Raw genomic sequence first — 53,813 nt, 5'->3', positions numbered from 1 at the left:
GGGATTAAACTATAGTTTAATCCCTTTTTTTATGCTTATTATTTTTTAAACCGATTCCTTCTGAACCAATGCAGGTAGGGTTTTTAACAAGATTTTGATATCCAACCAAAAAGAATGATTGTGTGCATAAAAATTATCTAACTTCTTACGCTCCCGTTCAGACATGTCTGCTTTGCCCCTTCTGCTTACCTGCCATAAACCGGTTAAGCCTGCAGGCCCAAGGAATCGCATCGTCCATTCATTCGAAGTGAGCATCTCCGCTTCATACAAGGGTAAAGGTCTATTGCCAACAAGAGACATATCTCCTTTAAGTACGTTAAACAATTGTGGCAATTCATCGATGCTATACTTTCTGATGAAACGCCCAAATTTCGTAATCCTTGGGTCGTTCTTAAGTTTAACAAAAGTAGTCTTACCAGTTTCAGATTTATCGTATTGATTCAAATCAGACAATTGTACAAGCTCTTCACTTGCGCCAGTCCTCATAGAACGAAATTTATAAAAGTCAAATATTTTGTATCCTGTACCAACCCTTTTACTTTTAAAAATCACGGCGCCTTTCGATTCTAAAGCGATAATAATGCCCACGACTACCAATAAAGGAGAAATCAACAATAGCGCAAAACCAGAAGCGGCAATATCAAACAACCTTTTTCCCAAAGGCATCTGATAAGTAAAATCAATATTTGAAAGATCAGAAAGCTGGGGTTTTATCAATTTAAATTTCACCAGGAAAAAGATCCGCTCACAAATGTCGTTCAAAGGAAACGGAGCCACATATAAATCGTTTACTTTATGCTTCATTGCCAATTCACGAACTTTTGGGTCTGTTTTCCCGTCTAATAACACGATGACCAGACCTTTGAGCAATACATTCTTTTTCAGCTTGGCAATATACTCGAAGCATTTTTTTTCAGCGTCAACCTCCAGCAAAATCACATCAGGCAATGTATAAATGGATTGTTCATTTAAAAAAACATCAACATCCTGAAGTGTATCTACATTTTTAACATTGAAGAATATCGCAAATTGAGGCAATAACTCGTCCGAAAATGAAGGCGCTGAATAAAGCAGGGTAATTGATTTATGATTCGCATCCGAATTAACTTCCGACAGTGTCATATTTTCTAAATACATTAGCAATAGCTTCTTTAAGTTGTGATGGATTAAAAGGTTTTGGGATGAAATCGTCTAACTCGAAAGGCATTTTTTCAACCTTTGCAGCAAGATCTGCAGCTCCCGATAAAATAATTACCGGAGTATCTCTGTAAAAACCGCTTATTTTAAGGTTATAGATAAAAGAACTGCCGTCAAAATAGGGCATTTCCAAGTCGGATATAATCAGTGCCGGTGAATTCCCCTCTTCAAGCCAACTCAGTGCTTCAACTCCACTTGTCTTAATAATCAACTCATAATCAGTAGACAATACAAAATTTAGCAATTTGAGTATAGTAATCTCATCATCAACTATTAATATCTGTTTCTTAGCCATTGCTGCATTTGTAATTCTAGAAATACGTTAGCTTTATCGTAAACGAACATACGAAATATTTACAAATATTGTTTTAAGAATATCGATAAATTGTAAAACAATTTATTTAGACAGCTAAAAAACCATATCGAATAAGAATAACTTAATAGTTTAATTATATTAAACTAATTTTTAGATTGCACACGGCCGGATTTCCTATCCTGACCACGTCCAATCAAGTAGCCTGTACCAGCGCCAACAACGCCACCTATAATGGCTCCTCTGCCTTTTTTCTTATCAATGATCACACCGCCTAAAGCACCTGCACCTGCGCCTATAACTGCGCCTTTGGCAGCAGAACTCCATCCTTTTTTCTTAGCCGGGGTACTGGATGCAGAACTCGCATTCGCGGCTTCGCTTCGCTCTGAAAGTAACAAAGTTCTTTTTTGCTCTTTTAAAGCAGCCTCTTTCTCTACCTTGACCTGGGCTGCAATTCTGGCATCCTCTTTTTTCTGTACTTCGGCCTTTTTGAAACTGTCTAATTTTATGCTATCCCTAACCGCAACAATAGCTTGTTGTTTAATCAAAGCTTCTTCTTTTGCGTGGTTTGTACAAGCAGACAACAATCCGCCGGTCACTATTAATATTGAAAATATAGGTTTCATCTTTCTGATTTTTAATGTGTATCATCTATTACCTGCAAATTGCAAGCCAGTTATTTATCTTCCAACGGAGAAAAACGATCATGATCATCGTAAACCTTATTGTCATTTTCTCCATCTGCATTGCCAGATATCCGTTCATTGTCATCATTTAATGCCAATTTTGAACTGCCATACGAAGACTGATCGGCGTCAAGACCAAGATTATCAGACTCCTCTAAATTTGTCTTTACTTTCAATTTATGATGCTTTCCCATTACTCCTCTCCTTTATATTGGGTTTCAGATGATTTATTTATGTAGATAATTAACGCTAAAACATGATAAATGTTTTATTTTCTAGTATTCAGATTTTATTTTTCCGATATCTTCAAGAGAATGGATCGATTTTGATATTAATAATCAATTGATTACTTTCACACCGAAATATATAAGATATTATGCGTACAACAGGTAAAGTTAAATGGTTTAATTCTGCAAAAGGATTTGGATTTATAACTCCGGAAACTGGAGGAAAAGATATTTTCGTACACTTTTCTGCTATTGCAGGTGATTCATTCAGAGAGCTGAATGAAGGTGACAGTGTAGAATTCGAATTAAATGATGGTAAAAAAGGTCCTGAGGCACAAAACGTGACTTTGCTCTAATTATCATTTACTCAATTCAAAGGGAGGTATGCACTGCATTACCTCTTTTTTTTTGAACCGTAACATCTTTAGCCCAAAAACTATTGAATACGATAAACAAGATTAAAATAAACCGGCAAACCGATGAACCAAAAGATTAGCATACTGGGTTGCGGCTGGTACGGATTGGAACTCGCTAAATTATTGATTGAAAAGAAATACCTGGTTAAGGGTTCGACTACAAGTCCGGCGAAATTACACCTATTGGATCAGGAAGGGATAGCTGCACATTTGCTTGACCTGGGTGTAAACGAAGCGCAGATTGACACGGACTTTTTTGAAAGCGACGTATTAATTATCAGTATTCCACCAAAAAAAAGTGCATCAGAACAACATCTGTTTGTCGATAAGATCAAACAGGTCATTAAAGCAATAAATTGTAGCACCATACAAAATGTGATCTTCATCAGCTCTACAGCCGTTTATGGAGATCACAACAAGTCCGTAAATGAGGATGAGCTTGTCAAACCAGTAACAGATTCCGGAAAGGCCATAGTGACGGCAGAGCAGCTGCTAAAAGAACAGGAAGGTTTTCAAACAACGGTACTCAGGTTTGCTGGATTAATCGGACCAGGACGGAATCCTGGAAGATTCTTTGCCGGAAAAACCAATATACCTAATGGTGCTGCACCGGTTAACCTCATACATCTTGACGATTGTATTTCCTTAACGTATCAGATCATCAAGCAAAATGCTTACGGCTATACATTCAATGCCTGTAGTCCGGATCATCTCCAGAAGCAGGATTTCTATACACAAGCCAGTTTAAAAGCAGGTTTGGAAAAACCGGTCTTCATCAATGAATTAAAAGATTGGAAAATAATAGACGGTAGTTATACGAACAAAATTTTAAACTATAACTACCTCGTAGCCAGCTGGGGCGACTGGTTAAAATCTGACAAACCATAATTTTTGAATCCAATTTATATTAAAATGAGAACTTTAAGATAACTTAGCATATGTAGTTTCGGTGGATTAACATTATAATTCCTGGTCCAATAAAGCTATATAAGACAACTAAAACATAAAACAAATAGATGAAATTGACCATTTGGGGAGCAGCGCAACAGGTAACAGGAAGTATGCACCTGCTCCAGTTATCCAACTATAATATACTGATTGATTGCGGGCTCGACTATGAAAAAGATACTTTCCAGGAAGAAAACCAATATTTCCCTTTTGATCCTGGTACAATCGACGTGGTATTGCTGACTCATGCGCATATCGATCATTCAGGTAATTTACCAACCTTGATCCGAATGGGTTTTGAAGGTCAAATCTTATGTACCCCACCTACTGCAGATCTCACTGAAATTTTACTCCTGGATTCTGTCAATATCTTCCTCAACAAACAAAATAAACGCGGCAGAAACAAACGCTCCAGGTCTGGCCCTGCCCCACTCTATCTTCAAAAGCATGTCATGGAGACTGTAGACAGGTTCGTGACCATTGGTTTTAATAAAACATTTAAACTGAGTCCGGATGTTAGTCTATCGTTCATTCCAGTCGGACATTTACTTGGCGCAGCAGCCATAGTTTTAACCATAAATGATCAGGGCACAGAAAAAAGAATTGCTTTCACCGGAGATATAGGCCGGCATAATTATCCGGTTCTGGTTGATCCGGAAATCATTCCTGAGGTAGACTATATTGTATCTGAATCTACCTACGGCGGTCGTCTTCACAGTACTGAGACTACCCTTCAGGATAAACTGATAGAAACCATAAATGAAACCTGCATCAAATTTCCAGGCCGCTTAATTATACCTGCATTTAGCATCGGTCGTACACAAGCACTGGTATATTCCTTAAATAAGATATTCTCCGAAAAACTTTTACCACCTGTTAAGGTTTTTGTGGACAGTCCTCTGGCCGAAGTTGCTACAGATATTTATCGCAAACACCATCAGCTCTTAAACGCAGAATCACAGGATTTCTATAGCAATAAAGGCGACAGGTTCGATTTTGATGGGCTATCTTACGTACACGATAAACGCGAAAGCCTGTCCATCTCCAATTATCACGAACCTTGTATCATCATTTCCTCCGCTGGAATGCTTGAAGGTGGACGAATTCAGGATCACCTATATTATAATATACAAAACTATTATTGCACCATCTTATTTATTGGGTACTGTGCTAAAGGAACACTGGGCAACAGATTACTTAGAGGCGACCCCATCGTTCGTTTACGCCATCGCGACCTGATGGTTTATGCAACCATAAAACAAACCGATTTGCTGAGCGGGCATGGTGACCATGCCGACCTCGTCAATACCATTAAACAACAGGATCCTTTGAAATTGAAACGGGTATTTCTCGTTCATGGAGAAGAAAAAAGCCTGAACAGCTTATCAGAGGCACTGAAATCCGCTGGTTACGCAGTAAATATCCCTGAAAAAGGGGAAATTTTTGAATTGTGATTTTGGCTTCCAAAGCTAAATTGTAGCAAAAACTATACACTAACAAGCTTATATAAATAACGGTTTCATTTTTTCTTGCGCGCTAAAACGCTACAATAATCTGCTGATTTCTAATTAATTAATAAATATTATTTTTTAAAATAGGCTTTGGCAGGATTATTACAATGGATTGGTCGTTCAGTACTATTTAAATAACTGAAAATACATATATCTAAATAACAAGAAAAATGAAATCGAACATTACAAAAGCCGCAATGGTAGTTGCCCTGGTGGGAGCTTCATCGCAATTATTCGCACAAGACGCTCCTTCAACAGGCAGATTTGCACCAAAAGAATTCCGCACCTGGTCTGTAGGTATTCACGGAGGTGTATTGAGCCAAAATACAATATTTAACGGTAAAGAACGTGATTTTCAAACCGCTAAAGAAACCATCGGTTACGGTGCTTTCGTTAAGAAACAAATCCTGCCTTCTTTAGGTTTACAAGCTGATTTCCTTGCGGGAAAAGTTCAGGGATTAAGATCTTATAGCGGTATTGATGCTAACGGAAACAATACCTATTTAGGTAATTCTGAGTACAGCACCAAAATCGACTGGTCTGCAGCCGTTACCGCTGTATATAACATTGCAAACATCAACATCAACCAGGAAAATGCAATTCTGATTCCTTACGTTAAAGCTGGTGCTGGTTATATGGTATCTGGTGCTACAACTACCAACGTACCTGCCGCAGCTAATGAAGGTTACAAAGAAAGATGGTTTGTACCAGTTGGTGCAGGTTTCAAATTGGGTGTTGCAAAAGGAATCAACCTGGATATGGGTTATGATGTAAACTTTGTAAAATCTGATAAATTTGACGGATTTAACTCTGGTTCAAGAAATGACAAATTCTCTTACGGACACATCGGTCTGGAGTTTGCATTAGGAAGCAAAGACAAACCGCAATTACAAAACTACAGCTCATTGGCTAACTTACGTAACCAGAGCGCAGAAGAAAGTGCTGATTTAAGAAGAGCATTGTCTACAGCTGAAGAAAACGCAAGAAGAGACAGAGAAGCTATGGCTGCTAAATATGCTCAGGAAATGGGTGACGATGACAACGATGGTGTAGCTAACAAATTTGACAAATGCCCTGGTACTGCATCAGGTACAGTTGTAGATGGTTCAGGTTGCCCAATCAAAGTTCAACGTGAAGTGATCAAAGAAACTAAAGTTGTAGTAACTGAAGCAGATCGTAAAGTAGTTGACGAAGCCATCAAAAACTTAGAGTTTGACTTAGGTAAAGCAACCATCCGTTCTAAATCTTACGCTACCTTGAATAAAGTTGCTGCTTTATTGGTAGACAAAAACTTTAGCTTGAAATTAGCTGGTCACACAGATAATACAGGTTCAATGGCCTTAAACTTACGTTTATCGAAAGAAAGAGCTGAATCTATCAAGGCTTATTTAGTGTCTCAAGGTGCTAACGCTTCACGCATCGAAGCAACAGGTTACGGTCCAAACCAACCTATCGCTTCAAACAAAACAGCTGAAGGTCGTCAGAAAAACCGTAGAGTAGAGTTTAGTTTATACTAGTCCCGAAATACTTTAACATAAAAAAAGCCTGGTCAATTGACCAGGCTTTTTTTATGTTAAAGTATTTTTAACTTTCTTGTTCTTCCTTTTTAGGTGCAAAAATTAACGAAGCAATTACCGACAGAATCAACACACCTCCTACGATCGACAAAGACAAAGGTGAAGAAATGTGATACAATGGAGCAATCACCATTTTCACACCGATAAAGGTTAAAATAATGGCCAATCCGTATTTCAACAAACTAAACATATGAATGAAATTAGCCAGTAAGAAATATAAAGCCCTTAAACCTAAGATCGCAAAAATGTTAGACGTATATAAGATTAGCGGATCATCAGGTGCAATCGCAAAAATCGCCGGAATTGAGTCTACTGCAAAAAGTAAATCTGTGAATTCGATTACCGCAACAACAACCAATAAAGGCGTTGCCAGTTTAACACCGTTCTCTACCGTAAAAAATTTACCACCATCAAATTCCTTACTTACTTTAAAAAACTTATAGATCAGACGGGCACCAGCACTTTTACTAAAGTCTTTCTCTTCATCGTCATCGTCACTTGCAAACCACGATTTAATACCTGCATAAATCAGGAACAGGCCAAATAACAACAAGATCACGTTGATGCTCATGTGATGACCAAACAGAACCATATCAGGCAGGTAGGTCAGGTTAATTAATCCGACACCGGCAAAAATAAAGATGGCACGGAACAATAAAGCTCCGATAATGCCCCAAAAAAGCACTTTATGATGAAGTTCCTTCGGTACTTTGAAGAAACCAAAAACCAAAATAAATACAAAAAGATTGTCTACAGAAAGGGCTTTCTCAATCCAATAGGCCGACTGAAACTGGGTAAATTTTTCAAATCCGGAAGTCAGGTAAATCACCCCGCTAAAAGCCATAGATAAACTGATCCATACCACAGACCAAATCGCGGCTTCTTTACTGGTTACCGCGTGAACCTTTTTATTAAACACGCCCAAATCTAAGAGCAACATCACTGTTACCAATACTGCAAACCCGATGATCACACCGGGATGATTAATCATATTATCCATCTTTTATTTATAAATTATTCTTTGTGATACAATTGCTTAAAAATGCTAAAAAAGATCGGTTTTAAGCATTGCTTTTAAAATATTAGCCTGTACATCAAAATTATTCAGATGTTCCAGGAAATTAAGGTCAGATATTTTCAGATAGTTTTCTTCCAGCAAACTGATGATTTCTTTAGGAATATAGGTTTTTAGTGCGGCCGCGCTACTTTCCAACTGATCATTCTTATAGGATAACTCTTGGATGATTTTACCTTTTTCAGATAAATTGGTCGTCCAATCCACATCCTTTAGGATGGATAAATCGCAAAAAAGAAATAAATTTCTGCTTGGAAAGAACAGGAAATACCGGTCAATATCCAAAAATTTGTAGACCTCAATAATCAGCTGGCCAGATTTCAGGCCGTAAAAAAACGTAGTTTTAAAATCATGTTTACAAAGTAAGCCCATTAATTTACGTTCTATACTGGCATGGACATCAACGTACATATCCTTCGGATCGTAACGGATCAACTGACCCAGTTCATCCGGGGTGATGCTGTAGTAAAAATCCTTAGCATATCGTGAGCTGAACGAATTGATATTTTTTGAAAAAGGAAATTCAGAACTGTGATCTGACAACACGTCAAACAATTTCCTCAGGGATAAATTGATCTTTAAGGTTTGGCGTTGTTTGTCCAGGTTGAAATTCTGTTCTGTATACGCAGAACTGTTCATTTGCTCAATCAATTCCTCATTCATGTGAATCTCATCGTAAATGAGGCTCACATTCTTTTCATTGTTTTTTTTAATCTTCCGCAACAGCTCAATGACACTCGAAGTAAACTGAACATGAAAAAGCTCCAGTTTATCAATATCCAACTCTTCGTTACTTTCAAAAAGATGGTGAATAACCTGGCTTCTTAAAAAGATTTTATACACCGCCTCTTCATCAAAAAACACAGAGAGTAGCTGCAGGCGGCTAATCTCTGTGTTCGATTCCTTTAAAATATATGCACGGCGTTCATCCATCTGTTAAAATTAATTAACTCTGGTAACGTTTTTCTTCAATTCAGCTTCCAAAGTTTTCAATTCGCCATCCAGCACCCTCCTGCTCTGTGCACCATCTTCATGAATTTTCTTCACTTCGTTCAATGTTTCGATCAGCGACTGGGTAGTCCGTTTAAGCGTATCCAAAGATACGACTGTTTTTTCGTTTTCTCTCGCCACGTCAATACTGTTTTGTTTCAGCATCTCTGCATTTTTCTGCAAAATGGTATTGGTCGTGTCCGAAATCTTCTTCTGCATCTCCACATTTGCTTTTTGCCTTTGTAAGGCAACAGCGATAGTGAGCTGATTTTTCCACACTGGAATGGTCGTAGATACAATAGACTGTGCTTTTTCGGCAATGGAAGTATTGTTGTTTTGCACCACCCTGATTTGTGCCAGAGACTGGATCATAATGAAACGCACGATTTTCATATCAGCCAAACGTTTGTCCAGCCTGCTGGTAAAATCCCTTAAATCTGCAATTTCGTAATCCTGATAATCAGCAGGTCTTCCTTCCATTTCAGCAAGCTTAAGCGTCAGTTCATCGTATTTCAGTTGCCCCGAGATGATCAGATCCTCCATTTGATGGATATAGCCTACATTGCTGTCAAACATCGTTTGCAGCGAACTGTTGTCTTTGATCGAGTTTAAACGTCCAGCCTTAACCTTATTGGTGATCTTATCGATGTTGTTGACCACCACATCGTATTTCTGAAACAGTTTTTTAACGTCAACAACCAGATTCTTAAGAAAAGGTATTTTAGAAATAAATGATTTAAAGCCGCTTTGCTCCAGTTCATTCACGTCAATATAATTCAGCTCGGTCAGCAATTCATTGATTAATCCACCAACCTCACCGCTGTTGTATGTGCGCACAGAAGATAGAAAGTCATTACTGTACTTCTCCATCGAGTTCTGGGCCTCTATACCATAATTCAGAATGGAGTTTACGTCTGATGGTTCCAGCGATTTACTGATTTCCTGATACTTCTTCTGGTCCTCAAGCGTAATCACAGCCATATTGACATTACCTTCCTTATCCAGCTTTAAAGTGCCCGCAGCTGGTTCCAGCTCATTTTGGTTTGTTTCCATAATTTAGTTAATTAGTCAAATCAGCAGTTACAAATAGCTTTGGGTCACTGTTTTAACAGTCTCTTCTAGTTTTTTATCCTTAGTTGGCTCACCGATTGCATTAAATTTCCATTCACCGTTTTTCTTGTAAAAAACACCCATAACCATAGACACATGACCTGCAAAATTAGATCCGTTTGCAATGTCATAGGTTGCAAAAACTTCATTTACACGTTTAGGAGTTCCCTCATAAATACGAATAGAAGCGAATGGTATGGTACCAAAATCATGACCTCTAAAGCTATTCAATACGAAAGCTACATAGTTTACCCCAGGATTTAAACGTGAAAAATCAAGTGTGATCACTTCGTTGTCCAATCCATCATCTCCACCCATGTCGCCTGTTAAATCATCGCCACTGTGTCTAACCGAGCCATCCTTAGAGCCCAGGTTACCAAAGTAAACTACTTCAGTGAGTTGTTTATTTTCATTGTACAAAGCACAACTGGCGTCCAGATCTACAGCTTCCTTGGTTTTACCAAAACCAAACATGCCTTTTTTCTCTATCGCGCCCCAGTTGATACCTACGCAAATACTTTGAAGTTTGCTTCCATTACTTTTTTCAAGACTAATTCTTTGTCCTTTTTGAAGGTTAATTGCCATAATTTCTTATTGATATTTATTTAAATAATCCTGTAAACCACCTTTCATGCCCATGCCTACGGCTTCAAATTTCCATTTATCGTCGCGTTTGTAAATTCTTCCAAATTCAACAGCCGTTTCGATCGAGAAATCTTCTTCCAATTCATATTTCAATACCACTTCATTCGTCACCGCATCAAAAATGCGTACGTAAGAATTTCTTACCTGTCCAAAATTTTGTCTCCTGTTATCCGCATCATGAATGGTAACCACAATACAAATTTCGTTTACTTTACTATCAATGCGGGTCAGGTCAACCTTAATCTGTTCATCATCGCCATCACCGGCGCCTGTCAGGTTATCACCAGAGTGTTCTATAGCACCATCAGGAGACTTCAAATTGTTATAAAACACCAGATGCTCATCAGAAACCAATTTCTTCTGGTCATTTAAAATAAACACAGAGGCATCTAAGTCAAAGGCAGTACCGGTGGTTGAGCTGTTGTTGTCCCAGCCTAAACCGATGGTAAATTTGGGAGCATCAATATTTTCTCTCTGCCCTTTTTGCAAGTTAATAGCCATATTTAAATCAATTTATAGTTTTTATTATTAATGTAGTTCTTTATGTAATTCAAATTTTCAGCGTACGAGGGTATGGTATGGTAACTGTTACCTAACGATAAATCGTACAAGTTATTGATAAATTCAGCACTTTGCTTTTCCAAAAAAATGGCAAAGCTGTCGAAATCGCAATTTAAGATATATTTAACGATCCTGGTATTTATACTGAAATAACCGCTTTTGATGATCTCATCCAGGTCAAAAATTGACTTGATCTGGTGATAATTCAAATGATTTTCAATGTTTGGATGAATTTCTTTATTCACCAATTCGGCAAAATAAAGCATGTGGATGTCATTCTTCAATCCATATGCTTTAACCATTTTCATAATCATCCTTTCATGACTGCCTGTGATTTTAATGTCATCCAGAAACAATAAAGTTTTGTCCTTCAAAAAATCTTTGTCGATGTGAAAAGAATCATTGCCGATCAATTTCATCCTGTCCTCAGCACTCAGCTCGCCATAATCTTCCTTGTAGGTAATGGTACGGTGTACCTTGGCTTCCTGTACCACCAATCCGCCATGTTCCACCAACCAGCGGTTCAACCGGTTTACAAAGTGGTTTTTCATGGCAAAAGTAGCTGTTGGAATAAAGCAATATGGACTTGAAATGACCACAATTTGCTCCGTAATCAGGTTATCGGCTAAAAAATCGCGGATAAAGCCGTCAGCCAGTTCTTTACCAAAATTCCGGGAAACCAATTCGTCTCCAAATTTAAAACGGCTGTAATCATCAGCATGAAATCCAAAATTACTGGTATTGTTAATTTTGTGCAGGGCGTAGGTATATGGGATCATATCAGTAAATGTGAAATTGATAAATGGTTGGAATTGATCAGCAAGGTGTTGATGCCAATCCCTTGTGCACCTAAAACATCCGCATTGGGATTGTCTCCAACATGAATGATTTCGTGTAAAGCAAGCTTAGGGTGTTTGGTTTTGTCGATGGTATCGAGCATCAGTTTAAAAAACAAGGGATTAGGTTTGGACAGTCTAACCTCATCAGAGTACAATTGAAAGTCAATTAAGGCATCCAAATCCAGGGCTTTGATTACCTTTCTTAGTGTTTTTCCTTTAATAAAACCTGTGTTGCTTAAAATATTGGTTGTGTTCAAACCCGATTCTTTAATTTTAGTCAATACTTCAATACATTGAGAACAATATAACAGGGGCATATGTTTGAATAAAAGTACTTCCATTTCAGCATACAGAGATTCGGTATCTATATCCTGAAAAGTTGTTTCATAATCATTTATGATACTGATCACCAGGAGGTACATTTCATCTGCATCAATATTTTTACCGGTTTTCTCGTTGATGGCGTTTACCATCAGGTCTACCTTTCTGAAAACCTGGGCTACCTCCTCGAAAGACTTCTTTTTTGGATTAAAATGTTGATGGAAATATTTGGTTCGCTCAATCTTAAAGTCGGGATTCGACTTAATTAACGTTAACCACAAATCAAAAGAATAGTGTTTATAATTAGGCATTCGTAAATTTCGTTTTTCAGTAGATTGTATTTTAAATCCTAATGATACTAATTTAGATGGATAGTCTAAAATTAATTTTACTAAATCATTAATATATAAAGACTATATTTTTTAGAATTTGTTACATTCTTTCTGCGATACTACCAGTACGTGACAAGATGTTCACAAAAAAATACCTTCTTCACACATTGCTCGCACATGCTCCACAGAAAGCGCATGAAAGGGGCCCGTTTTGCGAAGGAAGTCTGAACCAGGTGCGAACTATGTGAGGGCCTGACCTTAAGATTAACCGATTTTATCCAGTGCGCGTCTGCCGTTTGAAGCATTCCCTTTATACTTACTTGGGGTTAAGCCGGTAAGCAATTTAAATTGAGTAGACAGGTGTGCACTACTGCTATAGCCCATTTTGTAAGCAATTTCATTTAAGTTTAACTCCCCGTACTCTAGAAATTCTTTTACTTTTTCTACTTTCTGCTGGATGATGTATTTTTCGATCGTTAAACCTTCCGATTCCGAGAACAACCTGCTCAAATAAGCCGCATCCTTATTCAAATGTTCAGCTACAGCCTGCAGTATACTTTGATTAACCTCATTTAAGTCAGAATAATGAACCAGATTGATGATCTGCGTTTTGATCTGTTCAACCAACTGGTCTTTTTCTTTATCAATCAATTCAAAGCCGAGGCCTTCGAGCATTTTTCCTATAGCTGTGATTTGATTTGCATCCGGTTCAGGATCAGTCGCAATCTTTCCCAGGGAAATATCGGTCACCTTTAAGCCCATGCCCTCAAATTGTTGTTTAACAATCAGGATACATCGGTCGCAAACCATATTTTTAATATACAACATACAAATCAGCAGCTAAGTTCAAATATGAAATACAAAGATAAATTAATAAACAGCACTACAATTTACATAATGTCTGCCAAAAGTTATATAATTTTGGACTTCATTTTCCCAACCAGTTTTGTTTCCCCGAATTTTATGACTCAAAAGAAATATTTTACCCTGATCCTTATTTTAGGATCATTAACAGCATTAGGACCATTTTCCATCGACATGTACCTTCCGGGATTTAAAGCAATTGCCAGAGACCTGCATACCAACGAAGGAAAAGTAGCCTGGTCGTTGTCCAGCTATTTTATTGGCATTTCTGCCGGTCAGCTGCTCTATGGCCCCTTATTGGATAAGTTCGGCAGAAAAACACCGCTGTTCATTGGTTTGCTCGTATACATTTTAGCCTCCCTGGGCTGTGCCTTAACACATAGCATTGACGCTTTCATTGCCTTAAGATTTATACAAGCCCTGGGCAGTTGTGCTGCCACGGTTGCAGCGATCGCTATGGTACGCGATTTATTTCCGGTTAGCGAAAATGCCAAAGTATTTGCATTACTGATGTTGGTATTGGGCGTATCGCCTATGATTGCCCCTACTTTAGGTGGTTATGTAACGGTAGCATTCGGATGGCATGCAGTTTTCCTGATCCTGACGGGCATTGGAATTTTTAACTTAATTGCCAGTAAACTTTGGTTACCCAGCAATTATCAGCCAGATGCCAGCATGTCCCTAAAGCCCAGGCCAATCCTGAACAATTTCATTGCCGTACTGCGCGAACCACAATTTTACACCTATGCAATTACCGGCGCATTGGCCTTTGCAGGATTGTTTGTATACATCACCAGTTCTCCGATGCTCTTCATGTCCCTATTTAAAGTCAGAGAGGAAACATACGGCTGGATCTTTGCTTTCCTATCTGTAGGATTTATCGGCTCCAGTCAGGTCAACACCCTGATGCTTAAAAAATATAAAAGCGAACAACTGATCTATGCTGCCCTGGTAGCACAAGTGGTTACTGTCATTATATTTTTAACCGGAACCTTAAACGGCTGGTTTGGTCTGGCAGAAACCATAGGACTTCTATTCGCCTTCTTATGTTGCCTGGGTGTAGCCAATCCCAATGCTGCAGCACTTTCGCTGGCACCGTTTACTAAAAATGCAGGGAGTGCATCGGCATTAATGGGCGCTTTACAAATGGGTCTGGGTGCACTGGCTTCTGCTTTTATCGGATTTTTTAGCGCAGATTCGGCATTACCTATGGTGGCTATTATGGCGGCCACTTCTATCCTTTCCTTAGTGGTTTTATCTGTAGGAAGACGAAACATCAGCAGCCTTTAAAAAAATTATAAATTCTGCGTGGGGGTAAAAGCTCATCTCGTTGTCCTACCCTAAAATAAGACAACAATGAACATTTTACGCAACACATTACATGCGATTTTACTTGCCAGCGGACTAACTGCCAGCGCACAACACAGTTCCAACGGAAAAATCCATGTGGGCCTGGTTTATCCATTGAGCAGCAACGGCACCCATGCCCCGCTGGACACCAACAAGTTCTCCCTTCATTTGATTGCCGGGGTTTCGGCAGCAGAAAACGGGGCATCCTTTTCCGGAATAAGCACCATTGTTCGCGGTAACGCATCCGGACTCCAGGTTGCAGGTTTTTCTAACCACATCAAACATCAGGCTAGCGGAGCGCAATTTGCCGGCGTCCTCAACACCTATGGTTCTGGTGATGGTTTTGCCATTGCCGGATTTGGCAACATCGCCGCAGGTCAGGTTAAAGGTGCACAAATTTCAGGATTTGCCAACCTTGCCAAAGACGTTGAAGGCATCCAGATTGGCGGCTTTATGAATAAAGCTGCAAACCTGGCTGGCTCGCAGTTTGCCGGCTTCACCAATATTGCCAAATCTGTGAGTGCAACACAAGTAGCGGGTTTTATGAACACGGCTAAAGACGTCAAAGGATCACAAATTGCAGGTTTTATCAATATTGCAAAGAAAGTTAAGGGTGCACAGATTGCTGGTTTCATTAATGTGGCCGACAGCAGTGACTTTCCCATTGGAATCATCAACCTGGTTAAAAACGGCGAAAAAAGTATTGCTTTAACCACAGATGAAAATCTGACAACCCTGGCCACATTCAGGTCCGGCGGTAAAAAGCTCTATGGGATTATTGGTATCGGCTATAATTTTGAAAATACCGAAGCGGTATATGCATTTGAAGTCGGCTTGGGTGCACACTTATTTCAGTCTAACTCCTTCCGGGTAAATGCAGAACTCGCTGCAGGCTCCCTTGAAAACTTTAAAAAGGGTGATTATTTCAAATCTTCACTGCGCATTTTACCTGCCTTCAAAATCAGTCCGAATATCGAAATATTTGCCGGACCAGCATTAAACTTCATCAATACCGATAGTTACGAGGGCCGCACGCTCACTAAAAAGTACATCAAATCCTGGGAAAGCAAATGGGGCAATAACCTCAACGCACTATACCTGGGCTATACCGGCGGCATTCAATTTATTTTTTAACAGATAACACAACAACTCAATTTCATTGCTATGAAAAAAATACTCATGTACACTGCATTTGCCTGCTTATGGATGGCTTGCAGTAAAGACAAATTAACCGCCAGTGGCGATAAAATAGCTGAAACCCGCGAACCAGGTAATTTTACAGGCGTAAATACCAGCGGATCAACCCCTATCCACATCAGTTATGGCAGCGCCCACAAAGTGGTATTGAAAGGATCGAACAACCTCCTTCCCTATTACAAAACCGAAATTGTTAACGGCATTTTGTACCTGGGCTATCAAAAGGCCAGTGTACAACACGATGATGTGGAAGCATTTGTTACGCTTCCATACCTGAATACCATTTCTTTAAGTGGCAGCACTGAGCTAGACATTGCAGGTCAGTTCCCAGTCATTGAAACACTTAAAATATCCATTAGCGGCTCAGGGGAAGTGGAAGCCAATGACCTGATTACAGCTAAGGAAACCAATATCAGCATTTCCGGTTCTGGCGAAGCAGATTTAAAAAAGCTCAGTACTAAAAAAGCGGATATAGATTTGTCTGGTAGCGGATCAGTTACAATAGGCGTTGAAGATCATTTAAAAGTGAGGATAAGCGGTAGCGGAAAAGTGGAATACCTGGGTGTACCCGAAGTGGATTCTAAAATAAGCGGTTCCGGTAAACTCATTAAGTTATAAGTCCAATTACCTTATACCACCAGGCTTTGCCTTTCTTGAAGCTTTATATGTACAGAGATATGTTTAAGGACATTAAACCCAATGATGGAATCGCTGAACTGTTATTTTTCATCTTCGGAAACCCATCGGAAATAGCTAAATATAGAAAACTACAGACTGCTAAAACCATCACAGCCCAACATGTTATGAAAAAAAACAACTTAAAATTGTTAACGGCAATCGTGATGATCCTGGGTATCGCATTGTTGTTTAGTCAGGACATCCTTGCTCAAAATGGCCCAAATGTAAATCAGCCTGACTTTGAAAACAATCTGCCGACTCCCCGCGGCAATAACCTGCTTTTCTTTCTGCAACGAAACCCCGATGCCAATACCGTCATTTATGAACTGAATTTAAATGCAGAGGGGCAAGTCAACAAAGCAAATCCGGTAAAAAGCTCCTGGATTCGCTATGCTGAAGATGGAAGCACGAAAGAATTGAGCCTGGTGGAGCAAAAATTTGCATACGGTATTAAATGTAAAGCCCTGGAAAACGAGGTTTATGAAATCAGACTCATGGCGTATAAAAGCATGCCTTTGTATCTCAAAAAAACCGAGTCAGATCACCGATATCGCATTTACATTAGAGACGAAGGTAAAGATTTATTGCTGAAACGGGTATTTGTACGTATCAACGGCGGAACATTCTTGTATCCTAAAGTAGAATACATTGACCTCATTACCACGAGCAGCCCTAGCGGAATGGAACTCCTGAAACGAATAAATCTTTGACCACAATTGTTCAAAGCAAAAACTAATATATTTGAAAAGATTTAAAGCCCTTGGAATTGAATTATCCTGCTTCAGCATCCGTCACAGAGTATCATAACGACTTGTCTTTTGAACAATTGTTCAAATCACATTATAAGGAGCTGCATGCTTATGCCAATGTGATTCTGCGTGATCAGGACCTGGCAGAAGAAATTGTACAAAACATGTTCCTTAAATTTTGGGAAAAACGGGAGTTGCTCCAGGTGCAGACGTCCATCAAAGCTTACCTGTATAAATGTGTCTATCACGATAGCTTAAATTACATCAAACGTCAAAAAGTGGAAACGAAGTACCAGGACTATGCAGCCTATTCTATGAACGACAGCCATGAGGCAGCCTCTTCTAGGGTTGAATTGAATGAATTGGAAATGAAACTACATCAGGCTTTAAATGAACTTCCGGAGCATTGCAGAACGATCTTTCAAATGAGCCGTTTTGAAGAGTTGAAGTACAGGGAGATTGCTGAGCAATTGGGGCTTTCAATCAAAACCGTAGAAAATCAAATGGGCAAGGCTTTAAAAATACTGAGGCTTAAGCTGGCAGATTTCATTACACTCATTACCCTATCATTACCCTGGATAATTTTTTATAAGAACTTTTTTAATTAAAGGAAACAGATGACAGATGAATTATTGATACGGTTTCTTTTAAATGAAGCAACCACAGCCGAAAAAATCAGCATCGATACCTGGCTGGAGGAAAGTCCTGCCAATAAAAAATACTTTAGCCAGTTTGAACAGATTTGGTTAAGCAGTAAAAAACTGGCTTCCAACACCATGGTAAATGAAGATCAGGCCTGGTTAAAGTTCAAAGAGAGAACCGTACAAACTCGTGTGATTCCACTCAAAAGAAATTTTGGATGGTTAAAAATTGCAGCGGTGCTACTGCTTATTGCGGGGTTGTGGAGTACCTATAGCCTATTTAGTTCTTCGGCCTATACAGACCTGGCATCCAGCAACGAGGTGATCACTAAAAAATTACCAGATGGCTCTGAAATTACGCTCAATAAAAACTCTAAAATCAGCTATATCAGTAATTTCAAGAGACATCGGAGTTTAAAATTAACGCAGGGCAATGTGTTCTTCCAGGTGGCACACGATCAAAGGCATCCTTTTGTTATCGAGATAGAAAAAGTAGCTGTTACAGTAGTTGGAACCTCTTTTAACATCAAGCATTTAAACCATGAAACGGAAGTTATTGTAGAAACCGGGATCGTTAAAGTGCAGATCGGCAAAGAAGAAATTGAATTGCGAAAAGGAGAAAAAGTACTGATTTCGGCTAAGTCCGACCATCTGGCAAAAGGGCAAACCACCGACGAATTGTACAATTATTACCGCAGCCAGCTGTTCATTGCCAGAAATACGCCCCTATCTGTATTGATTGGTACATTAAACGAGGCCTACGGTGCAGAAATCAAATTGACAAGCCCTAACCTACATGGCAAAACCATCACCACTACACTTAAAGCCCAAAGCAGCCTGGATGATAATCTTAAAACCATCGCGCAAACCATGGATCTGAAAATAAGTCGTAACCAAAACCAGATTCTGTTGTCTGAAAACAAATGATCAAATTAAAATTATTGTTATTGCTGAGCTTTACGATCGCTATTTGCAAAGGGCAACCCCTGGTTTCTGCTCCCCCACGTAATCTGGATAAAAGGGTGACGTTAAACATCAGGCAGGAGCCTGTATCTGCTGTACTGGATAAAATGAGCAAGGCCGGCGACTTCTATTTCTCTTATAGCGGCAGCTTATTTAAGCAGGACAGCATTGTAAACATTGATGTCAAATCTGCTTATGTCAGAGACATCCTGGATCAGTTGTTTAATGGAAAAGTAGATTATAAAGAAACTGGTGAGTACATTATCCTCAGGTATGCAGCCAATCACTTAACTATAGAACCAGAAAACATCACTTCGGCCGAGCAACTGTATCTGATCAGCGGTTATATCACAGATCTTAAAACGGGTAAAAGAGTAAAACAAGCCAGTGTATATGAAAAACGCTTGCTACAATCTACATTAACCGATGACAACGGTTATTTTAAGCTCAGGTTCAAAGGGAACCATTCAGAAGTGATCCTCACTGCAAGTAAAGACACCTACCGGGACACTACCCTGGTATTTCTTTCGGACATTACCGTAAAACCCGGCAGCTATAAAGGCGCGGATGATGAAGTCAATCCCTATAACGCTATAGGTTCTTCCGGCATTGGCCGTTTCTTCATTTCTTCCAAACAGAGACTGCAAAACCTAAACATTCCAAACTTCTTTGCCTACAGCCCCTTCCAGGCTTCTTTTACGCCAGGTTTAAGCTCCCATGGGATGATGAGTTCGCAGGTAGTCAATAAGGTCTCCTTAAATGTCCTGGGAGGCTATACCGCAGGCTCCAATGGCTTTGAAATGGCAGGACTGTTCAACATCAATAAAGGTGACATGAGCAAGCTCCAGTTTGCCGGATTGTTTAATCTTGTTGGCGGTTCGGTGAAAGGCTTCCAGGTGGCAGGTTTACACAACGAGGTTCAAGGCGAACAAACCGGTATGCAGGCTGCAGGGTTGATCAATCACAACCGGAAAAACTCAACAGGCTTTGAAATGGCCGGCTTGATGAATGTGACCCATGGCAAGTCTTTGGGAATGCAGGCAGCAGGACTGATTAACCTGGTCGGAAAAAGTACAAATGGTGCACAATTGGCCGGCTTGGGTAATATTACAGCGCGTGAGCTGAAAGGAATTCAGATTGCCGGATTATTTAACTATGCCAAAAACATGAATGGCGTGCAAATCGGCCTGATCAATTTGTCTGACAGCTCTTCGGGTTACAGCATCGGATTGATCAATCTGGTTAAACATGGTTATCATCAGCTCAGCCTATCTACCAATAGCATCACCAATGTGAATGTCGGATATAAAACCGGAAATGCCAAGCTGTACTCGATGATGTACATTGGAACCAATATCTCTGATACCGCAAAAGTGAGCAGTCTGGGCCTCGGTCTGGGGCATGATTTCATCATCAGCAAACGGATATCTATTGCCGCGGAACTATCCTTTCATTACCTCTACCTTGGCAATTTTGACTTTGGTAATACTTTAAACAAACTGCAAACCAACCTTCAGGTACAGCTATTTAAGGGTATAGGCGTATTTGCCGGGCCCACCTATTACTACTACAATACCGATGCTCCGCCAGGTTCAAGTGCCAAGCACTACAAACAACAGGTTTATCCCAACAAACATCATAGCTTTAGCGGCAATAATAAAGGCTGGCTGGGCTTTAACGCGGGCATTACAATTATGTAAGCCAACTTGCAAACAATTGCCTGATTTGATGGTTATTAGGCTATGAAACCATTTAATATAAGCATTGGTTTTGGCGAGAAGGAAGTAACGCTAACCATACTACCCGAGCCGGAAGGGTATTATAAAGTGTTGTACTACGGAGAGATTGTGGGTGCCATCCGGCCAGAAGCAGATGCTGAAGGCTGGGAGCAGATTGCGGACGAAGAGATCGCCCTGGGAGATTTACCACAATACCAACCGGACCTGAGCAGGGAACGCCTGGACTTCGTTTTATGCGAGCATACCATTAAAGAAATTGGCGAAGAAATTACCGCAGCTTTGAACGAATAAGGATCAACCGGCTGGATTTGATCTGCGTTTGAGTAGATGTAGCCTGAGGTAACAAAGACCACTGTAAAAAAGCCAGAGGACCAATAAATGAACCAGTGCCCCCTTATAAGCGGATAAATCCGCTCCGGATTGTACCATACCTGTATATATTTTAATGAATGGTGAGGTGGGCAGCAGCATGGACAGCCACTGTACAAACACAGGAAGTGACTCAAACGGCCAGGTATAACCTGTAATCAGAAAAATCGGATAGGTGGAAAAAGCCATCATTTGGAGGCACAACAACTGACTTTTAAACCAGGATCCAATAAACTGTGCCATAGGAATCAAAGTGACGATAAACAGGAAGAAAAGCAGCGCAAGTTCCAGTACATTTCCCCGCATGGGCAAAGCCAGAATCTGGTAATTGACGTTGAGAAAGAAAAAAGCATAAGCACCAAAAAGAATCAGGTAAAACAGGCCTTTACCCCATATGGCCAGTGAAATTCCACCAGCAAGCCATACTTTCAATCCCCCATGATGACGTTCTCCGGCTACACTTTCCGACAAGCCGATCAGCAATGTTTGCTGCAAAATTAAAGCCAGCAACGCCGGTAACAAAAAAGCACCGTAACTGGAACGTTCATTAAACAATGGCCGGTAATCCAGGTTAATGGGCATTACACTTTGCATGGCAGTTGCTGTATTTAAACCTTCGCTCTTTTGGATATACTGTAATCTTACGCCTGCACCAATCGTCAAGCAAACTTGCTGCACATTGAGTAATAAGTCACTGGAGGGTAAGAACCTTGCCGCATTTACCGCGAGTACCACATTACTTTGTTTTAAGCTTAACAAATTGCTCTGGGTGCCTTTAGGGATATAAAAATAACCCTGGCAAACACCGCGGTACATCTGTTCTTTCGCATCGCCGAGATTAGAAAAATGAATCAGTTCAACCACTGGTGAATTGTCGATGTTTTGTTGCAGCAAACGCGACAGCCGGGACTGATCGTCGTCCACTACCGCAAGTTTCACGTTCTCTTCTTCTTTATTGATGTAAATGCTGCCATAAAAGAAAGCGTATAATAAAGGCGCAATGAGCAGGGTTAGCAGCAAACTGTGATCTTTTGCCACCAGCGAAGCCTCCCTGAGCAGGAATTTAATGAGCGATTGCTGTGGCTGTTTCTTCATTTAAACCGTTTTTTAATTGTCGTTGGAACAAAATAATGGCCGTGGGGAACGTGACCAGGCAAAATATCAGCAGTTTATTCAAATCTGCCTGAGCATACCTGAGCGGCAAATCCATATAATAGACCTTAAAAAAAGCATCTAAAAACGGCGTATAAGGCATAATGGTTGCATAATACTGGTCGTACCAGGGCATCGCCCATCGCGGAAAGGTAAAACCACTGAATACAAATGCAGGCGAGGTGTAAAACAATGCTGTATCACCGGACAGCATCACATCTCTAAATAAAGCTGAAATAAACATACCAATACCTAAACATGCTATAGACAGCAAGGTATACACCAAAAAAAACTTACCTGTAGCAGAAGACACCCCGATTCCAAAAACCGGAAATACCACAAATGCGATGAGGACGAAATTGAGCCAGCAGACTACCAGATGCGCAATGGTTTTTCCGGCAACGATGGTCAGCGCCGATCCATTGGCCAGTTCATTCAGTGCAAGCATGGTATTTGTTTTCCATTCATAATTTAAGGCCAGCATACTACTGATGATGATGATCATCTGCATACCCACCGTAATTAATCCAGGTACCAGGTACTCCTGGTAATTGTAAGTTGCATTGTAAAGCTGATAGGAATTGAGCTTAATGGGGTTGGCAATGGCCATGGCCTGATCTGCTTTCATCCCCGTCTTGACTAGCTTCTGCAAAACGGCACCGGAACTTCCCGTAATGACGACTTCGGCTACCGCTTTGTAAATCAATTTGGCAGGGACCAGGGATGCCGCATTGGTATATAACGTTACATTGGCGGCATGGCGACTAAAAATATCTTTTTCCATATTTGCAGGGAAGTGCACCGCACCTAGAATTTCCCCACGCTGAATCATGGCCTGTACCTCAGCCTCACTACCTACCCTTTTGGTAATCTGAAGCGTCTCCCTTTGCTGCAGCAAATAAATGAGCTGCCTGCTGATGGGCGAACGGTCTTCATCCCAAATGGCAAATGTCAGATGCTTGGCGTCTTGCTTTTCATAGATCAGCGCATAGAAAGAAAAAAGCACAGCCGGCACCACCAACAAGACCAGGTAAAACACTGGTAAGGTGACTATGCGCATCCACTCCCGCCATATGATTTTTCCTAAATTGTGCATGGATTAAGGTAAAATTAATGAAGCGGTCATTCCCGAACGTAAGCCTTTGATGTCTGCAGGCTTTTCAGGTTTAAATTCGATTGTAAATGTCCTCAGCTCAAATTGTCCTTTATCTTTTGATGGCACCCAGTTTGCAAATTCTAAGGTTGGTGAAATTGCAGACACTTTAACAGCAAAGGTTTCAGGACCGCAGCCCGGTACAGTTACTTTAGCCAGGTCTCCCGCTTTCAGGCCTTTGGCCCGGTCCTGCCGGACGTTAAACCGGAGCAGTACCGAGTTTTTCTTTTCAATGGTCATCATTGGGTAGCCAATGGATACAATTTCTCCCTGATGCGTCACCAGGCTGGAAATTACGCCATCGGCCGGTGCATGTACACGGGTATTGTCACCTAAAGATTTGGTTAACGCGTAGGCTTGTTCTGCTTGTCTTACAACAGCATTAGCCATTTTTTTGAGTTCAGGTCTGGCACCATTTTTAAGCATTTGCAGGTTTAGCTGTGCCGTTTCCATTTCCTTTTTTGCTGCTTGGTACCGGAAGTAGAACACATCTTTCTCCTGGCCGGAAATTACATCTGCATTGTACAGACGCTCCATCCGCTGATACGTGGTGTTAAATAGCTTATACTGCTCTTCACTGATCTGGTACAGCTTAGCGGTCGCTTCAATCAACTCCGGTCTTGCACCTTGCGCAAGAAGCTCCTGCTGACCTTTAGCAGCGTCTATGGCTGCCAATGCCTGTGCCTTCACCGCATCGATCTCATTAGAGCGCAATATGGCCAGCAACTGCCCGGCCTTCACCGTATCGCCCTGCGAAACCAGTAAAGAGTCTAATCTTCCTGGAAATTCTGCCGCTACGTCAATACTCGAGGCATCGACCATGCCAATCAACTGATCATCCTCGGTACTACTCCCCTTAAGAAAGAAAAATAAAGCGATGATCACGGCGAGTACAGGAATCAATAATGCCCAATAGTTTTTAATTATGTTCTTCATTGCGTATAATTTATGCTTAACAACTACCTATTTGATGTATTGCGTAATTTGCTGTGGTTTACCCAGGCTATTGTAATATTCGGCCAGGGCCAGATAATAACCAACTACGGCAGTATAATAGGCTTTTTCCACTTCAGTTTCGATGAGCAGGGCATCATTGACGTCTTTAGGAGAGGACAATTGATTCTCCATACGACTCGTAATTAAACGACTGGTCGTCTGTGCATCCTTTCTTGCCTGATCCAGTACTTCGACTTCATTTTGCAGGGAGGTCATTTTATTCCTTGCCACCCTGGATTGAACCTGGAGCGATAAGCCCGTATTTTCTTCCGCCAGTTTGGCTTCATCAATCAGTTGACGTGCTGCCAGCGTACGTTTGCGGGTTTGCCCGTTAAATAAGCTCCACTGCAATTCCAGCCCAACAAACCAATCTGGTATGGTAACTGGAAGATCTTTTTGATACAGGTTATAATTACCAATAGCAAATACATTGGGCAATGCGAAAGACTTACTGATTTTTTCAGAAGTTTTCGCATAAGCCAGTTTACTCCCCACCAATTGATAAATTGGGTTTTCACGCCAATATTCCGTTTGCGGAACCTCCGTTGCAGCCCTTTTAAACTGTAAAGTATCTGTAATGACAATATTCGAATCCAATGGAACACCAATGAGCTTATTCAATTCCAGTCCGGCATTTTGCTGATCCAGCTTTACACTGTTCAACTGGCTCCGGGCCTGCATCAGTACAACATTGGTCCAGCTTTTCTGATATGGCGCCAGTATCTGGTTTTTCACCAGCTCATCAGCGTAATTCTTGTTTTTTGCCATGGCATCAACCACCCGCTGCTGTTTACTTAAAATGGTATTCAAATACAAAATACGCAGGTATTGCAGGGCAATTAGAAAGTCGACTTCTTTACCAACTACATTGACATTGATACTCGCCGTACTGACCAGTGATTCGGCCAGGTTGGTAGCCGCATCCAGCTTATTTCCCAAAAAAATGGGTTGCCGAACCCCAATGCCTGCCAAAAAGTAAGATTGCCTGCTCAGTTCTGGATTATAATTCGGATAAGCACTGCCGATGATGCTTTTAGAAGTGTTGTAAATCCTGTCCTGTACCGGTTGAGAAAGATTATTGCCTGTGATTTCTTTAAAGACTTCATTGGCGGCATTTACCGCCTGCTGAGAAGATCCATCTACAATACCATCTTTCACCGTTTGCAAATTAACGGTTAGCGGACTGCTCAAATAAGTGTAACTGGACAGCAGGTCTACTTTAGGTAAATAACTCTTCTTCTCGGCCTGCAGATTGTACTGACCGGACAGTAAGGCTGACCGGGCTTGTTTAAGCGCAATATTGTTCTGCCGGGCGATGTTGAAACAATCGGCTAAAGTAGTCGTTTGAGCCCTTGCGCTGAGAGAAAGCAACAAGGAAAGCGAGAGCGGAATAAAAGTTGTGCACTTTTTGACCATAGGGAGACGTCTAAAATACTAAAACTGGTATTACAATAAATATAACAAAAAAAGGCTGTCTTTGCAGACAGCCTCCAATATTTTTAACATTTAGATTTGATTTAAGCAGTAACGCTTTTTGACAAACTTAAATACGGGTATTTAGATTTCAACAATTCGAAAGCACCGAACATCACTGCTCCATAAGCTAAAGTACCATATAAGAAATTCAGTTCAAATGGAATGGCAGCAACCAGGCAAGCCCAAAAGCCAGCTATTGTTGGCGGATATAAATTCGGAATATACATCGCGCTGATGTCAGCTACAATCCAGTGGATGAAAACACCCACAAATGTAGATATCAAAAACGACTGCACATTAATCTTAGTTAAGATTACCTTACCTACCAATACCATCAGGATAAAGGCAATGTAAGTCCAATACCAGCCGGCATAGAAAAATCCATATCCGGAAGTCTTTGCGATGAAAAAGTCGCTAAGCAGTAAAACCAGCATTGGAAAACCAAATGCTTTCATGTTTGTATTGAAATATGCCCCGCCAAATAGTGCTATGGCACCTACCGCAGAGAAATTAGCAATTCCTTTTGTTCCCTCAGATAAAGGAGCGGCAATGCGGATGATACTAATCAGTACGATAAACAATAACAATATTGCCGTACGTGGGTTGAATTTAAAATCAGACATGTCTTTAAAAATTATAAAACAAAGTTATACTATTTTAATGAAACACAAACATCGCTGGAAAAAAGTATCCGGAATATGGCATCTGCTTAATCAGGGCTCCGCTTGTCGCGTCATAAAAATAGATGTTGTTAACTGCATAATTCACTCCGTAGCCGTCCTGAACGGTAGTGGTCACAATCTGGTTGGTCTTTGGATTATAGCCCAGGTTCTTTTTATAGAAAGACTGTTTATCGGGTGTAGTAATAAATGGCTTGCTTACAGAAGTTGGATCACCTGCGATGTATCTGTACAATTCTTTACCGCCCCCAAAGGATGGCGATTTTAACAGATAAACGGCATTGTCTTTAGTAGAAGCTATCATCGGCGAAGCGAACCAGGCAAACCAGGTAGTAGCAGGCGTAAAAGGTAGTTCCACGCTATCTTTAGCCAAGGTTATTGGGTCTGAGCTGTATAAAAATTTACCTGCAGTATACCATACTTTTTTATCCGGAGTTTGGGCAAAACCCAATGTCACACCTTTGATTTTTTTAGCCACAGTCAGGTCTTTCAGGTTATAAATGACAGCACCGCTGGCTTGAGAAAGTGTGTACACATAATTTCCCGCCTTCAGCATATCACCGGTCTGCCCGGTAACTTCAGGTAATTTATCCCCCGGCTTTAAAGTTTTCAGATCAACCTGGTAAATCCCGTTGCTGCTGCTTAATAAACCCAGATCTTCATTCAGGCCGACAAATGCCCGCCAATCGTATGCTGTAGACCCAGCAATGCGACCTGTTTCTTTTAAGGTCATGGCATCAGCAACTACCAGTGGCCCTCTGGCCTTACTTACCACATACAGGTTCTTGTTAAATATGGTAGCAAACTGTACGGTAGAACTTGCCGGATCGAAGGTTTTGCCATCATTCTCTTTTTGAAAAACCGAGTCCTGAAGTGTCCCTGCAGTCGCATCAAAAAAACTCACAGATCCGGTACCATGACCATACCAGCCTTCATTAATGATGAAAAAGCCATTTTCATATTTACCTGGAACAGCCATTTCTTCAATTACACCCCGGTCTTTTTTACAGGAAAAAAGAATCGAAACTACAGCTGCAAACAGCACTACATTTTTAAAATTGATATTCATTATTGTTATGGGAGAGCGCGTGTTTTTACATGCGCATTTCATCAGCGCAGCTTTTGTGTATAAAATTGATTTCTTGATTTTTAACGGGGATGAACCTTACTTTAATAGGTTAAGATCCGCGATCCCCTGTATTCCGATCACACTTGTTATTTTGTGCCCAGGATGAGCTGACACGCCAGATTCGATTTTGATAAAGTCAATTCCACCTAAGGATACTTTATTGCCATCAGCATCAGCTGCATTGGCAATATCCAGGTAAAGGCCTTTATCTGATTCACCTGCGGGTATATTTTTCAATTCGTACCAGGTATCATCGGGTTTCCTATTTCCATTTTCATCCTGCATAACCCAGACTTTTTCCGGCATGGCATATCCTTTTCGTTTTTTTGTAAAAATGATTAAATCATTTTTATCTGTTTCATTAATTACGGTATGGTCAAAACCCAATACGATATACCCTCCTGATCCGCTCATGGATACAAAACCTTTTTTACCTTCCAGGCTTCTGGCTGCCTCCAGGCTCTCCAACTTACCCATTTCGGTAGACGACGCGGGTAAAAAACTAAATAGGATATCTGTGTAAGCTTTACTGGTACTGGTAACGGGGACAGTCGGAATACCCACATTTACAGAGTAACTATAATTGAATACGCCCCCATCATTAACAGCAGTATAGTCAACTTTGTATACTCCGGGTTTTAAGGGTGTAAATTTATATGCAGCGGAGTCGCTTTGCAAAACGTCATCCAACTTCCATTCCTGCTGATACGTATTGTTAGACATATTGATGGCCATGAAAACGATGCCTTCATTTACTTTGCCATTGATTGCCGGGTCTGTAACCAGCATTTTCACTGCTGGGGCCAATGAAGCATCTTCTTTCTCGCAAGCGCTAAAGAAAATCACAACAAAGAGCAGTAAAATGGTAAGTAAACGATTCATTCTCATGGCCATTTTTATAATTGATTAGTTATAACTGTAGTTGAAAACCGGGCTACGAGGTACAGTGCCCGTAGCAAACTCGAATTTTTTCTTGCCATCTGTACCAAAACAGAATGTTTTTCCATCACCAGTATAGTCGGTTGCATCAGTAACATACACCTCTCCGCTTAATGGATTAACAACTACGTCATATGGTAAAGTAATTGAAGTTCCATCTGTTATAAAAGCATTACCAATCACTCCTGTTGAAGTGTTGAAAGTATTTACTTTATACGGATAATTACCAGCAATTACAAAACCTGTATTACCATAATTATAGACCAGTTGTACTTCTGTTGATGCTGAACTGATTTTAGTATCAGTGATGCTACTTAATCTTTCAAAAGCAGGAACTATAGAGCTTCCGTAAACACTACCGGTAGCGACAAACAAATCACCGGAAGGTGTTGCCGCTATTTTGATGGGATTGATTGTAACGGTAATATCCTTTACTTTGGTGAAAGTATTCAGATCTACTACAGACACAGAAGAATTATTGCTGCTTGGATAATCATAAGAGCGATCAGAATTAGTGATATACAATTTACCGTTTACTACAGCCATTTGCTCCATTGCCCCACCGACCTTAATTCTAGATTCTATATTCATATTTGCGGTATCTATTCTTGTAATATAACCATCATAACCAGATACATAAGCTTTATTTTTGTAAAAAGTAATATACCTGGGTACAAATCCACCTGTAGCATCAGAGAACGGAATTCTTCTTAAAGATTTCCCCGTTGCAATATTGATCACCTCTACATAAGAATCTTTAGTTGCCGCTTTTGTTCCTGTGATCACACAATACATTTTACTACCATATTGTTTTAAATCATTGGCAAATAAGCCTAAATCAATTCCATTTTGCTTCTTAAAGTAATCCTTCTCCGTCACTCCTGTCCCAATGTTATAATAGGTAAGTGAACTATGACCGCCACCAGAAAACGATCCTTCAGCCAATACATAAACGCCTTTTGTACCCGTCGGCTGAGGATCAACGGCCGGTAGCCTATCTTTTTTACAAGAAGCAAAAACCAGAATTCCTCCGGCAAACACATAGCTGAGCGATTTTTTTAATGTAGATAATTTCATGCTGTTGATTATAAAACAAATTTAAGATATAATTTTTTTCCTTTTTTACTATTTAACATATTTAGCATTTACCATGTCGTCGTAACTTGGGTTATACTTGTTTCCAGATACCACCCAGTTACTTGCTGCGATAGATGCTATTGCTTTTTTTAATCCCGTAAAATCATTCAAGGCCACATTGTAGCTAATTTCGATACGTTTTACGCTGCTTAAAGCTGACAAGCCATTTAAATTGGCCATCTTGGTATTGGTATAATAAGAACTGTAACCGAACAGTTTTAAAGTACCGTTTATACTGGTCAGTGCAGGCAATTTCAAGTCGCCCATAGATCCCTGGTAATTGGCCGTATTGATGCTGCAATCACCATCTATAGTTTGTAGTGCCGGAAAATTTAACACATCCATTTGTGTTGCGGCAATTTCCAGGCTACCCGATTTTTTAAGTGCAGGTAAGTCAAGTTCCATTTTACTCGACACCGTAATCCGGCTGGCTTTCCCGATTTCTTCCAGGTTTGGCAAGCTCAATTTCGAGAAACCGTAAATCCCCAAAGTCAGGTTATTTTTAACTTTAGCTACCGTAATGGTTTGAACCGGTTTCAGATCTGCTGAAGACATGTTATAGGTAAAATCTTTCACCTCTTTAAAACCTTCCAGGGTCACATTGGCCTGGTCGAACGTTAGCCCACAATCATAGCTATCTTTCCCCTTCAATTTGACATTGGTACTGATGTTACTTAAGGTGATATTGGTCAGGATGTTCAATTTGGTCACGTCAATTTCTTCAATCGTAGACACATTGTAACCAAAAATCGATAAAGAACTAATTTCAGTTAATCCAAAACCAGTAAACTTTTTAAAAGGAGTTTCAGAAATGGTCAAAGTTCCTGTGATCTTTTTGAGGTTAGCCAAAGCCTCCAGATTGGGGTCTTCCAACACATTAAACCCAGACAACATCACATTTCCACCAACAGAAACTAAACTTTTTAAGCCGTTCATATTTTTTATCCCAGGCATGGTGTAAAAGAACAAATCGCCTTGAACTGAAGTCAGACTTTTCAATCCGTCTAAATTTTTAAGCTCAGGCAAATTTTGTAGCCTAAAACCGCCAGCAACAGTCTGTAATCCCGACAAGTCCAGCGTGCTCATTTTTTCATTGTGAGAAATCTCCAGATTGGCCAGGATATTTTTCAGCTGTGGCGCTTCAAAAGCCTTCAACTCCGCAAACCCAATCACACTCAATTCATTTACTTTTTTCAGCTTAGGGAATTGAATCGACGCCAGTTGTGTCCATTGTGAAATGATCAAATCTCCTTCCATGTTCTCCAATTCAGGAAAAGCAATGGATTTGAGTAAACTTGGCGCATAAGAACCCTGAATACTGATGTTCTGTACGATGGACTTCAGCTTCGGAAAGTTGATCTCGGTAAGTGATAACAAGGAAATTAACTGCAATCCTTTGTCAATTTTAAGCAGTTCAGGAAGTTTAATGGTTTTTACTCCTGCCCCATTAACAACCAGGTTGAGCATCACGGTTTTCAACTTAGGCAATTCCAGCGTTTCCAATTTCTCCAAAGCACCGATCTGGATTGCGCCTACCTGTTCCAGATTTTTCAACCCAGAAAGATCTTTAGCAGTATAAGTTGGGTTGATGTTCAGGTCATAAGCAATGGATTTCAAACCAGACAAGGCATCCAACGAAGTGATCTTATCTTCTCCACTTGCTTTTCCGATGGTCAGGCTACCATTAATGGCAGTCAGCTTAAGCGCTGCAAGTGCATCTACATCAGCCTGACTTAACAAAACTACATCACCTTCGCGCGAAATGATGTTTCTCTCTACTTTATAACTATAGGTGGTCTGGCTACCGTTATGTGCGGTAACCACAAACTCATGTGCTTCGTCCCAATTGCTGATACTGGCAGGATCAGGCTGGATACTTGCCTTTTCGCTCAGCAAAACTTTAGGCGTAGCACCTGTAAGTACCATGTTTTCAGGCGCAGTAATCACAATATTATTCTGAGAGATTGCCCCTTTTAAAACAACATCTCCCTGGTTGAGTTCAAAAGCGGTAATGTTATTGTCGGTGCCTTTAAACAGGCTATCCTTTTTACAACTGCCCAGCAGGACAATTGCAAGCATCATATATAGGAAGGTATTTATTCTAGTGTTCATGTTTGGTTTTATCATCTGATCGCGATTAATTATTTGTCCAGCGTCCGGCTGCAAGATCTGCATAAGTCGGGTTATAAGCATTTTTTGAAGTCGTCCAGCTTGTTGCACTGATCGAAGCAAATGCATTTTTAAATCCGGCAAACGAAACTAGGCTGGTTTGTGCTTTCACATCAATCGCTGTTACGTTTTTAAGCGCTGAAAATCCGTCAAGATTGGTAACCTTATTATTTACGTAAGACTGTGAATCATTTTGGGCATAGATACTTAATTTCTTTCCAACCTTTTCAAGTACAGGGAACAAAACATTCGTTAAACAACGGGTGCTATAGCCGGTACCCAGGTTAAAATTACCACCAACCGTAGTCAGCGCAGTAAATTTAAGCGTACTCACTAAGGTAGACTGGATCTGCACATTGAAATCACCACCAATTTTTTTCAATTTGGGAATCTCGATCGTGGCTTGGGTTACACCGTTGAAATGGTTAATGGTAAAGTTGCCACCAACTTCTTCCAGATCTGGCATACTAAAGGTTTTCACATTGTTATTCGGCATCAAAAAACTTTTGTTGATTTTCTTAATGCCATTGATCTGTACATCATTGATGTTAGAAATATAACCGTTGAACCCAAGAGAGTCAACTTCAGAAAAGCCCTGCAAAACCGGGAAGTTAGTCAGTGCAGTCGGATTAATGGTTAATGTACCCTTAAAGACATCGTCGCCGATCAACTTTACGCTTCCTGTAGTCTGCATATTCAATTCAGCGACAGTTAAACCTTTCACATTGATTTCTGCAGGAACAGCTACCAATCGGTTGTAAATGGTCAGTTTACCTATCTTTTTTAAACCTGCCGGAAGTCCGAAGCTGGTCATCTTGGTCAGCTCGCCTAAATAGAGCTCTGTACCAACTTCTGTGAGTGCAGTGAAATTTTTGATTCCATCTACCGCGATGTTATTTACTTTCAAAATCCCCGAAACAGTTTTCAATACCGGAAACTCCAAACTATTTAAAGTCTTGGCTTCAATACTTAATCCCCCCGCCTGAACCAATGCCGGAAAGCTCACCTCCCTCAAGGCGCTGGTGGTTGGGATGGTTATTTTTCCGGTAGCCGTCTGTAGCTTAGGCGCGCTGATGGTGTATAAACCAGCCAAGCTGACCATATTGAAATCTCCTGTTTTCAGCAATTCAGATAAATCGATTTTTTCCAGTTTGGTAAAATAGGTAAAACTCAGGCCACCAGTTTCTTTTAAAGAAGGGAAGGCTACTTTTGAAAGCATTGCACCAGAATTTGAAGCTGTATTTAAGGACAATAGTCCCCCCACAGTACTTAATCCCGGTAAAGAAACTCCGGCGATCGGCCCGTCCAGTGTCAAGGTCTTATTCACCGTTTTTAAAGACGGAAACTCGAAGCTCACTGCAACCGGACTCTTGATGTAAATGCTACCCGCATTTACTAAATTGCCAAATACAATGTTTTGCAGACTCCGAACGCCTTCAATCTGAAGATCGGCACCGATACGCTCTAAATTCTCCAATCCAATCAGGTCTTTACCAGAATAGGTAGGATATAAAGTAAACGAATAACCGATCTTTTTAAGCTTGCTTAAAGGAGCAAGACTGGTAACGGAATCTTTCCCTGTAACCCGGCCAATGATCAGACTACCCTTAATTTCGGTAATCCCCTGCTTTCCAAAGGCATCAACATCTGCCTGCGTTGGTAGAATAATCGTTTCCTCAGCAGCAATACTACTCCTGACTACAGTGTACTTATAAGTTTGTTTGGTTCCATTATGTGCTGTTACCACAAACTGCATTTCATCGTCCCATTCCGTTATTGATGAAGGATCCGGGTATATAGTTGCATTTTCACTCAAAACAACGGCTACTTTCGCCTGATCCAGGGATAAGCCCTCAGGCGCTTTCAGCGTGATGGAACGATCTGATATGGCCGCATAAATGACAGAACCAGATTGGTTTAAAGAAAAGGAAGTGATGTAATTGTCGGCTCCTTCAAAACTAACTTCTTTCTTACAGCTGGTTAAAGCCAGTAAGCCCGCAAGTAGCATAAAAAAGACATTTCTATTTTTTAAGGTATTCATTCGAACAGTGGTCTATATGTTTTAAAGGCTATTTTAAGTTTAAATCAATGGCTGCGCCGGCTTCAGTGGATACCTCACCTATGGCCACACCCTTACCCAACTGTCCGGTATGCACCTTTACAAAGTCAATGTATTTTAAATTTGCAGGTGTTCCATCCGCTTTAATCGCGTCTTCTATCCAAAAATTCAGCTTAGAGCCATCTCCAAAATTATCAACATAACCCCACGGGAATCCGGGATTGACATCAATACCACCTACCAGGAATGTAGTTTTCAGACAGGTTCCAGTCAGGGTCAAAGAATTACCGGTAATGAACATCGGGAAATAAAACTTCTGGGTATGATAAGTATTGTAATCTACAGATCCCGTTTTACCCATATTATCAGACCATAATACATCGGTATTTCCGGTAGAAGGTTTGTAATACGTAATGGCATAACGTTGTTTCGTTTCTGCTTTACCGGTCTCACTACCTTTAAGCTCATACCAGGTATCGTCCGGTAATCCGTTACCGTTCTCATCCTGCATGACCCATACAATGCCTGGCTCAGACCAGGTTTCAAAGGCGTTCCCACTGATGCTGATGTCTGCCTTTCCAGCCACATCAGTTACACTATGGTCAAATCCGCTGATGAAATAACCACCAAAAGCGCCTAAACCAGCCACATAGGCTGTAGTCCCGGTATTGACAGCATTCTGCACACTCACACGCGCCTGCTCCATGGTTGATCCTTCCTGAAAATTGGTGAACTGACCTGGTGCCGGGATAAACTCAAAAACATTGGTTACAATCGCCTTACTTCCTGTTACAGCAGCACGGAAATACGTGCCTTCAGCAGGTACGCAGGCAACCGTTACTTTTGCAACAGCCGAAGTTCCCTTTGCAGTTACGGTAATTAAATAATTGCCAAGTGCTGTAGGCTTGAAATTTAAAAATTCTGTCGTAGAACTTTGTACAGCTCCATCTACGGTCCACTCAAAAGTAGGTGTTCCACTGATATTGGAGATTACCGGCGCAAGCACCAGGGTCTTACCTAATGGAATGCTCAAGCGTTTGGTGCTCTGGTCTCCACTCAAACGGAAACGTCCGTCGTCAAAAAACAACTCTGCCGAAGGCGCCGGCAATACCACTACAGAAAATACCTTCAGGTCTTCCCCATCCGCATTCACGACCTTTAAGGTCAGCTGCTGTGCACCCAGGCTGGTCAGATTTAAATTACAGCTGTTTTCATTACTGATTACCACACCGTTTAAGCGCCAGGTATAGCTAGCTTCCTCTGCATATAAAACGTTAGCCACCATTTTGGTATTCAATCCTGAGTAAGCGATGATGCTTGAGGTCATGGTAATCTCTGGCGGGAGTTTGCTCAATACAGTTACTTTAACCTGTTTTTCCACCGAACCATTTTTAGCATCAACCCTAAAAGTCACAAAATATTCGCCCAGTTTATCACCTGTAAAATTGCAGGTAAGTCCGGTTGAGATGATCTTTCCATTCAATTTCCAGGAGTAAATCGGATCTGTAGCATCAGTTACCTTAGCCTCCAATGCAATTTCTTTACCCATTTTAACTTTGTATTCGCCATTTTCGGCAGTAAATTCCAGCGTCGGACCAGCCTGTTCCGGAGTAGTTTTGTCCTTGGAACAAGAAAGCGCCTGTGCAATAAAGCAGGCCAGAATAAATAGTCTGGCTATTCCCTGTACTTTCAAGTTTGGTTTGTTTGTTTTCATTAATATGTTTTTGTTTTTATCAGAAATGTACTAGATGCCACTCAATCTTTTGCGCGTAAACACGATGTGTGCCGGGATGTCACCAGTTTCGACGTCCCATTTCAGTATACCATCCGGAGTAAAGCAGTATAACCTGCCCGGAGTTACATAATCCCGTGCATCGGTTACAAAAATCTCCTTGGTTTCGGGATGTATGGCAATGCCGTATGGTATTGTTATTTTTTTATCGGTGCCATCTTTGATAAAGCTTCTGGATACCACAGCCTTGGTTTTGGTATTGACAATCGCGTAAGTGATGGTATTCGTATTGGTAATGTGGCTCCATTCTGTACTGTAAACATACAATGAATCGCCGCTAATGGTCATGTTACTTGCGGCAATATTCAACACATTCGTTATCTTATCGGCTGGATTGAGTATATATAGATTTGATGCGACCGTTTTATAGTCTCCCCTTGAACTTACGTAAATGTTGTTGTCGCTATCCAGTCTTAAACGATGCAGATTGATACCAACGGTTATTTTCTTGGTCTCTTTAAAAGTATTCAAATCTATAACAGATACCGTATTGTCGTAATTTGGAACACGATAGCCACCAGAATTGGCTACATAAAGCTTATTGTCCCTGATCACCATTTCTTCCGGCTGATAGCCCACTACACAAGTATCTTTAACAGCCAATGAAGCTGTATCTATTTTTGCGATATAGCCTAAGCGTGCATTTGGATCAATTTTAACCGGGCCTGCATAAGAACTCACGTAAGCATTTCCTTTATCAAAGGTGATGTAACGGCAGTTGGGGATGGATATGGTTCCAATTTGCTTGGCTGTATTGACATCCATCACCATCACCAGGTTTGACACATTGATTACAGCATACAGCTTGTTTCCATAAATTTTAATATCGTTGCCCACATCTCCAAGTTCTTTGACTACGTTGGGGTTACGTGATGGAAAAATGTTTTTAAAATACTTACCGGATTCAGCATCATAGTAATCAAGCGAGGCTTTATTACTACCCATATTGGCTTCATTTAATAAGAAAAATCCTTTTACCGGGCCTTTTTCACCGGGCGCCACGGGCGTTACTGTGGGGTCAATGATCGGCGTTTCGGTTTTCCGGCAGGCAGAAAAACTTATTGCACAGACCAATAGGGTTAAAAGTGGTTTTAAACTGAGTTTCATATGCGTTTTCATAATAGATATGGTATTTGAGTCATCAATATGGGATCGATTAAAGTGTAACATTCATCGTAAATTTAAAATTGGTGCCAGGCATTGGGTAGTTTTGAACGACTTCATATTGTTGATTGAGCAGATTGTTAACTTCTGCTGCCAGCCTGACTTCCTTTCTTCTGTATAAAAAAGTCTTTGAAATACCCAGATCGTGAGTATACCAACGATCGGCATAGTTTTCAGGGATCTGAGCAGGGGCTTCATACCGCCCGCCAGTATAGATAAAACTGTAATTCAAATTCCAACTTTTATAACTCGGGTTAAGAATCAGCGAAGCACTGTTCCATGGGATATAATCCAGCTGGGCTCCATAATAAGGACTTGTACGATCGGTTAGATCCTGCGCTTTCTGATAAGTATACACAGCGCGGGCATTGATCAGCACATCAGAAGACAACTGCCAGTCCGACTGGAGCTTAACATCTATTCCCCTGATTTCCACATAACCCCGATTTATCATAGACCACCGATACTGTCCACGTCCTGGCGCCGCAATGATTTTATTGTCAACCTGATTAAAGTAAGCATCTACCTGCAAACCAACAGTCTTCAGCTTCAAGCCCTTAAATTCATGCAAATAACTGGCTCCAAGATTATACTGCCTGGAAAACTCAGGTTTCAGATAAATATTCCCGATATAGGTATAGTACAAATCATTAAAAGTAGGCAGGCGAAAGCTGCTTTTGTAAAATGCCCTTAAACTGAAATCCCGTGTTTCGAAAGGTTGATAAAATGCGATTAAAGAAGGTGTGATTTTTTGTTTGTTTCCTGCTGCCGCACTGGGAATGCTGGTCGTTTCGTGTACAAATGTACCGAGTAATGCTCCTTGTATTTTCAAACGGTCAAAATCTAAAGCGCTGGCCAAGGCCCCAAATGCGGAATAGCGTACAGGATAAACAAAGCCAAACAGGTCCGCATCTAAACTATTCCACGAAAAATCTGTAGCAACATTAACTGTCCAGAAAGGTAATATAGAAAATAGATTTGCAGCCGATACATAAGCTTCTTGTTGCTTAAAGGTATTGTTGATGTACATGGTACTCTCGTCTAATCTCGGATCGGACAGGTAATGCAGGTAGTCATAAGCATACTTTGCTTTCAGCTGCAGGCTATAAAAATCGGTATACTTCTTTTTGAAAGCAGATTGCATGAAAAAATTACTGTCCCACTGACGGTCCTGGTGCGTAAATTTACCAGGCAGCCCCTTGACTGCAGCCCCGGGATATCCACGCTCGGAGTTGTAAAAATACACCTTAGTTTTCCAATCTCCGTCTTTAACCTGACCAAACAAGCCCCCTTCCAGACGCAGGGTATACACATCGCCGTTCTGACGTACCTCCGTGGTATCGTAACCACCTGTTTTTGCAGTACGGAATTTGTACTTACCACTGGTGTTCATATATTCCGCATTGAAGGAACTACTCAATTTGTCATTTAACTTTTGCTCCCATAAAACAGAAGGATTGACGACGTCAAAAGAGCCAGCCTTCATGCCAATCATCACACGGCTCTGTTTTGATCCTGAAAATTCGGGTGTACGGGATACGAGGTAAATCGAACTGGCTGAGGCGAAATCCTTGGCAGATTGAAAAATGGCACTTTTCTGTCCATTGTACAGTGAAATCGCAACCATGTTATCCATAGAAAAACGACCCAGATCAACCACACCGTTCTGGGCATTGCCCAATTGCACGCCATCGTAAAAAACCCCAACATGCTGACTGCCCAGACTCCTGACATTCACAGTCTTTAAACCACCAACCCCACCATAATCTTTGATTTGTAGGCCAGAAAAATAGCGGATGGCATCGGCGACAGAATAAGCGCTCAAATTTTTAAGCGCTTTACCTGATAAGGTTTGAACAGGTATGATCTCCCTGATCAGACTATCGCCGAGAACAGAAACTTCTTTTAAACGATGTACTTTTACTGTATCTATTTTTTGTGCAAAAATGGAATTGCTGAGGCTGGTCAGGCACACAACTGCAAATAATTTCGCATGCAATAAATATCTCATTTTGTCCGTTTAGTTTAAACGGCTATAGGAAAAAGGATAGAAACTGCCAAATGCAATGAATGCATCCTGGCGCAAGCCAAAATCTGCTAACTTGTTTATACCTAAGCTTTTTTCCTCGAAAGCCGTGTATTAAATGCACATTGGCAGGTCTTCTGACTTACTCTGTTCCTGAACGTCCTTCCCATTTCGGTAAAACCGAACAGTGGACTTTGGTGTTCAAAACTTCAATAGAGCTTACAGCTGCGGGACAGTTACGGAATCACACCGTATTCCCTTTTAATTTCGGTTACACACCGAAAACCAAAAGCGCTGCAAAGGTACTCAAATATCCAGCGAACGACAAACAATAAAATTCAAATGTCTATATTTACCTGAAACCTGCTGTGCCAGTTAACCCTTAGCAGGTTAGATTATGAAAAAAATTACCTTCCTCTTATCCATGATACTCAGCATCAATAGCATGGCCCAGACTACGGATACGACACTTATTGAAAAGCTCATGCGTCAGCATCCGGATCAGTTTAATGGAATTTTAAACCACCCCAAAAACAACCAGGTACAAATTCTTTATACCCAGGTTATCCATAACAAAAACCTGCCCCCTCTTTTCAGGACCTATAGCTATCATCTGGATCCACAGCAATATTTTTATCCCGCCAGCACTGTAAAACTTGCAGCCGTAATTTTTGCATTGGAAAAAATCAATCAATTGAAAATTCAGGGACTTAATGCCGAAAGCACCATGATTACCGATAGCGCTTATGCCGGCCAAACCAAAGTTGAACGGGACAGTACCGCAAAAAACGGCCTACCTTCTATCGCCCATTATATTAAAAAAATTCTGCTGACCAGCGATAATGATGCCTTCAACAGGCTTTATGAATTCATTGGACGTGCCGAAATCAATCAAAAACTTCAGAAATATGGTTTTAACGACAGCCGCATTCTTAACCGACTGGCCATAGGCGATTCTGGAGAACCGGCAAAACACACCAATCCGGTTCGGTTTTATAATGGAACGCAGCTTATTTATACACAAGAAGCTCAATATGACCCAAAAGAATATCCCCTCCCCTTGAAAGGCACTACCATGGGTGCCGGATATATCGACAGTACGGAAAAATTGGTCAATAAACCATTTGACTTATCCAATAAAAATGCTTTCGGCCTGAAAAACCAACAGTCGATGATGAAAAGATTGATGTACCCCAATGCATTTCCCGCCGTTGAACGCTTCAACCTGACACCATCGGATTACGAATTGATTTATACTTATATGCATATGTTGCCCGGCCAGAGCGACTATCCGGCTTACAATCCGAAGGAGTTTTGGCCCACTTACGCAAAAATGTTATATTATGGCAGAGAAAAGGAAGTTAAACTCAACCCCGATCTAAAAATATTCAATAAATATGGCGATTCATATGGATACATCATTGACAATGCTTATTTCAAAGACGAAAAGAACAAGATCGAGTTTTTTCTCAGTGCTGTAGTACAATCCAATGAAGATGGCATTTACAATGATGGCAAGTACGAGTATGATACTGTGTGTTTTCCCTTCATGAAAAATCTGGGTCGGATGATCTATGCTTATGAAAAAGCACAGCAAGCTAAATGATGCTCAAAAGCTGATTCAATTGCGTGTCCTTATTCAATACAATTTTAACGACGACACCATAACTTAAAGCAATCCGGAAAGAATTTGACAATGGCAAACCCAGCACCCAGCTGATAAAACTACGGATATTTCCGGCATGGGTAACCAGGCCAACCCGAATGTAATCCTGGTTTAAAAGGTCAGTAATAAAGCTTTCTGTACGCTGGTGCAACTGGATATAGCTTTCCCCGTTTAAAGCTGGTTGATTCACAAAATCCGACATCCAGAGTGTAAGTTCATTTGCATCAATTCCGGACCAGGGCTGCAGCTCCCAGTCGCCAAAATCAAGCTCCTTCAACCGCTCATCAAAAGAAACAGCACCGGTAAATTTGCTCCCCAACGTTGCGCACCTGATTAAGGGGCTGCTGTAAAAATGCTGAATATCCAGCGGCAATTTTGCTCTGACTGCTTCATATTCCGCCTCAAAAAGATCTGTATTTAATGGGATATCCGATTGTCCGTAACAAAGTCCCTTTTCAATACAAGGGCTGGTATGTCTGATTAAATATATTTCCATATACCCAAGGCAAATAAAATGGTAATGACGTAAACGATTTGTTGTGTGGCCCCCAAACAATCTCCAGTATACCCACCAATCCATTTTTTAAAATAAGAAGCCAGATAAAGCTTTGTCAGATAAGCAGGAATAAACACCAACAGCATGAGCCAGTTGTTGAACCATAAAAAAACAGGAATCAGCCAGATGGCACTGATGATAAAATCTTTAACGGAAAGCTTCTTGGCAATCGGCTTAACCTTACTACTTGCGTCTTCACGCGCGTACTCATGTGTATATATGATGGTTACAGGGATAAACCTGCTCAGCACATGCGCCAATACAATAGATTTGATGCAAAACCATAGATCGAGCTCCATCAATGCAATGGATGCAAAAATTTTCAAGGCAAACAATAAGATCACCCCAATTACCCCATAAGCGCCTACGCGGCTGTCTTTCATGATTTCCAGAATACGTGATGAAGTCCAGCCACCTCCAAAACCGTCACAAACGTCGGCAAAGCCATCTTCATGAAAGGCCCCAGTTAAAAGTACACCAGCTGCCAGTGCAACCACCACACATACCGAAGCAGGAAAAACAAAATGAAGTCCATATAAGATTAAAGCAGATAATCCACCGGCAATCCATCCAATCAAAGGAAAATAACGTGTTGCCTTGTTCAGGTACTCCTCAGAATGGTCAACCCATGAGGGACATGGAATGCGGGTATAAAACATCATTGCTGTAAAGAATATTTTGATTTCGTATTTCATCAAGCCGTTTTATTAGATACGCCCGCGCTGTCGAAACTAGCCATTTCATTCATGAAAAGAACAGCGCTGTGAATTAGCGGATAGGCTAAAGCGCAGCCGGTACCTTCCCCAAGTCGCATTCCCAGACCAAGAATGGGTTTTACGTCCAGGTGCTTCAACAAGAGTTGATGTCCCTTTTCATTGCTTTCGTGACAAAAGATAGCATTGTCAATAACCTTAGGATTTAAACGATGGGCGCACAAAAAAGCAACACTGGCAATGAAGCCATCAACCATAATCAGCATGTTGTTTTCATAGGCTTTCAACATCGCAGCACAGATCTGGGCAATCTCAAAACCACCATAAAACTGCAGGGCCTGCATCAGGCCCGAAGGTTCGCCATGGTGTTCCTGGGCTGACTTTAACAAGGTCATTTTATGAGCCAATTGTTCGTCGTTAAGACCGGTTCCCCGGCCAACACACTCTTCCAGCGGAAGCTCACACAGGTAACTCATGAGCAAACTGGCAGAAGAGGTATTGCCAATTCCCATCTCTCCGAAGCCAATGATGTTACAGCCACCCTGATAAACAGCATCAACGATATGTTCTGCACGGTTAAAACACTGCGACAACTCCGCAGCCGAGATGGCTTCTGCAACCAGGTAATTTTGGGTTCCTTTTGCAACTTTTGCGTCAATAAGCCTATCGCTTTCTGGAAAATCATAGTTCACCCCGGCATCAACCACACGCAAAGAAATGCCATGTTGCTTACAGAATACATTAATTGCAGCCCCCCCGGATAGGAAATTGAGCACCATCTGGGCAGTAACAGCTGCCGGATAAGCGCTAATACCGGCCGATGCAGCACCATGATCGGCAGCAAAGACCAATATTTCCGGTTTATTCAATACCGGCGATAAAGTATCCTGAACCAGGCAAATCTGTAAAGCCAATTCCTCCAGTATGCCTAAAGCACCTTGTGGTTTCGTTTTAAAATCTATTTTCTTTTGAATTTCTTCTTTCAGCATCATTTACAAAAGCCCTGTCTAAGCCACAATCCGTGTCGCCAGGGCTTTTGCAAATATATTCGCATTAAAATTAGAAATGCTTTTTTTATTAGAATTACCTATTCCTCACCTTCCAGCTGGCTTTTAATATCATCCAGCTTTTTGGCTTCTTCTTTCACCAAAACCGGATATTTAAGATCCAGTTTTTTAAAAGTATCCGCTAAAATCTTGCTAATCACCAATCTCGCATACCATTTCTTATCTGCTGGAATCACATACCAGGGTGCCTTTTCTGTAGAGGTTTCCTGAATGGCTTCCTCATAGGCCTTCATGTAATCTTTCCACAAACCCCGCTCTGCAATGTCTGCTGAAGAAAATTTCCAGTTCTTTGCCGGATCATTGATCCGGTCTAAAAACCGTTGCTTTTGCTCTTCTTTAGAAACGTATAGAAAAATCTTGATGATTACCGTGCCATTGTCGCTCAGGTGCCTTTCAAAATTACGGATGCTTTCGTAACGTTTGTTCCAAAATGATTTGTCTATTTTCTTTACGTCCTCGTAACCTGGGATCTTTTCGTTTAAGATATACTCCGGATGTACTTTACAGACCAATACATTCTCATAATGAGATCGGTTATGGATCCCGATTCTTCCCCGCTCTGGTAATGCCAGGTAATGGCGCCATAAAAAATCATGCTGGTATTCCTTTGATGTCGGACTCTTGAAACTGTATACCTGGCAACCTTGTGGATTTAAACCAGACATCACATGCTGGATGGCGCTGTCTTTGCCCGCAGCGTCCATGGCCTGAAAAAGGATGAGCACAGAATTAGAATCTGCAGCATACAATGTTTCCTGGTACTTGGCCAATTCTTCTTTAATCTCGTCTAAGCCGGCCTCTCCGGCTTCTTTATCCATGTCACCATGATAACTGGTACTGTAGTCTTTAAGGGAGAATTCCTTTCCCGGATTAGCCAGATAGGATGCAATTTCTTTATTCATAAGTATGTTATAATGTATTAATACAATAAAAAAAGCCATAAGTTTTGACCTGAGGCTAAAACTTATGGCTTTTCAATTTACCGATTAATTTTATCTTAAGCTATACTTGGCTTTCAAATATATTTCACCTGTTTTATCGTAGGCAACAAAGTTCAGGTCAATTGCTGCCGTAGCCGTAGCATCACTTCTGGTCATGCCAGTAAGCACCAAATATTGAGATTTGATCTTGCTTGCGAAAGCAATGGTATTTGCATTCGTTTGCGCATTAAAAGTAAATGGATAATAAGCAATCGCATTGTGACCGATTAACGGAGACAACCTATCGGTAGTCGTATTGTACGTATTGCTGGTTGGCAAAGTATGATCAAAAACAATAGGATACATGGGCAAGAAACCTTTTGCAGAAACGTTGGTCACAAAAGGATCTCTTGTTCTATAACTGGTGATACTGGCATCGCTCCAAACACCCAATTTCACTTTTAAAGTCAATTTCGGTGTACCGTCCATATACTCGAATTCAAAAGTACCATCTCTGTTGATGATGCCGTTTCTCCAGGTTGCATTGCTGAAATCCAAACTGATGGCTGCGTTTGCCCAATCCCAATTGGCGGGTCTTTTAAACAGCTTATAGGTCACACCACCTTCAGGTTTGTAAACGGCCCCACTGCGGTAACCTTGAATCTCAATACTATCGTCGCTAATCTTCATCACTTTGTAGATGTGATCTGTCACATCAGAAGCCGTTGCCCCTATCCTGAATAAAGAAGTCATGATAGAACTCGTTGAAAAGGTAAGCAGCAAACTGCCTGTGCCGGAATCAATTTCAAAAAATGAAGGATTTGGATCCGTGATGCCGTATACCGTTTTCACGTCCACGATATTTTTAGTGGTGTCAAACTTCATCACGATCGGCGTATACGCATTCGCACTCAAACTACTTTTCACCATCATTACCCAACCATTTGGTGCGTTTTGAAGTACATTTTTCAGTGCCTTTGTATTTTCTACCGTTCTGTTTTTACTGTCCATAGCAGCGTTGGTAATGACATCCTTTTCGCAGGAAGCCAAACCAGAAACCATGAGGATACAGTAGAGTATGATTAAATTTCTTTTCATCTTCATAACAATTAAATGATTAATAAACAGTTTTATACACTACAGAATCGAGTACATCATGTAACTTATGCAAGTCCATTCCCTTGTCCAGATAATACTTGTATACCATCCTGTATTTGGTAGCCAGCTTAGGATTTTTACTGGTCATCAGATCGACCTCTGCTTTAGTAAACCGGGCCATACTTTCTACAGATGTTGCAAAGTCTTCTTCAGGTGCATAACCTCCATACGGCTTAAAGAAACCGTCCAAATTGGACTGCGCTACTGATCTGGAGGTATAACTAAGTCCATAATAATCACCAAGCGACACCCGATCGTACAATTCTCCGCGGCCGTATTTATGATCCTGTTCATGTGCATGCTCGTGATATAAAGTCACAATATGATCAAATAACCAGGCCTTATCATTTTTATTAAAATTGTTAACCCCTCCCATTCCAAGCCTGTAAAACTGGGCATTTAAACCTGCTCCGGCCGCCGCTCCGGCACTGGTAATGTCATTGAAATGAATAAAGCCTCCAACTTCGATAAATTCTATCGGCGTTTCCTTGGTAAAATATTGCGGAAAATTCTCTTTCAAAGGCTTCAACCAAAAGCCTTTGATCATAATGCGGGTATAAGCCAGCGCTTTTGTATAATCTGCCGGAACAAAAAATGTCGTTCCCGCAATCGTCCGCTGATTGTATTCATAAATCACTTTCACCCCATATTCTTTATGGATCGAATCACATAAATAATCCAGTTCGTTCCACAGGTATTTAGGCTTGTCCCGAACCTCAAAATAATCAACATTAGCCTGAAACTCTCCTGTAGGATTTCCTTTTTTACATCCAAAAACACCACCTATAAAAAGGGCTACGGTGGCCATTATCATTAGCTTTTTCATCATAGTCATATTTAAATTTATCTTGGATTTAATTGATTTTCCAGGGCCGGATTGCCAATCCTTGCAGTCAGGGGGATCTGTAAAGCTGTCCGTTTATCATTTGGAACCAGAATCGTACCTGTTGATGCTGCATATCTTATCAAACGGTGTTCTACCTGTATACCCAGACGTTTCACATCATACCATCGCAGGCCTTGTCCCAGTAACTCCAGTCTGCGTTCTCGTAAAACCAGTGTGAGCGCCTGATCAACAGTCAATCCAGTGGTACTTAAAGGCGCATAGGAAGTAAAGCGCTTCTTTCTGATCTCTTCAACGTCCCGCATCGCTGCAGCAATATCCGGATTGGCTTTTTTGAGATTGGCTTCTGCACGATTTAACAAAACTTCTTCCATAGTGAAACAATCGTATCGGCCGACACCAACACCGGGTTGATTGGGTTGTGGCGCATATTTTACGTATACAGAAACACTGTCGATTACTGTTCCACCTGTAGAGATTAATCTTCTCCGGTTGTCGGTATTGGTAAACATCGAAGTGCCGTAAGTGTAAATTAATGCAGGATAAAAACCACCCAGCCTAAAGCCCACAGGAGTAACCAGGAACACATTGGTCTGACTGGCCAGTAAAATATTAGGATGCGTAGAAGGATCCATATACTGAAGGGCAAAGTTGGCAATAGATGTTGTAGTCAGGATGGTGATGTCTTTATCCAGGTCGCGAACCACAATGCCTTTTTCCTGCACAACCTGATTGGCATATTTAACAGTCTCTTCCCAGTTACCTTTATACAGGTTTACCCGGGCAATAAATGCATTGGCACTGATTAAGCTAAAGCGATACGGATTGGTTCTCAAAAAAGCAGAACCTGCTTTCATCAAACTTAAACCTTCAGTAATGTCCTTGTCAATCTGATCGTAAATCTCCTTTACCGTACTTCTGGGGAAAGTTGGCCGGTTGGCAGTCGCGACTTCTGTCAGCAAGGGTACCCCCAAATCGGTAGCAGAGGTTGCGGGATTGTAATGCATTCCAAACAAATTGACCAGGCTAAAGTAACAATATGCCCTGATCATCAGTGCTTCGCCCCGGATTGCCTTTTTATATGTCTCATCACCTGTGCCTTTCATCACTTCGTCAATGACATTATTGACCAGGTATATTTTACTGTAGTAATGGGCATAAGCCGGTTGAGGTGAAGCAGCTGTACCTTCCTGATAATCGTCTTTATACATGAAAATCGGTAAATACCTTGGTCCCATACTGGCTTGCATGGTGCCGGCATAATGATGATAGTCATCAGTGAGTATATCCGTAAACATATCCTGCCGCTCAGGATAGGCCTGAATCACCAAACCTTCGTAATCGGCAGCCGCCTTTAATTCCAACCGGTTATCGTAAGGCTGATCAATTAATTTTTTACAAGATGTAAACAACACCGTTGCAGTTATTGCGATATATATATATTTCAGTTTCATAGTCAATTAAATTATAGGCCAACAGATAGTCTTAGTGAATATGATCTTGGGTTAGGTAAGGCAACACCACCAGCCAGTAGTAAATCCGGGTCTACCCCTCTTAACTTTTTACTCGCCCAGTAATACACATTATTTGCTGATAAGGTTAACCTTACATTTTTAACAGCTTCCAGTTTGCGTAAAAACTTTTTATCGAAATCGTAAGAGAACATGAGCTCACTTAAGCGCAGGTTATTTCCACTTGCCACCCTGAAATCACTTCTGTTATAAGCGATTTCGTCCATGTTTGAAACTGTAGCCAGGTAAGTTCGCTGAATGCTGCTCAGCAGGCCTGGGATATTGGTAAAATTCTCATCACCAGATGCACCCCAGCGGTACGCCAAATCGCCGGAAGTAGACATGTTATCTACATAAGAACGCTGCGCAATCGGGCTCATAAATACTTTGTGACCCGTTGCATAAGTCAGGAATACCCTGAAGTCAAAACCTTTATAAGAAATATTGCTGGAAACAGAACCTGTGGTTGTTGGTTGTCTGGTTCCCAAAAACTCGACAAGTGACCGGTCTTTTTCAGAAGTAATGATGCCGTTCATCACCTGATCGCCTCTTAAAAAGGTTGGTCTGCCATCCTGGTTCAAACCATTAAAACGATAGGCATAAATGCCTTCCAACGGATAACCGTTAAGCGGGTATCCTGTAGAACGGGTAATCTGGGACAATAATGCCGATTCCAATTCGCCTTTTTCCACCTTGTTCTTCGTATAGCCGTAAATGAAATTGACATCCCATTTCAGGTTCCGTTGGTTTAAAATGTCTTTCATTCCCAACATCAGATCCACCCCTTTATTGGTCATGCTGGCAAAGTTGATGGTCTTGGTTGTAAAGCCTTCTTCCTGGGCCACATTCACTGTATTTACCAGGTTTTTATTTTTACGTGAATAGTATTCGGCTGTAAGGCTCAATCGGCCAAATAAACCTAAATCAACACCGAAATTACTGATGTAATCCTTTTCCCAGTTCAGGTTAAAGAGTTCCGGAGAAGATACATTAATCCCAACCTCACTGTTCTCTTCATCCAATCTGGTTTTGTTAATGTATAATGCATTCCTTGTAGGCGAGCCCTCAAAGGCATTTCCCCTTAAGGCATAACTGGCCCTCAGTTTCAGATAATCTATTTTCTGTGCCGAATTTAAGGCAATCAGAATCGGTTCCCGATCCACGTTCCAGGATAAGCCCAGGTTATAACTTGGTAAAAATTTAGAACGGTTCAGTTTTCCAAACATGTTACTGGCGTCTAAACGCATACCGCCTTCCATATTGTACCTGTTGAGGTAAGAATACTGAAAGTTGGAATAATACCCCACCATAGTTTTATTGACAAAAGACTCGATATACAGCCGGTCATCTTTTTGGACGGATTGCTTATAAGCAAGTGTGCTTGGTGAAATGATTTTTCCACCGTAATACATATAGCCTATCCCTTTAGTATATTTATAGTCTGTGCGGTCGCTGCTCACATCCATACCTCCAGCGGCATTCAGGGAATGTTTAGTCCAGGTTTTGTTGAAGCTCAACATATTCCTGATGAAATAATAATCATTGGTATTATTCCTGGCATAGATAAATCCACCTTTGGGCAATATACTTTCCGGTACAGACAAAGGATCTGTAGGGTCTTTGTATAGCAGCGTATTTGCAGTTCTCAATACATCATTGTAGTCAACCCGGTAAGCATTGGCTAAATTGGAACGTTCGGTCATGATATGATCATAACCCACACTGGATTTCCGAACGGAAAGTGTTCCCTGGTAGGTTAAAAATGGAAAAATCTTAACTGTAGGCTTAACCATCAATTGCACAGTCTGGACTTTCAGTTTGGTAAAATTTTCATTCAGCTCTTCTATGATATTGAAAGGAGCATAATTGTTGAGGTAATACTTATACGATCCATCCGGATTATAGGGATACATAGACCTACTGGTATTCATTGCATATAGCGTTGGGTTAATTTCAAATGCACGGTTGACCTCCGAATAAGAGGTTTCACTATTTAAAGTACCTGGCGTAGCCTGATGGCGCATGTTCCAGTTCAGGTCCAAATCCAGATCAATTTTCGGGGTCAGGTTAAAGACAGACCTGAAATCTGTGGTAAACCGATCCATATTGAAACCCATTGCCTGACCATTGTCATTTGCGTAGCTACCTGATAAATAATAAGTATTTTTCTCACCACCACCAGAAAACGAGAGGTTATGTTCCTGAACCAGGTTGTTTTTAAACAAAACATCAAACCAGTCTGTATTTGCCTTGGCGGATCGGTCCAGTTCAGTGTAAGCCTGATCCAGGTTGATCTCCCGCAATGCATACTGGCGGTAAGTTTCTGTAAATGCACCTGTGGTAGCCGGCCAATTGGAATTGGCAAAGTATCCCCTGCTGTAAAGCTCATTATAAAAATCCATCTCCTGATAAGAATCCATGACATTATAATTCTTGATCTTTGGCTTGATGCCGTAAGACAAGGCCGTACTGTAATTGATGTTGCGTTGATTTTTTTTACCTGATTTGGTGGTAATAGAGATCACCCCATTTGCAGCCCTTGTTCCATAAAGAGAGGTGGCAGAACCATCCTTTAAAATGACGATATCTTCAATATCCTGTGCATTTAAGCCTGCAATTGCAGATCCAAGTAAACTTGCCGGATCCCCGGAATAAAGCTGACTCACATTCACACTTGAAGGTGTAGTAATCGGCACGCCATTTACCACATATAGCGGTTCCTGGTTTGCACTGATGGATGCATTTCCACGGATACGGATTTTTGGCGTTGCACCAAAAGTTCCCGAAACATTCTGTACGCTAACACCAGCAGCAGCCCCCTGAAGCATCCTGGATACATCAATAGAACCAGAGCGGTCGATGGTTTTCAGATCTACCTGACTTACAGATCCAGTAAATTTCTTAGCATCCACTTTTTGAAATCCTGTAATAACCACCTGGCTCAGGCTATTTTCTTTCGATTTCAATACAATTTCCAGATTTGCGCCACTGGCTGGGATCTCCCGGGCGATAAAGCCGATATAACTGATGACTAAGGTAGCACCTGATCTTGACACCGTGATTTTAAACTCACCTTTATCATTGGATACCGCTTGGTTTCGGGTATCCTTTTCATGAATAATCGCTCCCGGCAATGGCAATTTACCCTCATCCAAAACCTTGCCTGTAACAACCTGCTGGGCACTTTGGCTTATAGCAACAGTGATTGGCATCCGTTTGGGTTGTATCAGAATGGTTTCATTTTCGATTTCATAATCCATAGGCTGATCATTCATGACCTTATCTAAAGCCTCGTTGATGGAAGCGTTTTTGATTACCACAGATACCGGGCGGGCTTTTTCCAATAGATCGGTATTGTAAATTAATTTGTAACCACTTTGCTTTCTGATCTCCCTTAAAACTGATACTAAGGAGGTGTTTTTAGTAGATAAAGTGATGCTTTGTGAATAGCTTTTGGCTGAAAGCTGAAACGAAAGTGCGACAATAATCAATAAGACTAGCTTCGCAACTCTTAATATTTTTAATGACGGATCGTTAGAATAGCTTACATATCCTTTCAATCTGTACAAAAAATTGCACAGGCAGTTAAACTTCATAAATTGTGGTTTTAGTGTTTGTTTAGGTTTAAATCTCAGTGCTTAGGAGGATAAGCTCACCGAGGTTATGGAATTGCTCTACAGCTGTTATCTGGACAACAGCATTTTGGGTTCGGGTTAAATTTCTACATAGGCTGATTAATTAATTTCTATCGTGTTGTTAATGAGTTTGAATTTCAGATCGCCAGTCTTATCCAGCATTTTCAAAACAGAAGACAGCTTACTTTCTCTGGAAATGAAAATCGTATAGCGGGTTTTAGGTAAATTGTTCAGGTTAACTTTAACATCATACCACCTGGACAGGCTAAGCAGTATTTCTTTCAGGTAAGCATCTTCGAATAAAAACTGACCATCTTTCCAGGCCACCGTACTTTCTACATTGACCCTGCTCACTCTGATGCTATTACTGCTGTTGGTTAGTACAGATTGTTCTCCAGGTGCGAGTATACGCAGATCAGCGCCGTTCAGCATATTGACACGAACTTTACCCTCGAGCAAAGTTGTCGCCGTAAAGTCGTCATCTGCGTAAGATGAGACATTAAACTGGGTACCCAGTACTTCGATTTTTTGACGTAAGGTTTTAACGTAAAAAGGAATGTTTTTTCCAGCTTTATGCTGTTTGCTGACATGAAAGAAAGCCTCCCCGGACAACTCTACACTTCTTTCCTGTTCATCAAAAACTGTTGGATACGTGAATGATGAGGAAGCATTCAACATCACCAGTGTACCATCCGGCAATTCCAGGTTAAACCGCCCACCCTTCGGCGTATAAATTGTACTGTACTTCACACTGCTGCTTACCTGTTTTTCGGCAGACAATTTGTAAATTACGGTTCCGTCCTTAGCTTTCTTGATTTTAATCCCTGCGGTATTTAGAAGAGACTGCTTATTGGCCTCATCGATGTTAATCGAAGTACCATCTGCCAGGGTAACATGCGCTTTGATACTTCCAGGTAATTTATCCTGACGTACAGTTGGGTTATTTAAACTAAGACGGCTATCAAAGCCTGGCCGGTGAAATAAAAACAACATCAGCCCTATTAAAACCGCTGCTGCAGCACTGGCATACCGAATCCAGTGCATATGGGTTTTTGACGACTGAATATTCAATTCAGCAGCCATATTTTGCCAGATTTGGCTTTGGATCTGTTTAACCTCTTTTACAGAAAGATCAACATCAGCCTCAAGATTAAATTGATGAAGCCATTGCTTCATGGATGCTATTTCTTTGGGACTGGCCGTTCCTGATTTTATATTGTTGAAGATCTTTTTTAGGTCTTGTTGCTTCATCAAACTGTTGCTTTTGATGATAAGACGAGCGAACAGAATGAATTGGGTACAAGCTTATTTATTTTTTACATCAATAAATACAGCAGGATAAATTTATCGATGTTTAAGCGGAGTATTTTTGTGGCTCTTTTCAGCTGTGTAGATACCGTGAGCTCAGATACACCTAGTTTTTCTGCAATCTGCCTGGTACTTAAATACTCGTATTTTTTAAGTAAAAAAATCTCCTTCATTTTAGGAGGCATTTTCTCAATACTGCTGTCAATGATCTTTTTAAGCAGTTGCTCCCGGATAAAAAAGTCAGTACCCTCAGCCGCATACTGTCCTTCTGAATTGCCTTGCAAAGCAATATATTCATTGACAACATATTTGTGTTTAAACACATCGAAGACTTTATTTAATGCAGACCGGTACAAATAGGAGGACAGATTTTGAACGCCGACTAATTTATCCCGGTTTTTAAACAGAGACACAAAAACATCTTGTACAATGTCCTGGGCTTCTTCCTTATTTTTTAATTTTCTGTAAACATAACGAAGCAATTCTTCTGAAAACTTGTTAAAAATGAGCTCAAACGCGGATGAATTATTGTCAATGATCAACAATAGCAGTTCTTCATCTGTATAAATTCGTTTTCCAAGCATTATATTCCAATATTACTATATTTATTACAGTAAACGCACTGTAAAATAAAAGTAATCAAGAATTTTACCAGGTCATTTCGTTTAATTTCCCAGTCAAATTTACTTTATACCATTTCCCGTTTTCATAACGCGCAGCTTCATGCTTTCCTTCGTGGTGATCTACATCCACACCTAAAACCTTGCCGTGATAATAAAAACCAATGTTATGATTGGTAATGGTATGACCTACAATAATTCGTTTTACCTGGTACTTAGACAGGGTTTCATCAACCACCTTTTCATCTACAACCGGTTCATTGAAATAGCCTCTAAACCAGAACAAGGAAGTTTTACCAGAAAAAAACATTTTGATGAGCTCGTTATCTGGTAAATCGGCTTTCCTACCACGGTCATAAAATGGACGGCATTGGGTATTGATCTCTGCCAGAGACAAGCCCGCAGCATTAATTTCTGGAGAAACGCCACCATGTAAACACAGGTTCTCCCCTATTTTTTCGATCAGGTTTTTGGTACGCAGCCAACGTCCCAATTCAGTTTCTTTATTGTACAGTTCCATATAGTCCCTGCCAAGTAAAGCTGCATTTTCTTTATATTTAGGTTGCAGGTATCGTAAATCCCCACTTAAATTCATAATATCGTGGTTACCCAGTACAATGTGAAAGTAACCGCCATTAAGTTTTG

49 protein-coding genes and 1 riboswitch (1 of these 50 running past the window's edge) are annotated in these 53,813 nt (G+C 40.8%); of the genes, 13 read left to right on the top strand and 36 right to left on the bottom strand.

Translation table 11 applies throughout. The annotated features are described in order from the left end of the window. Window positions 1-45 precede the first annotated feature (45 nt). The 4 genes from IM797_RS16905 to IM797_RS16890 form a co-directional block, all read right to left on the bottom strand. Entirely contained in the window at window positions 46-1,137 is a 1,092-nt protein-coding gene (locus tag IM797_RS16905; RefSeq protein WP_228098914.1) for a sugar transferase, read from the bottom strand. Continuing rightward, complete coding sequence (locus IM797_RS16900; RefSeq protein WP_194128325.1) at window positions 1,103-1,492, bottom strand: response regulator; 390 nt, start codon at window positions 1,490-1,492, stop codon at window positions 1,103-1,105. The genes IM797_RS16905 and IM797_RS16900 overlap by 35 nt, the downstream gene beginning before the upstream one ends. Before the next feature lie 164 nt (window positions 1,493-1,656). Continuing rightward, complete coding sequence (locus IM797_RS16895) at window positions 1,657-2,136, bottom strand: YMGG-like glycine zipper-containing protein (RefSeq protein WP_194128324.1); 480 nt, start codon at window positions 2,134-2,136, stop codon at window positions 1,657-1,659. Between the two features lie 50 nt (window positions 2,137-2,186). Then, on the bottom strand, window positions 2,187-2,390 hold the full coding sequence (locus IM797_RS16890) for a hypothetical protein (RefSeq protein WP_194128323.1): 204 nt from the start codon (window positions 2,388-2,390) through the stop codon (window positions 2,187-2,189). Window positions 2,391-2,572: 182 nt separating this feature from the next. Here IM797_RS16890 and IM797_RS16885 point away from each other — a divergent pair, with 182 nt between their 5' ends. The 4 genes from IM797_RS16885 to IM797_RS16870 all read left to right on the top strand — a co-directional run bounded on the left by IM797_RS16885 (window position 2,573) and on the right by IM797_RS16870 (window position 6,815). After that, window positions 2,573-2,779 carry a cold-shock protein gene (locus tag IM797_RS16885; RefSeq protein WP_194128322.1) on the top strand — a complete coding sequence of 69 codons (207 nt, stop codon included), beginning with the start codon at window positions 2,573-2,575 and terminating at the stop codon, window positions 2,777-2,779. 123 nt (window positions 2,780-2,902) lie between these two features. After that, window positions 2,903-3,727 carry an SDR family oxidoreductase gene (locus IM797_RS16880; protein ID WP_194128321.1) on the top strand — a complete coding sequence of 275 codons (825 nt, stop codon included), beginning with the start codon at window positions 2,903-2,905 and terminating at the stop codon, window positions 3,725-3,727. A gap of 128 nt (window positions 3,728-3,855) precedes the next feature. Further along, the gene (locus IM797_RS16875; RefSeq protein WP_194128320.1) at window positions 3,856-5,241 is read left to right on the top strand and encodes an MBL fold metallo-hydrolase; all 1,386 of its coding nucleotides are present in this window, start codon (window positions 3,856-3,858) and stop codon (window positions 5,239-5,241) included. A gap of 227 nt (window positions 5,242-5,468) precedes the next feature. Further along, on the top strand, window positions 5,469-6,815 hold the full coding sequence (locus IM797_RS16870) for an OmpA family protein (protein ID WP_194128319.1): 1,347 nt from the start codon (window positions 5,469-5,471) through the stop codon (window positions 6,813-6,815). Window positions 6,816-6,882: 67 nt separating this feature from the next. Here IM797_RS16870 and IM797_RS16865 read toward each other — a convergent pair whose 3' ends face one another. The 8 genes from IM797_RS16865 to IM797_RS16830 form a co-directional block, all read right to left on the bottom strand. Next, complete coding sequence (locus IM797_RS16865) at window positions 6,883-7,875, bottom strand: TerC/Alx family metal homeostasis membrane protein (RefSeq protein WP_194128318.1); 993 nt, start codon at window positions 7,873-7,875, stop codon at window positions 6,883-6,885. 45 nt (window positions 7,876-7,920) lie between these two features. Beyond that, window positions 7,921-8,883: a hypothetical protein gene (locus IM797_RS16860; protein WP_194128317.1), complete on the bottom strand. Its 963-nt coding sequence runs from the start codon at window positions 8,881-8,883 to the stop codon at window positions 7,921-7,923. 9 nt (window positions 8,884-8,892) lie between these two features. After that, a complete protein-coding gene (locus tag IM797_RS16855) occupies window positions 8,893-9,993 on the bottom strand; it encodes a toxic anion resistance protein (RefSeq protein ID WP_194128316.1) in 1,101 nt (366 codons plus the stop codon). Between the two features lie 27 nt (window positions 9,994-10,020). Then, window positions 10,021-10,635, bottom strand: coding sequence for a TerD family protein (locus tag IM797_RS16850; protein WP_194128315.1), 615 nt, complete (start codon window positions 10,633-10,635; stop codon window positions 10,021-10,023). A 6-nt stretch (window positions 10,636-10,641) separates the two neighbouring features. Further along, the gene (locus tag IM797_RS16845) at window positions 10,642-11,196 is read right to left on the bottom strand and encodes a TerD family protein (RefSeq protein WP_194128314.1); all 555 of its coding nucleotides are present in this window, start codon (window positions 11,194-11,196) and stop codon (window positions 10,642-10,644) included. A 2-nt stretch (window positions 11,197-11,198) separates the two neighbouring features. Next, the gene (locus IM797_RS16840) at window positions 11,199-12,035 is read right to left on the bottom strand and encodes a phosphoribosyltransferase family protein (protein WP_194128313.1); all 837 of its coding nucleotides are present in this window, start codon (window positions 12,033-12,035) and stop codon (window positions 11,199-11,201) included. After that, the gene (locus tag IM797_RS16835) at window positions 12,032-12,727 is read right to left on the bottom strand and encodes an HAD family hydrolase (protein WP_194128312.1); all 696 of its coding nucleotides are present in this window, start codon (window positions 12,725-12,727) and stop codon (window positions 12,032-12,034) included. The genes IM797_RS16840 and IM797_RS16835 overlap by 4 nt, the downstream gene beginning before the upstream one ends. A gap of 285 nt (window positions 12,728-13,012) precedes the next feature. Further along, window positions 13,013-13,576 (bottom strand): AraC family transcriptional regulator, encoded by a 564-nt coding sequence (locus tag IM797_RS16830; RefSeq protein ID WP_228098913.1) that lies wholly within the window; start codon window positions 13,574-13,576, stop codon window positions 13,013-13,015. A gap of 135 nt (window positions 13,577-13,711) precedes the next feature. On the opposite strand from IM797_RS16830, the gene IM797_RS16825 reads away from it, so the two are divergent. The 8 genes from IM797_RS16825 (at window position 13,712) to IM797_RS16790 (ending at window position 21,220) form a co-directional block, all read left to right on the top strand. After that, entirely contained in the window at window positions 13,712-14,902 is a 1,191-nt protein-coding gene (locus IM797_RS16825) for a multidrug effflux MFS transporter (protein ID WP_194128311.1), read from the top strand. A gap of 66 nt (window positions 14,903-14,968) precedes the next feature. Continuing rightward, complete coding sequence (locus tag IM797_RS16820) at window positions 14,969-16,096, top strand: hypothetical protein (protein ID WP_194128310.1); 1,128 nt, start codon at window positions 14,969-14,971, stop codon at window positions 16,094-16,096. 30 nt (window positions 16,097-16,126) lie between these two features. Beyond that, window positions 16,127-16,777, top strand: coding sequence for a GIN domain-containing protein (locus IM797_RS16815; protein ID WP_194128309.1), 651 nt, complete (start codon window positions 16,127-16,129; stop codon window positions 16,775-16,777). 59 nt (window positions 16,778-16,836) lie between these two features. Further along, window positions 16,837-17,547, top strand: coding sequence for a DUF4833 domain-containing protein (locus tag IM797_RS16810; RefSeq protein ID WP_194128308.1), 711 nt, complete (start codon window positions 16,837-16,839; stop codon window positions 17,545-17,547). A 50-nt stretch (window positions 17,548-17,597) separates the two neighbouring features. Next, window positions 17,598-18,194, top strand: a complete 597-nt coding sequence (locus IM797_RS16805) for an RNA polymerase sigma-70 factor (RefSeq protein ID WP_228098912.1) — start codon at window positions 17,598-17,600, stop codon at window positions 18,192-18,194. A 9-nt stretch (window positions 18,195-18,203) separates the two neighbouring features. Next, the gene (locus IM797_RS16800; protein WP_194128307.1) at window positions 18,204-19,154 is read left to right on the top strand and encodes a FecR family protein; all 951 of its coding nucleotides are present in this window, start codon (window positions 18,204-18,206) and stop codon (window positions 19,152-19,154) included. Beyond that, a complete protein-coding gene (locus tag IM797_RS16795; protein ID WP_194128306.1) occupies window positions 19,151-20,890 on the top strand; it encodes a hypothetical protein in 1,740 nt (579 codons plus the stop codon). Before IM797_RS16800 ends, IM797_RS16795 begins: the two co-directional genes overlap by 4 nt. Before the next feature lie 42 nt (window positions 20,891-20,932). Continuing rightward, window positions 20,933-21,220, top strand: coding sequence for a hypothetical protein (locus tag IM797_RS16790; RefSeq protein ID WP_194128305.1), 288 nt, complete (start codon window positions 20,933-20,935; stop codon window positions 21,218-21,220). A gap of 3 nt (window positions 21,221-21,223) precedes the next feature. Here the strand turns inward: IM797_RS16790 and IM797_RS16785 are convergent, their stop codons facing one another. The 13 genes from IM797_RS16785 to IM797_RS16725 form a co-directional block, all read right to left on the bottom strand. Next, window positions 21,224-22,393, bottom strand: a complete 1,170-nt coding sequence (locus IM797_RS16785; protein WP_194128304.1) for an ABC transporter permease — start codon at window positions 22,391-22,393, stop codon at window positions 21,224-21,226. Continuing rightward, window positions 22,362-23,546 carry an ABC transporter permease gene (locus tag IM797_RS16780; protein WP_194128303.1) on the bottom strand — a complete coding sequence of 395 codons (1,185 nt, stop codon included), beginning with the start codon at window positions 23,544-23,546 and terminating at the stop codon, window positions 22,362-22,364. The genes IM797_RS16785 and IM797_RS16780 overlap by 32 nt, the downstream gene beginning before the upstream one ends. Window positions 23,547-23,549: 3 nt before the next feature. Then, window positions 23,550-24,539 carry an HlyD family secretion protein gene (locus IM797_RS16775; protein ID WP_194128302.1) on the bottom strand — a complete coding sequence of 330 codons (990 nt, stop codon included), beginning with the start codon at window positions 24,537-24,539 and terminating at the stop codon, window positions 23,550-23,552. Between the two features lie 27 nt (window positions 24,540-24,566). Next, a complete protein-coding gene (locus IM797_RS16770; RefSeq protein WP_194128301.1) occupies window positions 24,567-26,015 on the bottom strand; it encodes a TolC family protein in 1,449 nt (482 codons plus the stop codon). A 101-nt stretch (window positions 26,016-26,116) separates the two neighbouring features. Beyond that, window positions 26,117-26,698, bottom strand: a complete 582-nt coding sequence (locus tag IM797_RS16765) for a DUF6580 family putative transport protein (protein WP_194128300.1) — start codon at window positions 26,696-26,698, stop codon at window positions 26,117-26,119. A gap of 34 nt (window positions 26,699-26,732) precedes the next feature. Further along, a complete protein-coding gene (locus tag IM797_RS16760; protein ID WP_194128299.1) occupies window positions 26,733-27,824 on the bottom strand; it encodes a DUF5074 domain-containing protein in 1,092 nt (363 codons plus the stop codon). 96 nt (window positions 27,825-27,920) lie between these two features. Then, complete coding sequence (locus IM797_RS16755; RefSeq protein ID WP_228098911.1) at window positions 27,921-28,766, bottom strand: hypothetical protein; 846 nt, start codon at window positions 28,764-28,766, stop codon at window positions 27,921-27,923. 24 nt (window positions 28,767-28,790) lie between these two features. Continuing rightward, window positions 28,791-29,900 carry a YncE family protein gene (locus IM797_RS16750; RefSeq protein WP_194128297.1) on the bottom strand — a complete coding sequence of 370 codons (1,110 nt, stop codon included), beginning with the start codon at window positions 29,898-29,900 and terminating at the stop codon, window positions 28,791-28,793. Between the two features lie 48 nt (window positions 29,901-29,948). Continuing rightward, window positions 29,949-32,072 carry a hypothetical protein gene (locus IM797_RS16745; RefSeq protein WP_194128296.1) on the bottom strand — a complete coding sequence of 708 codons (2,124 nt, stop codon included), beginning with the start codon at window positions 32,070-32,072 and terminating at the stop codon, window positions 29,949-29,951. A gap of 25 nt (window positions 32,073-32,097) precedes the next feature. Next, the gene (locus tag IM797_RS16740) at window positions 32,098-34,170 is read right to left on the bottom strand and encodes a hypothetical protein (protein ID WP_194128295.1); all 2,073 of its coding nucleotides are present in this window, start codon (window positions 34,168-34,170) and stop codon (window positions 32,098-32,100) included. Between the two features lie 28 nt (window positions 34,171-34,198). After that, the gene (locus IM797_RS16735) at window positions 34,199-35,902 is read right to left on the bottom strand and encodes a PKD-like domain-containing protein (RefSeq protein ID WP_194128294.1); all 1,704 of its coding nucleotides are present in this window, start codon (window positions 35,900-35,902) and stop codon (window positions 34,199-34,201) included. 30 nt (window positions 35,903-35,932) lie between these two features. Beyond that, complete coding sequence (locus IM797_RS16730) at window positions 35,933-37,099, bottom strand: YncE family protein (RefSeq protein WP_228098910.1); 1,167 nt, start codon at window positions 37,097-37,099, stop codon at window positions 35,933-35,935. A 37-nt stretch (window positions 37,100-37,136) separates the two neighbouring features. Continuing rightward, a complete protein-coding gene (locus tag IM797_RS16725) occupies window positions 37,137-39,155 on the bottom strand; it encodes a TonB-dependent receptor (RefSeq protein ID WP_194128293.1) in 2,019 nt (672 codons plus the stop codon). Window positions 39,156-39,279: 124 nt separating this feature from the next. Next, window positions 39,280-39,475: riboswitch (cobalamin riboswitch) on the bottom strand. Between the two features lie 92 nt (window positions 39,476-39,567). Between IM797_RS16725 and IM797_RS16720 the strand changes: the two genes are divergently transcribed. After that, window positions 39,568-40,776, top strand: a complete 1,209-nt coding sequence (locus tag IM797_RS16720; RefSeq protein ID WP_228098909.1) for a serine hydrolase — start codon at window positions 39,568-39,570, stop codon at window positions 40,774-40,776. Here IM797_RS16720 and cobC read toward each other — a convergent pair. From cobC to IM797_RS16665, 11 genes are all read right to left on the bottom strand, one after another. After that, a complete protein-coding gene (gene cobC, locus IM797_RS16715; protein ID WP_194128292.1) occupies window positions 40,769-41,332 on the bottom strand; it encodes an alpha-ribazole phosphatase family protein in 564 nt (187 codons plus the stop codon). The two genes, IM797_RS16720 and cobC, sit on opposite strands and share 8 nt — an antisense overlap. Next, the gene (locus IM797_RS16710) at window positions 41,317-42,087 is read right to left on the bottom strand and encodes an adenosylcobinamide-GDP ribazoletransferase (RefSeq protein WP_194128291.1); all 771 of its coding nucleotides are present in this window, start codon (window positions 42,085-42,087) and stop codon (window positions 41,317-41,319) included. Before IM797_RS16710 ends, cobC begins: the two co-directional genes overlap by 16 nt. After that, window positions 42,087-43,097: a nicotinate-nucleotide--dimethylbenzimidazole phosphoribosyltransferase gene (gene cobT / locus IM797_RS16705; protein WP_194128290.1), complete on the bottom strand. Its 1,011-nt coding sequence runs from the start codon at window positions 43,095-43,097 to the stop codon at window positions 42,087-42,089. Before cobT ends, IM797_RS16710 begins: the two co-directional genes overlap by 1 nt. A 95-nt stretch (window positions 43,098-43,192) precedes the next feature. Continuing rightward, window positions 43,193-44,074: a polyphosphate kinase 2 family protein gene (locus IM797_RS16700; RefSeq protein ID WP_194128289.1), complete on the bottom strand. Its 882-nt coding sequence runs from the start codon at window positions 44,072-44,074 to the stop codon at window positions 43,193-43,195. Between the two features lie 90 nt (window positions 44,075-44,164). Further along, on the bottom strand, window positions 44,165-45,190 hold the full coding sequence (locus IM797_RS16695; RefSeq protein WP_194128288.1) for a DUF4302 domain-containing protein: 1,026 nt from the start codon (window positions 45,188-45,190) through the stop codon (window positions 44,165-44,167). A 19-nt stretch (window positions 45,191-45,209) separates the two neighbouring features. After that, a complete protein-coding gene (locus IM797_RS16690) occupies window positions 45,210-46,079 on the bottom strand; it encodes a putative zinc-binding metallopeptidase (protein ID WP_228098908.1) in 870 nt (289 codons plus the stop codon). A 14-nt stretch (window positions 46,080-46,093) separates the two neighbouring features. After that, window positions 46,094-47,548, bottom strand: a complete 1,455-nt coding sequence (locus IM797_RS16685; RefSeq protein WP_194128287.1) for a RagB/SusD family nutrient uptake outer membrane protein — start codon at window positions 47,546-47,548, stop codon at window positions 46,094-46,096. Window positions 47,549-47,559: 11 nt separating this feature from the next. Beyond that, window positions 47,560-51,201, bottom strand: a complete 3,642-nt coding sequence (locus IM797_RS16680; RefSeq protein WP_194128286.1) for a SusC/RagA family TonB-linked outer membrane protein — start codon at window positions 51,199-51,201, stop codon at window positions 47,560-47,562. 138 nt (window positions 51,202-51,339) lie between these two features. After that, window positions 51,340-52,491: a FecR family protein gene (locus IM797_RS16675; RefSeq protein WP_194128285.1), complete on the bottom strand. Its 1,152-nt coding sequence runs from the start codon at window positions 52,489-52,491 to the stop codon at window positions 51,340-51,342. Window positions 52,492-52,556: 65 nt separating this feature from the next. Then, window positions 52,557-53,132, bottom strand: coding sequence for an RNA polymerase sigma factor (locus tag IM797_RS16670; protein ID WP_194128284.1), 576 nt, complete (start codon window positions 53,130-53,132; stop codon window positions 52,557-52,559). 64 nt (window positions 53,133-53,196) lie between these two features. Further along, window positions 53,197-53,813, bottom strand: the 3' portion of a protein-coding gene (locus IM797_RS16665) for a metallophosphoesterase (protein ID WP_194128283.1). The gene runs 508 nt beyond the window's last position; only the last 617 of its 1,125 coding nucleotides appear in the window; its start codon lies beyond the right edge, outside the window; the stop codon is at window positions 53,197-53,199.

The sequence above is a fragment of the Pedobacter sp. MC2016-24 genome (assembly GCF_015223055.1).
Taxonomy (GTDB): Bacteria; Bacteroidota; Bacteroidia; order Sphingobacteriales; family Sphingobacteriaceae; genus Pedobacter.
The sequence above is the reverse complement of the archived record's forward strand: the minus strand, read 5'-3'. Positions and strand labels throughout refer to the sequence as shown.

Coding starts and splice junctions, on each gene's coding strand:
- IM797_RS16905 (WP_228098914.1), bottom strand. CDS start 1,137: ATGTATTTAGAAAATATGACACTGTCGGAAGTTAATTCGGATGCGAAT.
- IM797_RS16900 (WP_194128325.1), bottom strand. CDS start 1,492: ATGGCTAAGAAACAGATATTAATAGTTGATGATGAGATTACTATACTC.
- IM797_RS16895 (WP_194128324.1), bottom strand. CDS start 2,136: ATGAAACCTATATTTTCAATATTAATAGTGACCGGCGGATTGTTGTCT.
- IM797_RS16890 (WP_194128323.1), bottom strand. CDS start 2,390: ATGGGAAAGCATCATAAATTGAAAGTAAAGACAAATTTAGAGGAGTCT.
- IM797_RS16885 (WP_194128322.1), top strand. CDS start 2,573: ATGCGTACAACAGGTAAAGTTAAATGGTTTAATTCTGCAAAAGGATTT.
- IM797_RS16880 (WP_194128321.1), top strand. CDS start 2,903: ATGAACCAAAAGATTAGCATACTGGGTTGCGGCTGGTACGGATTGGAA.
- IM797_RS16875 (WP_194128320.1), top strand. CDS start 3,856: ATGAAATTGACCATTTGGGGAGCAGCGCAACAGGTAACAGGAAGTATG.
- IM797_RS16870 (WP_194128319.1), top strand. CDS start 5,469: ATGAAATCGAACATTACAAAAGCCGCAATGGTAGTTGCCCTGGTGGGA.
- IM797_RS16865 (WP_194128318.1), bottom strand. CDS start 7,875: ATGGATAATATGATTAATCATCCCGGTGTGATCATCGGGTTTGCAGTA.
- IM797_RS16860 (WP_194128317.1), bottom strand. CDS start 8,883: ATGGATGAACGCCGTGCATATATTTTAAAGGAATCGAACACAGAGATT.
- IM797_RS16855 (WP_194128316.1), bottom strand. CDS start 9,993: ATGGAAACAAACCAAAATGAGCTGGAACCAGCTGCGGGCACTTTAAAG.
- IM797_RS16850 (WP_194128315.1), bottom strand. CDS start 10,635: ATGGCAATTAACCTTCAAAAAGGACAAAGAATTAGTCTTGAAAAAAGT.
- IM797_RS16845 (WP_194128314.1), bottom strand. CDS start 11,196: ATGGCTATTAACTTGCAAAAAGGGCAGAGAGAAAATATTGATGCTCCC.
- IM797_RS16840 (WP_194128313.1), bottom strand. CDS start 12,035: ATGATCCCATATACCTACGCCCTGCACAAAATTAACAATACCAGTAAT.
- IM797_RS16835 (WP_194128312.1), bottom strand. CDS start 12,727: ATGCCTAATTATAAACACTATTCTTTTGATTTGTGGTTAACGTTAATT.
- IM797_RS16830 (WP_228098913.1), bottom strand. CDS start 13,576: ATGTTGTATATTAAAAATATGGTTTGCGACCGATGTATCCTGATTGTT.
- IM797_RS16825 (WP_194128311.1), top strand. CDS start 13,712: ATGACTCAAAAGAAATATTTTACCCTGATCCTTATTTTAGGATCATTA.
- IM797_RS16820 (WP_194128310.1), top strand. CDS start 14,969: ATGAACATTTTACGCAACACATTACATGCGATTTTACTTGCCAGCGGA.
- IM797_RS16815 (WP_194128309.1), top strand. CDS start 16,127: ATGAAAAAAATACTCATGTACACTGCATTTGCCTGCTTATGGATGGCT.
- IM797_RS16810 (WP_194128308.1), top strand. CDS start 16,837: ATGTTTAAGGACATTAAACCCAATGATGGAATCGCTGAACTGTTATTT.
- IM797_RS16800 (WP_194128307.1), top strand. CDS start 18,204: ATGACAGATGAATTATTGATACGGTTTCTTTTAAATGAAGCAACCACA.
- IM797_RS16795 (WP_194128306.1), top strand. CDS start 19,151: ATGATCAAATTAAAATTATTGTTATTGCTGAGCTTTACGATCGCTATT.
- IM797_RS16790 (WP_194128305.1), top strand. CDS start 20,933: ATGAAACCATTTAATATAAGCATTGGTTTTGGCGAGAAGGAAGTAACG.
- IM797_RS16785 (WP_194128304.1), bottom strand. CDS start 22,393: ATGAAGAAACAGCCACAGCAATCGCTCATTAAATTCCTGCTCAGGGAG.
- IM797_RS16780 (WP_194128303.1), bottom strand. CDS start 23,546: ATGCACAATTTAGGAAAAATCATATGGCGGGAGTGGATGCGCATAGTC.
- IM797_RS16775 (WP_194128302.1), bottom strand. CDS start 24,539: ATGAAGAACATAATTAAAAACTATTGGGCATTATTGATTCCTGTACTC.
- IM797_RS16770 (WP_194128301.1), bottom strand. CDS start 26,015: ATGGTCAAAAAGTGCACAACTTTTATTCCGCTCTCGCTTTCCTTGTTG.
- IM797_RS16765 (WP_194128300.1), bottom strand. CDS start 26,698: ATGTCTGATTTTAAATTCAACCCACGTACGGCAATATTGTTATTGTTT.
- IM797_RS16760 (WP_194128299.1), bottom strand. CDS start 27,824: ATGAATATCAATTTTAAAAATGTAGTGCTGTTTGCAGCTGTAGTTTCG.
- IM797_RS16755 (WP_228098911.1), bottom strand. CDS start 28,766: ATGAATCGTTTACTTACCATTTTACTGCTCTTTGTTGTGATTTTCTTT.
- IM797_RS16750 (WP_194128297.1), bottom strand. CDS start 29,900: ATGAAATTATCTACATTAAAAAAATCGCTCAGCTATGTGTTTGCCGGA.
- IM797_RS16745 (WP_194128296.1), bottom strand. CDS start 32,072: ATGAACACTAGAATAAATACCTTCCTATATATGATGCTTGCAATTGTC.
- IM797_RS16740 (WP_194128295.1), bottom strand. CDS start 34,170: ATGAATACCTTAAAAAATAGAAATGTCTTTTTTATGCTACTTGCGGGC.
- IM797_RS16735 (WP_194128294.1), bottom strand. CDS start 35,902: ATGAAAACAAACAAACCAAACTTGAAAGTACAGGGAATAGCCAGACTA.
- IM797_RS16730 (WP_228098910.1), bottom strand. CDS start 37,099: ATGAAAACGCATATGAAACTCAGTTTAAAACCACTTTTAACCCTATTG.
- IM797_RS16725 (WP_194128293.1), bottom strand. CDS start 39,155: ATGAGATATTTATTGCATGCGAAATTATTTGCAGTTGTGTGCCTGACC.
- IM797_RS16720 (WP_228098909.1), top strand. CDS start 39,568: ATGAAAAAAATTACCTTCCTCTTATCCATGATACTCAGCATCAATAGC.
- cobC (WP_194128292.1), bottom strand. CDS start 41,332: ATGGAAATATATTTAATCAGACATACCAGCCCTTGTATTGAAAAGGGA.
- IM797_RS16710 (WP_194128291.1), bottom strand. CDS start 42,087: ATGAAATACGAAATCAAAATATTCTTTACAGCAATGATGTTTTATACC.
- cobT (WP_194128290.1), bottom strand. CDS start 43,097: ATGATGCTGAAAGAAGAAATTCAAAAGAAAATAGATTTTAAAACGAAA.
- IM797_RS16700 (WP_194128289.1), bottom strand. CDS start 44,074: ATGAATAAAGAAATTGCATCCTATCTGGCTAATCCGGGAAAGGAATTC.
- IM797_RS16695 (WP_194128288.1), bottom strand. CDS start 45,190: ATGAAAAGAAATTTAATCATACTCTACTGTATCCTCATGGTTTCTGGT.
- IM797_RS16690 (WP_228098908.1), bottom strand. CDS start 46,079: ATGATGAAAAAGCTAATGATAATGGCCACCGTAGCCCTTTTTATAGGT.
- IM797_RS16685 (WP_194128287.1), bottom strand. CDS start 47,548: ATGAAACTGAAATATATATATATCGCAATAACTGCAACGGTGTTGTTT.
- IM797_RS16680 (WP_194128286.1), bottom strand. CDS start 51,201: ATGAAGTTTAACTGCCTGTGCAATTTTTTGTACAGATTGAAAGGATAT.
- IM797_RS16675 (WP_194128285.1), bottom strand. CDS start 52,491: ATGAAGCAACAAGACCTAAAAAAGATCTTCAACAATATAAAATCAGGA.
- IM797_RS16670 (WP_194128284.1), bottom strand. CDS start 53,132: ATGCTTGGAAAACGAATTTATACAGATGAAGAACTGCTATTGTTGATC.